Source organism: Amycolatopsis marina (genome assembly GCF_900111885.1).
In the GTDB taxonomy this organism is placed as follows: Bacteria; Actinomycetota; Actinomycetes; order Mycobacteriales; family Pseudonocardiaceae; genus Amycolatopsis; species Amycolatopsis marina.
In genome coordinates this window covers 1-56,410 of sequence record NZ_FOKG01000024.1, presented here as the reverse complement: position 1 = coordinate 56,410, position 56,410 = coordinate 1, and the positions used below count along the sequence as shown (strand labels likewise).

Here is a 56,410-nt window from a genome sequence, read left to right as displayed (position 1 = left end):
ATTCCTGGCTCCGCACGACCTGGGCTGGCCGGAGATATGTAATGCGGAGCGCGGAATCTCAGTGACCGTCGACTTCGGTGTCCGCGACGCAGATGTCCGGGGCAACGGTCTCGTTCGCGGCCGGGGACTGGGGGGACAGCACCGGCACGGCCACACCGAGGTCGTTCAGCACATCGCGGACCTGCACGGCCAGCACGTTGACGTTGAGGTCGCAGAGGCCCACGTTGTTGTGGTTCAGCACGTCGTTGACGTTGACGAGACCGACCTGACCGGTGTGGTTGTTGTGGTCGTTGTTGTCGATTCCGTCGCCGCCACCGGTCGCGAAAGCGGGCGAACCGGCGAGCATCAATGCGCCAGTTGTTGCGGCGACGATTGCAGCCTTCTTCAGCACGTGGAAACTCCCTAGTAATCAATCACGGATTGAGGTTCGACAGTGGAACTTGCCTGCCGGTGGCATGACAGTACATCGATAGCCGGGTGGGTCACATTTTTGGCAAGAACCCGTGTCGGGCCCGGAAGGATGACAAGGTTTAAAACTGCTTGCGCTGGGAACGGGCCGTTTGCTTGTGACGCTTTGGCCTATCAGTGCAGCTAATCACGGGTATGCCTCTGTATGATAACGGTCGCGACACGTAAACAGTCGTGACGCTCTGTGACAGGCGAGCACTCCTGCTCATTCGTCAGGTGGGGGAAGTGCTTGCAGAACGTGAACTTTGCTTCCTCGGTACAGCACCCAATCGTGTGATTTTCGAGGTCAGCGCGCATTTTGCTGGTTACCGCTTAGTAGTAAGAGTGCCCGACTTGAGAGGTGACAGTGAAGTGACGAGTGGGCGAATCACCTGTGTGGCTGCCTGCATGATCGGCTCGGCACAGGTAGCTTCCGAAGTGACGGCTCGCGCACCCATGCGGGCCGTTGCGGGAGGCCCTGGTCGTGGCTGTGGTTGAGAGAACGGTGGATCCGTTCACGAGACGCACGAGGGGGCCGGCACCCGGCCCTCGTGGCCGCTGGAGCTGACGCGCGAGCGTCGGTGAGAGCAGGTCAGCCAGGGTGGTGCCCGGCCCAGCGAGTGCGGGCGTGGTGTCGCGCCCACGAGGGAGAAGCCGTGACTGCGCAGCGTTCGCCTCATTTGGCTGCAGGCCCTTCAGCGATCAGTGCCGACAGCACTGGGAAAGCCTCGATCTCATCCCACCCCGAGCTCCTGACCCGCACCTATGTGCTCGACACCTCGGTGTTGCTGTCCGACCCCTGGGCACTGACCCGATTCGCCGAGCACGCCGTGGTGTTGCCGTTGGTCGTGATCAGTGAGCTCGAAGCGAAGCGGCATCATCCCGAGCTGGGCTGGTTCGCCCGCGAGGCGCTGCGCATGCTCGACGACCTCAGGCGCACGCACGGTCGTCTCGACGCGCCGATCCCCATCGGCGAGGAGGGCGGCACCCTGCACGTCGAGCTGAACCACTCGGACCCGACGGTGCTCCCTCCGGGATTCCGAACCGATTCCAACGACCACCGCATCCTGGCGTGCGCGCTGAACCTCGCTGTCGAACGACATGAGGTCACGCTGGTCACCAAGGACATTCCTCTGCGGGTCAAGGCCGGGGCGGTTGGTCTGGACGCCGACGAGTACCGGGGGCAGGACGTCGCCCCTTCCGGTTGGACGGGAATGTCGGACGTCGACGTGCCGAAGGAGGCACTGGACGCGCTGTTCGGCGAAGGGTCGGCGGATCTAGCCGACTTCGGCCTCCCGGAGGTCGGGGAGCTGCCCTGTCACACCGGCCTGCGATTGCTCGCCGGTAGTGGAAGCGCGCTGGGCCGGATCACCGCCGACAAGCGGGTGCGACTGGTGCGGGGCGACCGTGAGGCGTTCGGCCTGCACGGGCGGTCGGCTGAACAGCGGATCGCCCTCGACCTGCTGCTGGACTCCGAGGTCGGCATCGTCTCGATGGGTGGCAGGGCAGGTACCGGCAAGTCGGCCCTTGCCCTGTGCGCCGGGTTGGAGGCGGTGATGGAACGCAGGGCGCACCGCAAGGTGGTGGTCTTCCGGCCCGTCTATGCCGTTGGTGGCCAGGATCTCGGCTACCTCCCCGGCTCCGAGAGCGAGAAGATGCAGCCGTGGGCGCAGGCGGTCTTCGACACCCTCGGTGCACTGGTCAGCCAGGACGTGCTCGACGAGGTGTTCGACCGCGGGATGCTGGAGGTTCTCCCGCTGACGCACATTCGCGGCCGATCGCTGCACGACGCGTTCGTGATCGTGGACGAGGCCCAGTCGCTGGAGCGCAACGTGCTGCTCACGGTGCTCTCCCGGCTCGGCACAGCGTCCAGGGTGGTGCTCACGCACGACGTCGCGCAGCGGGACAACCTGCGGGTCGGTCGGCATGACGGCGTCTCGGCGGTGATCGAGAAGCTGAAGGGGCATCCGCTGTTCGCCCATGTGACGCTCACCCGCTCGGAGCGTTCGCCGATCGCGGCCCTCGTGACCGAGATGCTGGAGGACCACGGCTGAGCGGAGCGGGGCCACGGCCGCTTCGGCCGTGGCCCCGCCGCCGCAAGCCTCGCACTTTCCCGGGAAAGTGCGATAGTTGCGCACACACGTATCGCACTTTCCCGGGAAAGTGCGATACGGACGCGAGTCGGTCTCAGTCGAGGGCGCGGCGCATGAATCCCTTGATGCCGATCGCGCCGAAGATCACCAGCGCGAGCAGGATGATCGGGACGTCCAGCCACAGCGGAATGGACTCGACCTGGTCGCCGATGAGCAGGTCCCGCATGCCTTCGCTGACATAGGTCAACGGGTTGATCGCGCACACCACCTGGAACCACCGCAGATCGTCCAGCGCGTGCCAGGGGAACTGCGTCGAGCCGGTGAACATCAGCGGAATCAGGATCACCGCGAACATGATGTTGATCCGGCGCGGGTTGATGAGCGTGCCGATCGTCATCCCGATCGCCGCGCCGGCCAGCGAGCCGAGCACGATCATGCCGACGACGCCCGGCCAGGCCGAGGCGGGCCAGTGAATGCCTTCCAGCATGACGAAGCCGACCGGGATCATCAGCAGCGCCGCGACGATCCCGCGGATCGCCCCGAAGAGCATCTTCTCGATGGCCACCAGTGGGATCGGCATCGGAGCGAGCAGCCTGTCCTCGATCTCCCTGGTCCAGGAGAAGTCCATCACCAGCGGCATCGTGGTGTTCTGCAGCGCGACGACGAACCCGTTCAGCGCGACGATTCCCGGCAGCAGGATCTGTACGAAGCTGTCGTCGACGTAACCGATGCCGGTGAGGACCTTGCCGAAGATGAACAGCATGAAGAACGGCTGGATCACGACCTGTGCCAGGAAGGGGCCGAGTTCCCTCCCGGTCACGAAGACGTCGCGCCAGAGCACGGCGAGGAAGGTGCGCAGCGAGACGCCGACCCCGTGCGAAGCGGTGCCGGCCGCGGGTTGGGTCGTGGTCATCGCAGGTCCCGTCCGGTCAGGTGAATGAAGACGTCTTCGAGGCTCGGGGTGCCGATCGAGAGATCGGTGACCTCGCACCCGGTGGCTCCGGTCGCCTTGAGCACCTGTGGCAGCACGACCGGTGGCTCGTACTCGGTGTAGAGCCGGAACTGTGCGGTTCCGTCCGCTGTGGAGGAGGAGATCCGCTCCGCGCGCTCCACGCCATCTACAACGGACAGTTCTTCCGCGACGCGCTCCGGGTCGTGTCCGTTCACGTTGACGGTGACGGTGAGCGTGGTGCTGCCCGGCAGCGAGCGGGTGAGCGCCGTCGGGCTGTCCAGCGCGAGCAGCTTTCCGTGGTCCACGATGCCCACCCGGTCACAGAGTTTCGCGGCCTCGTCCATGTCGTGGGTCGTGAGCACGACCGTCACGCCCTCCGTGCGCAGCTCGGCGACCCGCTCGTGCACGAACAGCCGCGCCTGTGGATCCAGGCCGGTGGAGGGCTCGTCGAGAAACAGCACCTTCGGCCGGTGCATCAGCGCTCTGGCGATCATCACTCGCTGGGACTGTCCACCTGAGACGAAGTCGATGCGTGCCTTCGCCTGGTCGGCCAGGCCCATCCGCTCCAGGATCTCGTCCGCACGCCGGTTGCGCTCCGCCCTGCCGACGCCGTGATAGATCGCATGGAAGATCAGGTTCTGCCGGATGTTGAGCGAGCGGTCCAAATTGTTGCGCTGGGGCACCACGGCCAGTAGTTGCCGGGCGGGCCCGGGTCTGCGCACGACGTCCACACCGTGCACGAGCGCCCGCCCCGAATTTGGGCGCACCCTGGTGGTGAGCACGCCAACGGTGGTCGTCTTTCCCGCACCGTTGGGTCCGAGCAGGCCGAACACCTCGCCGTGCGGCACCGAGAAACTCAGCCCGTCCACGGCGGTCGGGCCGCTTCTGCGGTACCGCTTGACGAGGTCGACTACTTCCACCGCATCGTTCACGCATCCAGGCTATGCCGGATCGCAACTCACTTTGCCGGAGATCGTGTCCGCCGTGCGTGAACCGCGGCGGAGTTCACCAGCCAGTGGGAAGTGGCCTGCCCTCCGCGAATCCGGCCGCCGACTGCACGCCGATGACCGCGCGTTCGTGCAGGTCCTCGATGCTGCGCGCACCCGCGTAGGTGCAGGCCGAGCGAACTCCCGAGCAGATCGAGTCCAGCAGGTCCTCGACCCCGGGGCGGGCCGGGTCCAGCGCCATCCGCGAGGAGGAGATGCCCTCCTCGAACAGTGCCTTGCGGGCCCGGTCGAACGCGTTGTCCGTGCGCGTGCGGGCACCCACCGCGCGCTTGGAGGCCATGCCGAAGGACTCCTTGTACGGCCTGCCGTGCTCGTCGTACCGCAGGTCGCCGGGAGACTCGTGGGTGCCGGCGAACCAGGAGCCCACCATCGCGGCGGACGCGCCCGCCGCCAGCGCCAGCGCCACGTCGCGGGGGTGACGCACCCCGCCGTCGGCCCACACGTGCTTGCCGAGCGCCCTGGCGGCGGCGGCACAGTCCGCCACAGCGGAGAACTGCGGGCGGCCGACGCCGGTCATCATCCGGGTGGTGCACATCGCACCGGGGCCGACGCCGACCTTCACCACGTCCGCGCCGGCCTCGATGAGGTCGCGCGTGCCCTCCGCGGTCACCACGTTGCCCGCCACGACGGGGACCGACGGTGACACCGAGCGCACGGCCTTCAGCGCCGAGAACATCTTCTCCTGGTGTCCGTGTGCGGTATCCACCACGAGCACGTCGACTCCCGCCCGCAGCACGGCCTCGGCCTTGGCGGCGACGTCGCCGTTCACCCCGACGGCCGCGGCCACGCGCAGGCTGCCGTCAGCGTCGACGGCCGGGGTGTATATCCCGGCCCGCAGTGCCGACACCTGGGTGAGGACACCGGCCAGCCTCCCGTCGGCATCCACGCCGACAGCCAGCCTGCCACCTTGGGCGTGCAGCTTCTCGAAGACCTCGCGTGGCTCGGTGTCCAATGCGAACGAGAGCACTCCCGTGTCGGCCACCTCCCCGAGCCGGGCGAACTGGTCCACACCGGAACACGCGGTTTCGTCGACCACGCCGACCGGCTTTCCCGCACCGTCCACCAGCACGACCGCGCCATGGGCGCGCTTGCCCAGCAGGTTCAGCGCGTCGGCGACGGCGTCACCGGGGGTCAGCACCAGCGGCGTGTCCCACACGGTGTGCCGGTTCTTCACCCAGGAGGTGATGTCGGCGACCGCGGCCGGATCGACGTCCTGCGGTAGCACGACGAGGCCACCCCTGCGGGCGACGGTCTCGGCCATGCGCCTGCCGGCAACGGCGGTCATGTTCGCGACGACGATGGGAATCGTGGTGCCCGTGCCGTCCACGGTGGACAGGTCGACGTCGAAACGCGACTCCACTGCCGACCGGTTCGGCAGCAGGTAGACGTCGTCGTAGGTCAGGTCGTGGGCGGGCCCGTGGCCATCCAGAAAGTGCACGAGTGCTCAGGTTACACCGCCGCCCGTCGTGAGCAGCACGATCCGGGGTGGACCAGACTCACCTACCGCCGGTATCTACTTTCGGGTAGGTTACTGCCGGTAGGTAGAACTTCGTGCGGACGAGTCCACCTGGAGGGGTCGATGCCGACGACGAATGCGGCGGTCGAACTGCTGGCCGAGCCCCTGACGCTGCGCTGTGGCGCCGTGTTGCCCCACCGGTTGGCGAAGTCGGCGTTGAGCGAGCAGCTGGGAGACCGCCGCAACCGGCCCGGCAGGGAGCTCGTCGAGCTGTATCGCACCTGGTCGAGGGGCGGCGCAGGGGTACTGGTCACGGGCAATGTGATGGTGGACCCACGCGCGCTCGGCGAGCCGCGCAACGTCGCGGTGTCCGAGGAGCCCGACGCGGGGGCGTTCCGGGAGTGGGCGGCGGCTTCCACGGGAACCGGCTCCCAGCTGTGGGTGCAGCTCAACCACCCCGGACGGCAGAGTCCGCGCTTCCTGTCCCGGCAGCCGGTCGCCCCGTCCGCCGTGCCGTTCGGGGATCGCGGCGTCCGCTCGGTCTTCGCGACTCCCCGTGCGCTGACCGGCAACGAGATCGACGTCATCATCGACCGTTTCGCCGTGTCGGCGCGCACGGTGATCGACGCCGGATTCCGCGGCATCCAGCTGCACGGCGCGCACGGGTACCTCATCTCCCAGTTCCTCTCACCGCTGACGAACCGGCGTACGGACGCCTGGGGCGGGGACGCGGTGCGGCGAAGGAGATTCCTGCTCGAACTCGTGCGCCGGGTCAGGGCGGAGGTCGGGGACTCCGTTCCGCTGTCGGTGAAGCTGAACAGCGCTGATTTCCAGCGCGGCGGGTTCACCGAGGAGGAGTCGCTCGAGGTCGTCCGCGAGCTCGGCGAGGCGGGCATCGACCTGCTCGAGATCTCCGGCGGCACCTACGAGCGCGCGGCGATGATGGGTCTGACCAGCGGCAGCAGGGCCAGCACGCGCAGCAGGGAGGCATATTTCCTCGACTACGCAACCAAGGCCCGGCAGGTCAGCGATGTCGCCCTGATGGTCACCGGCGGATTCCGGACCGTCGCGGGGATGGCGGCCGCCCTGCGTTCCGGCGCGCTCGACGTCATCGGGCTCGGCCGCCCGGTCACCGTCACACCGGACCTGCCCGCACGGTTGCTGGCCGGGGAGGATGTCGAAGCGGAGCGCCTCTGCCCGAAGACCGGTATCCGGCTGGCCGACAGCTGGCTGGAGATCCAGTGGCACACCCAGCAGATGCATCGTGTCGCGTCCGGCAAGCCGGTGGACCGCCGTCGCGGTGCCGTCCGCTCGCTCGTCGTCGCGGGTGTGAACGACCCGCTCAACGCGTTTCGCCGGGTCCGCGGTTGAGCGACACTGTCCTCCTTCGGAGGAAGTTCGCCTGCCTTCGGTCGCTCGCCCGTACCCGTCCGCCGGACCGGCCGCGGAGTTCGCGCACCGGCTCTGGGAACTGAAGCGGGCCGCAGGCGGCCCTTCCTACGACCGGATGCGCGGCGAGTACGGGGTGTTGGCCTCCAAGTCCGCGTTGTCCGCCGCGGCGCGGAGCAGGCAGCTGCCGTCCTGGGACACCACCTGGGAGTTCGTCCGCGTGCTCGCGGTGGACATCCTCGGCGAGTGCCAGGATGCGGCGCGAACCGAGTGGCTGGCCAGATGGGAGCGGGCGCGGGCGGGGCGCTGTTCTTCCTCGTGAAGGTCGTGGAGTAGCACCGCGAGTGGCCATCCGTCGCGGTGGTCAAATTCGAGACGTGCGGTGGGACAAGGTCCTGTGGAAGGGCGGCATCGCACCCGGCAAGGAGAAGAAGGTCAGCACCGACGTGCTCGGCGAGTCGCCGATCAGTTACAGGATCGCCTTCGACGTGCGGTCGAACGCGTCGAACAACTACACGTAAGCATTTCCTCGGCCCGCTGCTACTGATTCCACCCTCACCGAACAGGGGACAGGCATGCGTTCGATCACCAGGGCGGCGACCGTCGCCGGACTCACCCTCGTGACGGCACCGGCCGGCGAGGTCGCCGTGTCGGACATCATCAAGACCTGTGGCAATAAGTACTCGGGATACATCAGGCGACTCGGCAAGGACGCGCTGTGCCTGCGGCCCGGCACCCGGACCGGCGCGAACTTCCCGTACTACGGCGGAGTGGTGAAGACGGTCGCCCGCTGACCGACACGATCAGCCACGGAGCAGGCCCCGTACGGCGTCGATCGTGTCGGCGTCGGCGGGGTCCTTGTCCGGGCGGTACCGCACGACCCTGGCGAAGCGCAGCGCCGCTCCGCCGGGGTAGCGGGTACTCGTCTGGGCACCGTCGAGTTCGATCTCCACCACGAGTTCGGGCCGGACGTGCACGACCCAGTCGGAGCGTTCGCGCTCGATCTGTTGCAACCGTTCGGTCTGCCAGGTGAGGAGTTCGTCGGTGAGGCCCTTGAACGTCTTGCCGACCATGATCGGCGGGCCGCCGTCCGGATCGCGGGCGCCGAGGTGCAGGTTCGAGAGGTAACCGGTGCGCCTGCCGTGTCCCCACTCCGCGGCCAGCACGACCAGGTCGAGCGTGTGGACGGGTTTGACCTTCAGCCAGGCCCGGCCACGCCTGCCCGCCGCGTACACCGAGTCCAGCGCTTTGACCATGACCCCCTCGTGCCCCGCGGCGAGGGCGCTGTCGAGCAGGGCGGATGCGTCCACGGGGTCGATCTCACCGGGGATGACATGCTCGCCAGCGACACTGCGCAGCGCCTCGTTGCGCTCGCGCAGCGGGGCGTCGAGCAGGTCAACACCGTCCAGGTGCAGGCAGTCGAAGAAGTACGGCCGCAGCAGCAGCGCCCGCACCTGCTCGTCGCGGGTGCTGCCGAACCGCGCCATCGTCTCCTGGAACGGCCGCGGCCTGCCCTCGTCGGTGAGCGCGAGCGTCTCCCCGTCCAGGACGACCGACTCGCACGGCATCGCCCGGACCAGCGCCACCAGTTCGCCGACCTGACCAGTGATCTCCCGCAGGGTCCTGGTGTAGACGTGCACCTCGTCGCCCTCCCGGTGCACCTGGATCCTTGCACCGTCCATCTTGTACTCCACGATGGCCGAGGGGAGTTCGGTGATCGCCTCGGCGAGGGACTCCGCCGGGGAGGCGAGCATCGGCCGGACCGGCCTGCCCAGCTTTATCCGGAACCGGGTGAGTGCGTCCGTGCCACCCGACATCGCCGCGCTCGCGGTGGCGGCCAGCGAACCGGACAGCATCAGCGCGCGCCGCACGACGTCGGCCTGCACCGCGGCCGCGGCGGCGATGGCGTCGACCATCACCCCCTCCAGCGCGCCCTGGCGTAGTTCCCCCGTGAGCAGCCGGACCAGAAATCGCTGTTCGTCCTTGGTGGCCCGGCCGAACAGTTCGGTGAGCGCGGTCGCCCGCCGCGCCACGGAACCAGTGCCGCCGGCCGCCGCGATCGCGCCCAGTGCGGCGTCCACCTCGCCGAGGGTCAGCGACGGAGTGTCCGCGGGCGGGGTCTCGAGGTCGACGAGCGTGCGCCAGCCGGTGCCGATTCGGCCCTGCGTCGGCGCGCCGGTGAGGAAGGCGACGGCCGAGGCGAGTTCGCTCACCGGGGCCGCGCGCAACGTCTCGGCCAGGATGGCGATCTTCGCCTTGCGCGAGCGGGTGGCCGCCAGGTCGGCGGACGCGGTGACGACGGTGTCGAGCAGCATGCCTGCCATCATCACCCAGCGGTCCGACACTCCGCTTCCGGAACGGACGCCTCCGAAACCGCCGCCGCCGAATTCCCGGTGGGGGTGCGCAGGACGAGCAGCACGGCACCGAGGCAGACGGCCAGCCCGAGCAGGCCGAGCGGCGCCACCTGCTCGCCGAACATGACCAGCGCGAGGAGCATCGTGGTGGGCGGCGTCAGGTACAGCAGGCTGGAGACGCGGGTGACCGAGCCGCGCCGGACGTTGAGCCAGTAGAAGCCGTAGCCGCCGAACGTGGAGAGCACGACCACCCACGCGACCGCCAGCCAGAACGACCCCGAGGTGGGCGGGGCCGCCTCACCGGTCGCCATGGCCAGGCCGGTGAACAGCACCGCGCTGCCGGCGCACTGGATCATCAGTGAGTCACCGAGCGGAAGTTCCGTGGCGGCCTTCCGCTCGACGAAGGTCGCCGCGACCAGCGAGAGCATGGCCCCGAACGGAAGGGCATAGGCGAGCGTGGGAGCCCCAGAGTCGCCGTTCAGGTCCCCGCCGACCACCAGTGCCACCCCGGCGAGTCCCACGGCGAGTCCGATCCACTGCGGGCGGCTGGTGTGCTCGCCGAGCAGCGGGCCGCTGAGCGTGGCCGCGACGATCGGCTGCAGGGCGGCGACCAGTGCCGCGATTCCAGCAGGCACGCCGAGTTCGGCCGACATGACGACGCCGTACAGATAGCCGCCTTGCGACAGCAGGCCGACCCCCGCGTGCACCCCGATCTCCCTCGCGGTGAACCTGCGCCTGCGAGTCAGGGACCACCAGAGCCCGATGAGTGCGGTGGCGGCGAGAAACCGCCACATCAACAGGGTGTTCGATCCGGCGTGCTGGGTCCCGAGTGTGGCGCCGATGAAACCGGAGCTCCACATCAGTACGAAACCAACGGCTGGGACCGCGTCTGTCCTCATCGGACGTCCTTTCCGGTTGAGGTATACCGACCGGTATGGTTACTAGACTAACTAGACCGACCGGTATACTGTCAAGGGGTGATGGACGAACTGACGATGACTCCTGCGGCGGAGCGAGTGCTCGAGGTCGCCGGGCGCCTGTTCTACGAGAACGGCATCCACGCGGTCGGCGTCGAGTCGATCGCGACCGAGGCGGGGGTGACCAAGAAGACCCTGTACGACCGGTTCGGCTCGAAGGACACCCTGGTCGGGCACTATCTCGCGCGCCGTGACGAGCGCTGGCGCGAGCATGTCGTCGGCGTGGTCGAGCGCGGCACCCGAGTGCCGCCCGCCCGCAGGCTGCTGCTCGTGTTCGACGCGCTCGAGGAGTGGATGTCCACGGAGAACCCGCGTGGCTGCGCCTTCGTGAACGCACAGGCCGAGCTGACGGACGCGGCGCATCCGGGCCGTGAGGTCATCCGGGAGCAGAAGCTGTGGATGCTGGACTACCTGCGCACGCTCGCCAGGGACGCCCGGCTGCGCAATCCGCGCCGGGTCGCCACATCTCTGCTGGTGCTGCTGGAAGGCGCCACGGTCACCGCGTCCTTCGGGGTGGTCCCCGGTGCGATCGGCAACGCCAAGGAGATCGCCCGGCAGCTGGTCGAGCACTGAGGGCGCCGATAACCATGGCGCCGATCATCAGAGATGCACGCACGGAGGATTGGCCGCGGATCTGGCCGTTCTGGCACTGGATAGCCGCGGCGGGCGAGACGATCGCCTGGGACCCGGACACCGAGTCGGAACAGGCCGAACGCATCTGGATGGCGCAGCCGCCCGTGCGGGTGTTCGTGGCCGAGGAAGGCGGGCGCATCGTCGGATCGGCGCAGCTGAGGCCGAACTACGGGCCGATCAGCCGGGTCGCGAACGCCACCTTCCTCGTCGACCCGGAGTGCGGCGGCCGGGGTCTCGGCAGGCGTCTGGCCCAGCACGTGCTGGACGCGGCACGCGGGCACGGGTACCGGGCGATGGTGTTCAACGCCGTGGTGGAGACCAACGTGGGTGCGGTCCACCTGTACCACTCGATGGGTTTCCGCACGCTCGCCACGGTTCCCCGTGCCTTCGACCATCCCCGACTCGGACCGGTCGGGATGCACGTCATGCACTTGGAGCTGTGAGCGCCTACTTGCCCCCGCGCGCCATTCTGAGGACGTCGAGTGCCTCGTCGAGCTGGGCCTCGGTGAGCTTGCCGTTCGCCACGTGGCCGCGTTCGAGCACCACTTCCCGGATCGTCCTGCGCTCCTTCAGCGCCTGCTTCGCGACGGCGGCCGCTTCCTCGTAGCCGATGTAGGAGTTCAGCGGCGTCACGATCGACGGCGAGCCTTCCGCGTACTCCCGCGCCTGCTCCACATTGGCCTGCACGCCGGCGAAGACCTTGTCCGCCAGCAACCTCGACACGGCCGCGAGCAGGCGGGTGGACTCGAGCACGTTGCGGGCGATCACCGGCAGGTTCACGTTGAGCTGGAAGTTGCCCTGCGCGCCGGCGAAGGCCACCGCGGCGTCGTTGCCGATCACCTGGGCGACCACCTGCAGCGTGGCCTCGGGGATGACCGGGTTGACCTTGCCCGGCATGATCGACGACCCGGGCTGCAGATCGGGCAGGGCCAGCTCGCCGAGACCGGTGCGTGGCCCCGAACCCAGCCATCGCAGGTCGTTCGCGATCTTGTTCAGCGACACGGCGACGGTGCGCAACTGCCCCGAGGCCTCGACGACGCCGTCCTGGGTGGCCTGCGCCTCGAAGTGGTCGCGCGCCTCGGTCAGCGGCAGATTCGTCACCTTCGCCAGCTCGCCTGCCACCGCGTTGCCGAAACCGTCGGGCGCGTTAAGGCCGGAGCCGACCGCGGTGCCGCCGATCGGCAGCTCACCGAGCCGCGGCAGGCAGCCACGCAGCCGTTCCATGCCGAAGCGGACCTGCGCCGCCCACGCGCCCGCTTCCTGCCCCAGGGTGATCGGCACCGCGTCCATCAGGTGCGTCCGGCCAGACTTCACCACTTCGGCCCACTCCGCGGCCCGTCCCTCGATCGTCTCGGCGAGGTGCTCCAGCGCCGGAATCAGGTCCGTCAGCACGGCCTCGGTCGCCGCGACGTGAATGGTCGTGGGAAACGTGTCGTTGGACGACTGGGAGGCGTTGACGTCGTCGTTCGGGTGCACGTCCCGCCCCAGAGCGCGACTGGCCAGTGTGGCGATGACCTCGTTCGCGTTCATGTTGGACGAGGTGCCGGACCCGGTCTGGAAGACGTCGATCGGGAAGTGCTCGTCGTGCCTGCCCTCGGCCACCTCGTCGGCCGCCGTCGCGATGGCCGCGGCCACCTCGCCGTCGAGGACGCCAAGGCGGGCGTTCACCCGCGCCGCAGCCGCCTTGAGCAGGCCGAGCGCACGAATCTGGGCGCGTTCCAGGCCACGGCCGGAGATCGGGAAGTTCTCCACGGCCCGCTGGGTCTGCGCGCGGTACAGGGCCGCGGCCGGGACCTTCACCTCGCCCATCGTGTCGTGTTCGATCCGAAATTCCTGTTCAGCCATAGGGCCAGTCTGGCCCAACCGCGATTCGGTCGCCCGGTGGTGTTGAGCACTTGCCCGCCCGTCGCCCGGCCACCGCCCCCCAAGGAGACGCTTCGCGTCATAGCCCGCCCGTCGCCCGGCCACCGCCCCCCATCGAGACGCTTCGCGTCATAGTGTTGGTTGTGACGGCTGCCACCCACCACAGGCGGAAGGACCACCGAATGAGCACACCCGAGGATCTGTCCGTCGACATCGTCATCGTCGGAGCGGGCCCCACCGGTCTATTCGCCGGTTACTACGCGGGCTTCCGCGGTCTGACGATGGCCATTGTGGACTCCCTGCCGGAGTCAGGTGGTCAGGTGACCGCCATGTACCCGGAGAAGATGATCTACGACGTTGGCGGATTCCCCGCAGTGCGCGGCCGCGACCTGGTCAAGGGGCTCGTCGAGCAGGTCGCCCCGTGGAAACCGATCTACCTGCTCGGGCGCAAGGCCGAGGGGCTGGCTCAGGTGGACGACGGCGTCGAGCTCACGTTGGACGGCGGACAGCGGGTGCGGGCGGGCGCGGTGCTCGTCACCGCGGGCATCGGCGAGTTCACCCCCCGCCCCCTGCCCGCGGGCGACGGCTGGCTGGGGCGCGGCATGGTGCATTTCGTGCCGGCGCTCGACGCGCACCAGGGACAGGACGTCGTGGTCGTCGGGGGTGGCGACTCCGCGTTCGACTGGGCACTCGCCCTGCGTCCGATCGCCTCCAGCGTCACCCTCGTGCACCGGCGAGCGCGCTTCCGCGCCGCGGAGTCGATCGTCCGGGAGGTGCGGGACCTCGGCGTCCGGATCATCACCGACGCGGAGGTCACGGAGTTGCGTGGCGGCGACGACGGTGGGCTCGCCGAGGTGACGCTGGAGATCAAGGGCGGGCAGCAGGAGGTGCTGCCCGCGCAGTCCGTCGTGGCAGCACTCGGGTTCACCGCCGACCTCGGGCCGATCGAGAACTGGGGGCTGGAGATCGACCATCGCTCCATCGCCGTCGACTCCACAATGGCGACGGCACGGGAACGGGTGTACGCCGCGGGTGACGTCGCCGCCTATCCCGGCAAGGTCAAACTCATCGCCACGGGCTTCGGCGAGGCCGCCACCGCGGTGAACAACATCGCGGTGCTGCTCAACCCCGACGCCCACCTGTTCCCCGGGCATTCGAGCAACGTCGAGTGAACTCGCGACGGACTATGCCGCGGGTGCCGTCGCCGGCTCGGGGGCCGGCTCGGGTTCCGGCGGCGCCATTTGCTCTGTGATCCACTGGGAGTAGGCGGTGGCCGAGGTGTAGATCGAGGGCGCAGTAGCGCAGGTCCGGTCCCCGTTGCCCGGTCTGCTGGTCAGGCCGAGTACCTCCCACCGGCCCTCCTCCACCTTCCGCAGGGCAGGCCCGCCGGAGTCGCCGTAGCACGATCCAGCGTCGCCGCCGGGGTTGTCGACACACAGTTCCGCGGCGTCATCGAACTCGGCGGTGCAGAGTTTGCTCTCCACCAGGGAGGTGTCCAACTGCTGCAGTTGCACCGGACTCTCCCCACAGCCCTCGGTCGGGCAGGTCTGACCCCAGCCGAGAATGCGCGCGGCCGTGCCCACCTCTGTCGTTGTGGCGATGGGCGCGGGCGTGGCCTCCGCGGGTTCGGTGAGTCGCACCAGTGCGAGGTCGCCACCCGCGCCCTCGGGGTCGTAGGCCTGGTGCACGATGATCTCCGCGGCCTCGCGGAGTTCTCCGCCCTGCGAGCGGTCCGCGCTGCCGATCCGGGCACTGACGGCTCGGGGTTTCCTGCCGTCCACGCAGTGCGCCGCCGTGAGCACCCAGGTGGGCGACAGGAGCGAACCGCCACAGAAGTGCTGCCCGGAGCGGGTCTGTATGGACACCATGAACGGGTACGGCTCATCGGCGGCGGTCCCGCCGATGATCAGTGGCTGGACCGCCGCCGCCTGCTGGACACCCGTCGAGATCAGCCCCAGTGTCACCGCCAGCGCGACGGCGGCCCTGCTGCGCCGGACCGCCATCAGGGCAGTGGCGGGACGACGTCGCCGTTCTCGTCCAGGCTGCCGTCGAAGTCCACCGACGAGTACGAGCGGAGCTTCGTCAGCCGGTGATAGCCGTCGATCAGCCGGACGGTGCCAGACTTGGAACGCATCACGATCGACTGAGTGGTCGCGCCGCCCGCCCGGTAGTGCACTCCGCGCAGCAGATCGCCGTCGGTCACGCCCGTCGCGCAGAAGAAGACGTTGTCCCCACGGACGAGGTCGTCGGTGCTCAGCACCCGGTCCAGGTCGTGGCCCGCCGCGAGTGCCTTCTCCCGCTCGGCGTCGTCCTTCGGCCACAACCGGCCCTGCAGCTCACCGCCGAGGCACTTCATCGCGCATGCCGCGATGATCCCCTCCGGTGTGCCGCCTATGCCGAGCAGCATGTCCACACCGGTCGTGGGGCGGGCCGCGGCGATGGCACCTGCGACGTCACCGTCGGAGATGAACCGGATGCGCGCGCCTGCCTCGCGGACCTCCTTGACGATCTGCTCGTGCCGAGGCCGGTCCAGGATGCAGACCGTGACGTCGGAAACGCCGCTGTGCTTGGCCTTGGCGACCCGGCGGATGTTCTCCGCGATGGGCGCGGACAGGTCCACCGTGCCAGCGGCCTCCGGGCCGACGGCGAGTTTCTCCATGTAGAACACAGCGGACGGGTCGAACATGGCGCCGCGCTCCGCGACCGCCAGTACAGCCAGCGCGTTGGGCATGCCCTTGGCCATCAGCGTGGTGCCGTCGATCGGGTCCACGGCCACATCACAGTCGGGACCGTCGCCGTTGCCGACCTCCTCGCCGTTGAACAGCATGGGCGCCTCGTCCTTCTCGCCCTCGCCGATCACCACGACACCGCGCATCGACACCGTGCCGACGAGCTGGCGCATCGCGTCGACGGCCGCGCCGTCCCCGCCGATCTTGTCGCCCTTGCCGACCCAGCGCCCCGCGGCCATCGATGCCGCTTCGGTGACCCTGACCAGCTCCATCGCCAGGTTGCGGTCCGGCGCTTCCCTGAGTCGGGGCGTGCTGCTGGACTGTCCTGCGGTGGACATGGTGCCTCCCGGTTCGCTGTGCTCGGAGTGCACTGATTCTCTCAGAGCCAGTTTGAAAACGCGCGACACGATCGACTCGGCTGTGCTCGGACATGAAGTGGAATGGTCGCCGCCGCAGGTCGTGTGCCCCGCCTCCCCGCTCGTGGGCTTCGCCACACGCGCGTTCTTGGGCGCGGAGCGCCTCCGTTTGGGTGGTGGTGGGAGACGGGCGGGCACGTTCTTTCACTCACCACCGCAGGTCAGTCCAGTTCTCAGACGCCCTTCCAGATACAACGGCAGGCGCACGCTCAGACGAGCATGGCGAGAGTCACCCTGTGTTCGCGGCGGTTCCGTTGGAGCCTTCGGCGCCCCCCGTGTCCTCCGCGTCCTCGACGGAGGCCAGGGCGGCCTCGATCCGCTCGCGCGCTCCGTCGAGATGCCGTTCGCACAGTTTGGCCAGCTCCTCGCCGCGTTCCCAGAGCGCGAGCGACTCCTCGAGCGAGAGTCCGCCCGCCTCGAGGCCGCGTACGACTTCGATGAGCTGATCACGGGCCTGCTCGTAGCCGAGTTCCGCGGTCTCGCCTTCGGGTGCGCTGTCGGTCACTGTGTCGGACTCCGGGTGTGCTGAGGGGGCTGGATCTCGCCGAGTGGGCGAGTGCCGCACACTACCGCGCTGGCCATCGCGTGGTCGTACCCGATGAAGGCCATGGCGAACTCCTGCCCGTCACCGTCGGCGATCGCGTCCTCGATGTGGACCTGCGACTGCGCGACCCGGCGACGGTGGGTCGCGCCGTCGTTGAACCACCAGTGCGTGCCGACGTAGAGGGAGGTCGCCTCGGACAACTGGCGCAGCCGGGGGCGGAGCCCCCAGCGCACGGTGGAATCACAGCCCGCGAGCAGTGCTGTCCAGCACCTGCCCGCCGCGGCGTCGGCCTCCTCGGCGCGGTGGCGCAGCACGAGTGCGCGGTTGTGGTCGGGACCGGTGCGCGACAGCCGCAGGGCCGCTTCGGTCGTCAGTGGGAGGAAGGTGGTCGTGCGTGCCGGGGATGGCAACGGCGTCACGAGCTGTGGCTGCGGTGCTTGGGGTCTGTGCCGTGGCGGCAACGCTTCTTCCTCCTTCCTCTGGCCGGTCGTGCGGATCTCACTCGCCGGTCTCGCCGTTCGCGATCGCATGGGTGACGCCGTCAGCCATGCGAACGCGAAGCGGAGTTCCCTCCGCGACTTCAGAGACCGACCGGAGTACCCGGAGGTTGCCTTCAGGGTCGGAATACTGCACGATCGCGTACCCCCTGGCCAACGTCGCCGCGGGGCCGAGTGCGGCCAGCCGGGCTCGCGCGGAGGTCAGGGCCGCCTGTTCTCTGGTCAGCACCGTCATCATCGCCCGCGTGCCGCGCTGCGCCTGCAACGCGACTTCGTCGGAGCGCCGTTGGATGGGGCCGAGCGGGTCGGCCAGCGCGGGCCTGCTGCGCAGCTGGTCGAGCAGCCTGCACTGGGTGTCCACCCAGCCGTGCAGTGCGCGGCGTGCGCGATCACGCATCTGGTGTACCCGCTCGGTCTCCTCCCGGACATCGGGCACGATCCGTTTGCCCGCGTCGGTGGGAGTGGAACAACGCAGATCGGCGACGTGATCGAGGAGTGGCGTGTCGGGCTCGTGGCCGATCGCGCTCACGATGGGAGTGCGGGCCGAGGAGACCGCCCGGCACAGCGCCTCGTCGGAGAACGGCAGCAGGTCCTCGACGCTGCCTCCGCCCCGCGCGATGACGATGACGTCGATATCCGGGTCGGAATCCAATTTGGACAGTGCTCGGAGAATCTGCGGAACGGCCTGCGCGCCCTGTACCGCCGTGTTGATGACCTGGAACCGGGCGGCGGGCCAGCGGGCGCTGGTGTTCACCAGCACATCCCGCTCGGCGGCCGAGGCACGCCCGGTGATCAGGCCGATCCCCTTCGGCAGGAACGGCGGCCTCCGCTTGCGTTCCACCGCGAACAGACCCTCGGCGGCCAGCAGCTTGCGCAACCGCTCGATCCTGGCGAGCAGTTCACCGATTCCGACCGCGCGGATCTCGTTGGCCCGCAGGCTCAAGGTGCCCCTGCCGAGGAAGAATGTCGGCTTGGCGTGCACGACCACACTGGCGCCCTCGCGCAGCGGGGGCTCGACCGAACGCAGGATCCGCATCGGGCAGGTGACCGTCATCGAGACGTCCGCGGACGGGTCGCGCAGGGTGAGGAACGCCGTCTGCGTTCCCTGCCGGGCCGAGATCTGGGTCAGCTGACCCTCCACCCACACCGCGCCGAGCCGGTGGATCCAGTCCGCGATCTTCCTGGCCACGGTACGGACCGGCCAGGGGTTTTCCGCGCTATGTCCGGTGTTCTCGCGTGCCGACTGTTCCGTGCCGCTGCTCACCGCTCCGTCGAGCCCTCGGCACCGGTGTTGCCCGTCCCGCGCACGTTCCCGATCCGCCGCGCCAGCATTCCGACGAACGAAGGGCGGTCGGCGTGCGCGCGTTCGTAGGCCAGCAGCTCCTCGAGCTGTTCCAGGCTCAGGTGCCGCAGCCGGGCCCTGACCTGGGGCAGTGTGAGCTCGTCGTAGTTGCTCAGTCCGGCGGGGCCGCCGGATTCCGCGGACTGCGAGTCGGTCGCCCGCGGCTCGGGTGCGGCGGTGTCGAACGGAGCACTGTCGAACTCACCTTCGGAGTGCTCCTGTGCCAGCGCGCGTTCCTCCCTGGTCCAAGGATCCTCGTCCTGCTCGGAATCCGGCCGTTCGGTGGGGTCGGGAGTACTGCTGGGCCGGTGGCCGTTGTTCTCCACGGCGGCGCTGGTTACCGAACGCTCCGGCTCGGTCACGCTCGGGTTCCGGTCGAGTGGAGTGACGTTCTGGAACCCCGGGGCGGGCGCCGTGAGGTCGGTCTCGTCCTCATCGAAGGTCGCCCAGCTCGGCGTCTCCTCGACCGGGCGCAGCACGGACAGGGCGTCATCGCCCTTGATGGCCAGTTCGGTGATGTGCTGCTGCACACGCATCGATGCCTGTAGCACCTGGCTCGCGACCGTCACGGGGAACCCGGCGACGTGCTTCGGCAGCTCGCGAACCCGTTCGGCGGTGGTGACGGCGAGGCCCGCGGCGACCCGTAGCGGGAACGGGAGAGACTTCATGGCCCCTAGCCTGCCGTACATACCCCATCCTGCCCAACCGGCAGGGCGAGGTGTCGGCAGATGGTGACCCGCCGCACAACAGCCACAACGGCCCGCGCTCACCCGCTCCCGTGTCCACTACGGCCCGTACCCTGGACGGCATGAGTGCAGCGAGCCCCGGAATCGAGCCAGCCACCGACGTGTCGATCGGTGGGCGCCCGGACGGATCCCCGGCGAAGGGCAAGCGTGTCCTGCTGGCAAAGCCACGCGGCTACTGCGCAGGTGTGGACCGTGCTGTGATCGCGGTGGAAAAGGCGCTGGAGCTGTATGGCCCGCCGGTGTACGTGCGCAAGGAGATCGTGCACAACCGGCACGTGGTGGACACTTTGCGAGAGCGCGGGGTGATTTTCGTGGAGGAGACCTCGGAGGTGCCGGAAGGTGCCCTGGTCGTCTTCTCCGCCCACGGCGTTTCCCCAGCGGTGCACACGGAGGCCGAGGAGCGCAACCTGCGCACGATCGACGCCACCTGTCCGTTGGTGACGAAGGTGCACAAGGAGGTCACCCGGTTCGCCAAGGACGACTACGACATCCTGCTGATCGGTCACGAGGGGCACGAGGAGGTCGAGGGCACCGCAGGTGAGGCCCCCGACCGCGTGCAACTGGTGGACACGGCCGAGGACGTCGGCAAGGTGGACGTCCGCGATCCTTCGAAGGTCATCTGGCTGTCGCAGACGACGCTGAGTGTCGACGAGACCATGGAGCGGGTGGACCAGCTGAAGGAGCGGTTCCCGCAGATCTCCGACCCGCCGAGTGACGACATCTGTTACGCGACCACCAACCGCCAGGTCGCCGTCAAGGCGATGGCCGCCGAGTGTGACCTGGTGCTCGTCGTCGGCTCGACCAACTCCTCGAACTCCAAGCGGCTGGTCGAGGTCGCGCTGAAGGCGGGGGCGCGCGATGCCCACCTGATCGACTTCGCCCGCGAGGTCGACGAGACGTGGCTGGACGGCGTGGAGACGGTCGGAGTCACCAGTGGTGCCTCGGTTCCCGACGTGCTGGTGATGGAACTGCTCGAGTGGCTCGCCGAGCGTGGCTGGGCCGACGTCGAGGAGGTCACCACCGCCAACGAGAAGATCGCCTTCGCGCTGCCGAGGGAACTCCGCAAGGCCGAAGGTGGCGCCCCCAGCAGCGTGCGCTGAGCCGCACAGGGATGTCCCCAATGTGGCATTGGGGAACTTGAGCGTCCCCAATGCCACATTGGGGACATCCACCCCGGGCCGACGGACGGACTAGCGGGCGGACCTCGGCGGGGGCTCGTCGTTCCACGGCCTGCCCCTGGGGGGTCGTCCACCCGGCTCCGGGCCACGACGTGGTGCGTCCGGTCGCCCGCCTCTCGGGGCGTCACCTCGCGGCGGAGTCCTGCGTGGCCGCCCCGAGCCGGGTGAATCCGGCGTGCCCTCAGCTCGCGGTCGCCGCTCTGCGCCGGGCTGGCGCGGCTGCCGTGGTTTGCGTGCGCCGGGATCCCGCGGCGCCTTTCCGCTCTCCCGCTCGGCGGGCCTGCCACGCGGGTCGTCCTGGCCTCGCCGACGTGCCGGTTCACCCGCACCGCGCCCCTCGGTGGCCTGCCGTCCCCGGCCTTCCCCGCGTCTCGGCGCGTCCGGGCGGCCGTCCGCGGGTGCGGGCTTGCCCTTGCGTGGCGGCACCGTCGAGCCCTGGCCGGGCTTTCCGGCTGCCTTGGCGGCAGCGGCGGCCTTGTCCGGGGCAGCCTTGCGCGACTTCGGCTCCTTCGCGGCCTTGGGCTCCGGCTTGCTCGCGCGTTTGCCGCTCGAGCGGACCTTCACCGGGGCGTCCGGGTCCCGCTCGCGGTAGAGGCGGAAGATGCCGATGGCCAATGTCACGCCGGTCGTGATCGCCATGGTCGGAAAGCCGTTGATCAGCGGAGTTCCGATGGCCAGTGCCTTGGCGAGGGTGTCGCTGTTCTCCGGCAGACCGGAGCCGAGCAACACGATCGCCGGGACTGTGAACCCGAGAACGAGTGGCGGCTGGACCATCGGCCCGAACAGGTTGCGCCTGCGGACCGCGGCGACGGCGGCCACCGAGCCGACGAAGTAGCAGCCCTGGAACAGAACACCCAGCGAGTCCTGCATCTGCAGGTTCATCCCCGCGCCCAGGATGGCGAGGCCGAACGCCAGCAGCACCGCACCCCACCAGGGCAGGCCGCGCCGGTCGCCGAAAATGGGCAGTTCGTCCCACGGTACCTCTGTGTCGTCGGCTTCCGCGTCGTTCTGTGCGTCGCGAATATCGATCACAACGTCCCGCCGGAGCCGGACGGACACCAACCCGACGAAAGCCGCACGGCCATCCCAAGGGCCCCACGAGAGCCGTGTGGACGAGGCCCGGGCAACGGGAGCTCTCGGCCGGCTCTCGGATCTGATCTACTCGGGCAGGCGGACGTGCGCATACGCGTCACCGTATCCGGTTCGTGCGTGTGCGCGGGTGCCACTCCGAAAGCTGTCCGATTTCGCACCCGGGAGCGTGACGCGGGCACGTCTGCTGGCCCGATGCTGACCTGGGAAAACGGGCGCTGGACGGTCAGCTGGCGGCGATCTCGTCTCCCTTCCTGATCGTGGGGAGTGCCGACGGGCTGCCCGACGCCTCCGTCAGTGGGGCGACCGACGCCCGGAAGCTCTCCAGTGCGTCCAGTTCCCTACGGCGTGCCGACAGGAACCGCTGCAGGTGCGTGGCGGACAGGTTGACGGCGTCCACCGCGTTGCCGGCCGCCCGGTGCGCGGATGCGGCCCGGTTGCGCACGTTCTCCACGTCCTCCACGAGCGCGCGCTCACTCGCCGCGAACAGGGCGCCGGAGGCGATCACCGCGAAACCGGTGGGTCCGCAGAGGAACACCCGGCGATCGAGCATCCAGCGCAGGAGTTCCGGATCGGTGTCGAGCGCGGCCACCACCGCGGCGTCGGACGGGACGAACATGATCGTTCCGTAGATCGCGTCGGCCCACCGCTGATATCCCTTGGCCGCCAGTTCGGTCGCCCGCGAGCGCAGGTTCCGCACGTGCACCCGGAGTGCGTCCAGCCGCTCCGCGGCGTCGTCGGTCTCCACGGCCTCGGCCCAGCACGCCATGCTCGCCTTGGCGTCGACCGGCACGCTGCGGTCACCGCCGACCCTGAGCACCATGTCCGGTTTGGCCGCTCCACCGCCCGCGAGGTCGGTCTGCACGGTGAAGTGCAGGCCCTCGCGCAGGCCCAGCGCCCGCGCGGTCTCCACCAGTACCTGTTCCCCGAGTTCGCCCCGCCCGCTGATCGAGGCGAACGCCACCTCGTAGCGGCGCAACGCGGCCTGCTGCTCGTCCACCCTGGAGCGTTCGAGGTCGACCTGTTTCGCCGCGGCATCCGCCCGTCGCACGCTGTCGGTGTACAACCGCCACAACAGGAACACCGCGGCCGCCAGCAGCAACGCCACAACCACCGCCGCTGTGCTGAGCACCGTCGAACCCACCGGTGCGCTCCCCTCTGTTCGTAGTCTGGCCGGTCGCCTGTGGGCATCATGGCCGACGGCACCGACAGAAAGCTCGTCGCCCGAAACTCGAACACACGTTCCAGCTACCCTCTCGGGGTGTCTGCGCCATTCCGTCGGCGCTGGCCCCTAACTTGGGGCTCGTGAGAATTCTGCACACCTCCGACTGGCACGTGGGGCGGACGTTCCACGGCGCGGATCTGCTCGCCGAGCAGGACGCGGTGCTCGCGCACCTCGCGGAGGTCGTGACGAAGGAACGTGTCGACGTGGTGGCCGTCGCGGGCGACATCTACGACCGCGCGGTCCCTTCCGCGGACGCGGTGCGAGTCGCGACCGGGGCGCTGTCCCGGCTCAGGGACGCGGGTGCGCAGCTGGTGATCACGTCCGGCAACCACGACTCCGCCGCGCGGCTCGGCGCGTTTGCCGAATTCGCCGCGGCGGGCGGTCTGCACCTGCGGACGACCATCGACGGCCTGCGGGAACCCGCGCTGATCGAGGACGAGCACGGCCCGGTCGCCTGCTATGGCATCCCCTACCTGGAGCCGGAACCGGCACGGCACGCGCTTGGGGTCCCCGAGGCGAGGGGACACACCGGTGTGCTCACCGAGGCGATGCGCCGCGTCCGGGCCGACCTGGCGCAGCAGCCGAAGGGAACGCGGTCGGTGGTGCTCGCGCACGCCTTCGTCACCGGTGGCGCGGGCAGCGACTCCGAACGCACCATCGCGGTCGGCGGCGTGGAACAGGTGCCCGGCGCGGTCTTCGACGGCGTGGACTACGTCGCGCTCGGCCACCTGCACGGTCCGCAGACGCTGGCTCCGCACCTGCGCTACTCGGGCAGCCCGCTCGCGTACTCCTTCTCGGAGGCCGCGCAGCGGAAGTCCGCCTGGCTGGTGGACCTCGACGCGGACGGGCTCGCGGACGTGGCTCGGGTGGACCTTCCGGTGCCTCGGCGGCTGGCGACCGCGGAGGGCGATCTCGAGGATCTGCTCATCAGTGACGAGTTCGCGGGCCTCGTCGACTGCTACCTGTCGGTGACGCTCGTCGACCGGGTGCGCCCTGTCGACGCGATGCGCAGACTGCGCGAGCGCTTCCCGTTCGCCGTGCGGCTGGACTGGGCGCCGGAGGGCGGTTCCGGTGCCGAGCTGCGCTACGCGGAGGCGGTCAGGGGCAGGACCGACGCCGAGATCGCCGAGCGGTTTCTGGGCGACTGCCGCGGGTCCGCGCCGAGTGAGAGCGAGTTCGCGCTGCTCGAGCTGGCGCTGGAGGCCGCGGGTAAAGCCGAAGCGAGGCAGGAGTCATGAGGCTGCACCGGCTTGAGGTCGCGGCCTTCGGTCCCTACGTGCACCGGGAGACGGTGGACTTCGACGCGCTGGGCGCCGACGGCCTCTTCCTGCTGCACGGGGACACCGGCGCGGGGAAGACCACGCTGCTCGATGCGATCGCGTTCGCGCTGTTCGGCAAAGTGCCCGGGGCTCGGGGGCAGGACAAGCCACGCCTGCGCTGCGACCTGGCGGATGCGGAGTCGGTCACCGAGGTCGTGCTCGAACTCACGGTCCAGGGACAGCGGCTGCGGATCGTGCGCAGCCCCGAGTACCAGCGGCCCAAACGCAGGGGCGATGGAACCACCACGCAGCAGGCGAAGGCGTCGCTGACCTGGGTGGGGCCACCGCCGCAGGGACACCCCCAGGACGGGCTGACCAGGATCGACGAGGTCGCGCGCACCGTCCAGCGGCTGCTCGGCATGAGCGCGGAGCAGTTCTTCCAGGTCGTGCTGTTGCCGCAGGGTGAGTTCGCCCGCTTCCTCCGTGCCGACACGGCCGATCGGGAGCAGCTGCTGGAGCACCTTTTCGGCACTCGGCGCTTCGGCGACGTCGAGCGCTGGTTCCGCGAACTCCGTGTGCGCAGGGGCAGGGAGGTCGACGCGGGCAAACAGGCGGTCCGGGAGTGGACCGCACGCCTGGCGCAGGCGGCGGGGGAGGAACCCCCCGAAAACCCGGGAGCCCCGGGGGAGGAGTGGCTCACCGAGCTGCGGTCCAGGGTCGCCGGGCAGGTCGCCGAGGCGGAGAAGGCGGAACTCGTGGCGAACGAGTCCCGGGAGCGTGCGGATCGGGACCTGCAGGAGCGCCGGACGCTGGCGGAGCGGGTCCGCCGGGTCCGGGCGGCTCACGCGCGGCTTGCCGAGGTGGCCGAGCAGGCCGAAGACCGTGCCAGGTGGACGGCGGAGCTGGCCGCGGCCCGCCGCGCGGCGACGGTGACGGACGTGGCCGCCGAGGCCGACCGGCTCGAGGAACGGCTGCGCCAGGCTCGCCGTGCCGAGGAGGACCGGGTCCGCCTGGTCAGGGCAACGGCCGAAGACACCGAGGAGACCGCTGCCGAAGTGCCCGACCTGCGGGCGCGGGCTGGCGTGCTGCGCGAGGAGGCCGGGGCACTGGCCGGTCTGGTCGCGGAGGCGGAGCAACAGGACCACGACGAACGCCGAGTGGCGGAACTCGCCACCATGGCCGAGGAGGCCACCGCGCGCGCCGCCGCACTCGCGGCCGAGCGCGACGCCCTGCCGGAGCGGATACGTGGTCTCCGGACCGAACGGGACCGCGCCGCCGAGGCGGAGGTGGGCCTCGGCGGTCTTCGGCCCCGGGAGCAGGAACTGACCGCCTCGTTGGTGGAGGCGAACCGGTTGCCCGGGCTCACCGCCGAGCTGGAGCGGGCGGGCGAGGCCGAGCGGGCGGCCGTCGACGAGCACCAACGCGTCCGGCAGCAGCTGCTCGACCTGCGTGAGCACCGGCTCAACGGCATGGCCGCGGAACTCGCGGCACGGCTGGACAGCGGCTCACCGTGTCCGGTGTGCGGCTCGGCCGAACACCCCACTCCGGCGAAGCCGGTGGACGGTTCGGTCGGCGAGCAGGACGAACGCGCCGCGACCGAGTTGGAACAGGTCGCGGACCGGCGCAGGCAGCAGGCGGTCGCGGCCCGGCACGAGGCGGACGCCGCGCTCACGGCTGTGCGGGAACGACTCGCGGGGCGCACCGCGGAGGAGCTCGATCGGCTGCTCACGGAGGTCCGGGCCGAGATCGCCGGCCTGGCCGAAACGGCGGGGCGCAAGCCACACCTGGAGCGGGCGGTGGCCGAGGCCGAGGCGAAGGCCGAGGAGCTGAGCAGCCGGCGCGCGGAGGCCGAACGCCGGGCGGCGGCGGCGCACGCCGAGCGCACCTCACTGGCCGCCCAGGTCGAGGAACGTCGGCGCAGGCTCACCGCGGCCAGGGGCGAGCACGCCGACGTGGCCGCGAGGCGGGCGCACCTCGTGTCCGTGCTGGAGGCGCTGGAGGCGTTGGCCGAGGCGAGGTCGGCACGGCTCGGCGTCGAGGAACGGCTGGCGGAACAGCGCACGGCACTGCGGGAGGCGCTGGCGGCCGCCGAGTTCGACTCGGTGGAGTCGGCCCGGGAGGCCGCGCGACAACCGTCCGTACTGACGGAGCTGGAGCGCAGGCTCACCGAGGCACGCACGGCCGAGGCCGCTGCGCAGGCTGTGCTGGCCGAACCGGAACTCGCCTCGATCTCGCCGCACACCGAGGTCGACCTCGAGACCGCGGTCGCGGAGGCGAACCGGGCGCGGGCCGAGGCCGAGTCGGCGGTGTCCGCGCACCGGGCCGCCGTCCACCGGGAACGCAACGTGACCGAGCTGGCCGGGCACTACGCCGATGCTGTCACCGAACTCGGTCCGGCTGAGGCCGAGTACGCGGAGCTGGACGCGCTCACCGATGTCGTCAACGGCAAGGGGCAGAACAGCCGCAGGATGTCGCTGCGTTCGTATGTGCTCGCCGCCCGGCTCGAGGAGGTCGCCGTCGCGGCCACCGCCCGGCTCAGGACGATGAGCCAGGGGCGCTACTCGTTCGTCCACTCCGACGCGGCGGGCTCGCGTGGCACCAGGGGCGGGCTCGGGCTCGACGTCCTCGACGACTACTCCGGGTCGGTGCGTCCGGCCAAGACGCTGTCCGGCGGTGAGAGCTTCCTCGCGTCACTCGCGCTGGCCCTCGGCCTTGCCGACGTGGTCGCGGCGGAAACCGGTGGAGCACTGCTGGACACGCTGTTCGTCGACGAGGGGTTCGGCACGCTCGACGCCGAGACGCTCGACATCGTGATGGACGTGCTGGACGAGCTGCGGGCAGGTGGGCGCGTGGTCGGCCTCGTCTCCCATGTCGAGGAGCTGCGACAGCGGATCCCGACCCGGTTGCGCGTCCGCAAGGCCCGGGCCGGGTCCAGCCTCGAACTGGTGGCCTGACTCCGCTGCTGTCGGGCGGTCAGGCCGTTGCCTCGTGGTCGAGCAGCCAGCGCTTGGTCTGCAGGCCCCAGCGGAAGCCGCCGAGCGCGCCGCCGATGCGCAGCACGCGGTGGCAGGGGACGAAGAGCGCGGCCGCGTTGCGCGCACATGCGGCCGCTGCCGCGCGGATCGCGGCGGGCCTGCCCGCGAGCGCGGCGTAGTCGCTGTAGGTCACCGGCTTCCCGGCGGGCACCGTGCGCAGCACGTCCCAGGCCTGCTGCATGAACTCGCCGGAGCGCTGCCGCACCACGATCCCGTCCACGGCGTCGAGCTCACCCTGGTGGTACCGGCGGATGGCGGCGGTGACCTCGCCGAGGTCGCGTTTGCGGGACAGGTCGCCAGGCCGCAGGGACGGCGACATGACGGCGGTGAGCAGGTTCGGGTCGTCGGTCCAGCCGGAGCCCAGTACGGCACCGTCGGCGGCGACCACCGCGGTGAACGGGCCGATCGGTGTCGGCAGGGTGGACCAGTGTGCGGTACTCATCGTTCGCTTCTCCTGAAGGTCTGTTCGGCGAATTTCGGTCATTTGGTCTGCGCGCCCGCGCGCCACAGGTACATCCCGGCGTAGGCGCGCCAGGGGCGCCATGCCTGGGAATGCCCGGTGAGCCGGTCGGCGGGGATACCGAGAGCGGCGGCGCCCTTGCGCAGGATCAGGTCGCCGTCGAGGAGCACGTCGGGGTCGCCGAGCAGGCGCATCAGCACGTAGTCGGCGGTCCATGGCCCGACCCCGGGTGCGGCGAGCAGGTCGGCGCGCAACTCGGAGGCGTCCCGGCCCACGTGCAGGTCGAGGCTGCCTTCGGCGAGCATGCCAGCCACCTGGGTGATGGCCTCGATCCGCTTGCGCGGGCCGCGCAGCACGTCCGCGCCGCCCTCGGCGATCGCCAGTGGGGACGGGAACAGCAGGTGCGGAGTGTCCGTGGCGGCCTCGGTGACGTGCTCGCCCAGCGCGGCGGTGAGCCGGCCTGCCGCGGTACGGGCAGCGGCCACCGAGACCTGTTGTCCGAGCATGGCTCGCAGGACGAGTTCCGGGCCGTCCACCGCACCCGGAACTCGAATGCCCGGCGCCGCCATGACCAGCGGCGCCAGCAGTGGGTCGGTGATCAGCGTGGCGGCGACCGCGTCTGGGTCGGCGTCGAGATCCAGCAATCTGCGCATTCTGGACACCGCGCTGCCGAGGTCGCGGACGTCGGTGATCCGCAGGTCGCACTGGACGTGCCGGTCGGCGGGGGTGAGTCGGACGGTGCCGGTGCCGTACGGCAGGCGCAGGGTGCGGAGGTAGGCGTTGACCGCGCCGGTGTGCTCGTCCGTTTCGACCTGCTCGACCCCGGCCACCGCGCGCGTCGCGAGGAAGTCCAGTGTGCCCGGTGCGTCGAAGGGCGCCCGGAACGGCAGCCGCAGGGTCAGCCGGGTGGCGCGCTGCGTTCCGTCGCCGGTGATGTCCTCGCTCGCCCCGTTCCCCGGCCTGCGGGTTCCGGCGCGCAGTTGCGACGGGGTGGTGGCGAACACCTCCCGGATGGTGTCGTTGAACTGCCGGACGCTGGCAAAACCGGCCGCGAACGCGACGTCGGTCAGGGGAAGCGTGGATCGTTCGATCAGCAGCCGGGCGGAGTGCGCCCGGTGGGCCCTGGCCAGTGCCAGTGGGCCCGCGCCGAGTTCGGCGGTCAGCACTCGCCCCAGCTGGCGCTCGGAGTAGCCGAGCTGCCGGGCAAGGCCGGGGACGCCGTCCCGCTCGACGACGCCGTCGGAGATCAGCCGCATCGCGCGGGCGGCGAGGTCGGCGCGGATGTTCCACTCGGGGGAGCCGGGAACGGCGTCGGGCAGGCAGCGGCGGCAGGCGCGGTAGCCACCGGCCTGCGCGGCGGCCGAGGTCGGGAAGAACCGCACGTTCTGCGGCTTCGGTGTCAGCGCCGGGCAGGACGGACGGCAGTAGATGCCGGTGGTGCGCACCGCCGTGATGAACTGCCCGTCGAACCGCGAGTCGCGGGACATGACTGCCCGGTAGCAGCGCTCGGTGTCCCGCCAGATGCCCCGTGTGCCGGCGTACTCCACCGGTTCCGGTGCGATGCTCAGCTTTCCCATACCGTTGATACTGCCAGCAGGTGACGGCCTCGACTGGCGGAAATCCGACGCGACCGTCGACCCGCCGTCGACCCTGTATACAAGGAGAGCCAACCCAACGAGCACTTTCCCGGAAAGTGCTGCCCGGACCCTCGCACTTTCCCGGGAAAGTGCGAGGGGGCAAGCCCTCGACCAGCGTCGGGAGTTCCGCAGCCCCGCACTTTCCCGGGAAAGTGCGATTCGTGCGTGCGCAACTACCGCACTTTCCTGGGAAAGTGCGGGACTGGCGCACTGCGGGGAGCGGGGATTGTCACTACGGTCTCCGGTATGAGGTCTACTGCGCGTTCCCGGTCTGTACGTCTGTTCGCGGCCGCACTGGCGGCGGCCGGCTCCATCGGTTTTCTCGCTGCCTGTGACGAGACGTCCCCAGGGGAGGACGGCGGCACCCAGCAGGAGGACGGCGGCGGCGATCAGCAGAACGAAGACGGTGGTGACGACGAGGGCGAAGGCGGCGGAGGCGGCGACGAGGACGACGGCTGATCGAGCCGCGGTCGCCGCAACGTAGACTGCGCGGCCGTGAGCCTCACCCTCGGTATCGTCGGCCTGCCCAATGTCGGCAAGTCCACGTTGTTCAACGCGCTGACCCGGAACGACGCCCTCGCGGCGAACTACCCGTTCGCCACGATCGAGCCCAACGTCGGCGTGGTCCCGCTGCCGGATCCCCGCCTCGACAAGCTCGCCGAACTGTTCGCGTCGAGCAAGATCGTGCCCGCGGTGGTGTCCTTCGTGGACATCGCGGGCATCGTCAAGGGTGCCTCGGAGGGCGCCGGTCTCGGTAACAAGTTCCTGGCGAACATCCGCGAGGCCAACGCGATCTGCCAGGTGATCCGGGTCTTCGACGACCCGGACGTGGTGCACGTCGACGGCCAGATCGACCCGATTTCCGACATCGAGACGATCAACACCGAGCTCATCCTGGCCGACCTGCAGACGCTGGAGAAGGCGCTGCCGCGGATGGAGAAGGAAGCCAGGACCAAGAAGGAGAACCGGCCCGCGCTGGAGAACGCCCAGCGGGCCAAGGAGATCCTGGACGAGGGGCGCACGCTGTTCTCCGCGCAGAAGGAGATCGACGGCGAGCTCCTGCGCGAGCTGAGCCTGCTCACCACCAAGCCGTTCCTCTACGTGTTCAACGCCGACGAGGGTGTGCTGACCGACGAGGCACGCCGCGCGGAGCTGACCAAGATGGTCGCCCCCGCCGACGCCGTCTTCCTCGACGCGAAGGTCGAGTCCGAGCTGCTCGAACTCGACGACGAGGAGTCCGTCCGCGAGCTGCTGGAGTCCGTCGGGCAGGAGGAGCCGGGCCTGCACGCACTCGCCAGGGCGGGATTCCACACCCTCGGGCTGCAGACCTACCTCACGGCGGGCCCGAAGGAGGCCCGTGCGTGGACCGTGCCGAAGGGCGCGACCGCGCCACAGGCCGCGGGCGTCATCCACACCGACTTCGAGCGTGGCTTCATCAAGGCCGAGGTGGTCTCCTACGAGGACCTGGTCGAGGCGGGTTCGATGGCCACCGCCCGGGCCGCGGGCAAGGTGCGGATCGAGGGCAAGGACTACGTCATGCACGACGGCGACGTGGTGGAGTTCAGGTTCAACGTCTGATCTGGCGCGGTCAGGTCAGCGGTGGTGTCGCATCGGCGGCGCCGGCCTTGCTAAACGATTTCTACGCGTTCGCCGATCCTGTCATCGCTGGTGAAGTGACCGCCATGACCGGGAACTCGTCAGTGCGTGCCTGGCGCTGATTGTTGGCAGCCGGGCTGCGATCGGATTTCCGCCGGCGACTCACACCCGCGGCGCCGGTGCGGCACACCGCTGGTTACAGTGCGGCTTCAGGTGAACGTTCGCGCTGGTAGCGAGCGCGGTGAGGACATGATGGAGGGCGGGCGATGAAGCACATCCACGCGGGCAAGGTGCGTGACCTGTACGAGGACAGGGGCGACATCCTGCTCGTGGCGTCGGACCGGGTCTCGGTCTACGACGTCTCCCTGCCGACGCCGATCCCGGACAAGGGCGCGCTCCTGACCCAGCTGTCCGTGTGGTGGTTCGAACGGTTCGCCGGCATCGTGCCCAACCATCTGCTGTCGGCCACCGACGTGCCCGCCGAGTTCGCCGGACGGGCGATCAGGTGCAAGCGGCTCGAGATGGTCAAGGTCGAGTGCATCGCTCGCGGCCACCTCGCCGGTCTCGGCCTTCGCGAGTACCAGAAGTACGGCACGGTGTCCGGCGTGGCATTGCCAACCGGACTGGTCGAGGGGAGCAAGCTGCCCGAGCCGATCTTCACGCCGACGACGAAGGAATCCGACACCGGGCACGACGAGTTCATGACCTTTCAGGAAGTCGTCGACCAGGAGGGCCGCGAGACCGCGGAGCGGCTGCGGGATCTCACCCTGGAGATCTACAGCAGCGGCGCGGAGCACGCCGCCGACAAGGGAATCATCGTCGCCGACACCAAGTTCGAGTTCGGCCGGGATGCCGACGGCGTGCTCAACCTCGGCGACGAGGTGCTGACCTCGGACTCCTCCCGGTTCTGGCCCGCCGACCAGTGGGAGCCCGGCCGCCCGCAGTACGCGTTCGACAAGCAGTACGTCCGCGACTGGGCAGCGGGCACCGGCTGGGACAAGACCGCGCCCGGGCCGGAGGTGCCGGACGAGATCGTGCAGGCGACCAGGCAGCGCTACGCCGAGGTGTACGAGCGGATCACCGGGCAGACCTGGCAGTCGGCCGCCACCTAGCCCGCGGCGCCGAGCAGGATCACCAGCAGGAGGGTCACGGTCGTCGCGAACACCGCGACCCAGGCCTGCTGAGTGGGGGTGAGAGCGGGTGCGGTGCGATTCATGGCGGCGATCCCCTGCAGGTCGACGTGGCGTGTCGACGTTGACAACGCCACGATCATGACCGCCGTTAGCTCCGCGCTCACCTTGTGGCAGATATCACATCCCTCGCACTTTCCCGGGAAAGTGCGAAGCGGGGATCGGCACTTTCCCGGGAAAGTGCCGTCAGTGGTGTGAGTGGTCGCGGCTCTTCGCGGTGAACCACAGCACCGCTCCTGCCGCACCGATCATCAGCACGAAGGCGAAACCGCCGACGACGAACGCCTGCGTCTCCCCGCTCTGCTGCAGCGCGGCGCGCTCGCTCTGCTGTAGCGCGGGCGGCTGGCCGGTGGACGCCGCCGACGGCAGCGCCGATCCGAACAGGACCGCGAGCACGATACCCGCTGCCGCCACGAAGGCGGCGACCCGTCGAACCCCCGTCGCCACCGCGCCTGGTCGCTGTCCCCTGTGCACACTGTCGCTCATAGCGCTCCCTCCTCGCGTGTCTCCCATACGCGAAACGCACGAGCCCCCGACCTGTGTTGCCTCAGGTCGCCGAGATCACATCGCCGCGATGATCCCGTCGATCTCCGCCGCCATCGCGGTGTCCTTGCCGGTGAGACCACCTTCCGAATGTGTGCTCAACCGGAAGATCACGGTGCGCCAGCGGATGTCGATGTCCGGATGATGGTTCTCGTTCTCGGCGATCTCGGCGACGCGGTTCACCACCTGGATCGCCTGGGAGAAGCTCTCGAGCTTCGCGGTGCGCTCCAGTAGTTCGCCCTCCCTGGTCCAATCCGGGAGGTGCTCTAGCGCCTCGTTGATCGCGTCCTCGCTCAGTAATTCGGCCATGTCCCCCATGGTGGTGCCTACACAGGTACGCTGCACATTCGCCACGGGAGTCCGGCAACGCCGGGCTGAGAGGCGGGCGTCAGCCCGCGACCGTTCGCACCTGATCCGGATCATGCCGGCGCAGGGAGGGCTTGCCTCCTTGCCTTCGGTGGAACAAGGAGCGTCATGATTCAAACCTCGTTGCGCAGAACTCGTGCCGCCGTCGCGGTTGCCCTCACCGGCGTACTCGCGTCGGCCTGCACGCTGTTCGGCGGCGAAGACGAGCAGGCCGGGGGACCGACAAAGGTCACCCTTGTGACGCACGAGTCGTGGGCGGTTCCGCCGGAGGTGATCGAGGCCTTCGAAAAGCAGTCCGGAATCGACCTCGTCGTTCGCAAGGAGGGTGACGCGGGCGAGTTGACCAACCGGCTCGTGCTCACCAAGGCCAACCCCATCGCCGACGTGGCCTATGGCGTCGACTCGACGTTCGCCTCGCGCGCACTGGCCGAGGGCGTCTTCGCGCCGTACACCAGCCCGGAGGCCGACCGCGGACCACAGCGCTACGCCATCGACTCCGAGCACCGGCTCTCCGCCGTCGATCTCGGCGACGTCTGCGTGAACATCGACACCACCTGGTTCGCCGACAAGGACATCCCAGAGCCGGAGACCTTCGCCGATCTCGCCGAGCCGCGATATCGCGACCTGCTGGTCGTGGAGAATCCCGCCACCTCATCGCCGGGCTTGGCGTTCCTGCTGGCGACCGTGGCCGAGTACGGCGCGGACGGCTGGCAGGAGTACTGGAACGAGCTGAAGGCCAACGGCGCCAAGGCTGTCAGCGGCTGGACGGAGGCGTACACCCAGGAGTTCTCCGGCTCGTCCGGCGAGGGGCCCCGGCCGATCGTGGTCTCCTACGCCTCCTCGCCCGCCGCCGAGATCGGTGAGGACGGCAAGCCGCGCACGAAGGCGCTGCTCGACACCTGTTATCGCCAGGTGGAGTACGCGGGAGTCCTCCAAGGCAGCGAGCACAAGGACGAGGCAGGCCGGGTGATCGACTTCCTGCTGTCCCAGCAGTTCCAGGCGACGGTCGCGGAGAACATGTACGTCTACCCGGCTCGGGCGGGCGTCGACCTGCCCACGGGCTGGGCCGAGGTCGCCCCGCTGCCGCAGGATCCGGCCGCGCTGCCCGGCGAGCAGGTGCAGGCGGGCAGGGAAGGCTGGATCGAACAGTGGCGCGCGCTGGGCATCTGACAGGCGCGCGGCGGCGCGTCGCGGGTCTCACGCTGCTCGCCCTGATCCCCGTCGGGTTCCTGGCGGTCTTCTTCGCCTGGCCGGTCGTCGCCATCGTCGGACTCGGTTTCTCCAGTGGTGGCGTCACCGAGACGCTCATGGAGACGCAGACCTGGGAACTGGCAGGCTTCACCCTTGCCCAGGCCGCCGCGTCGACCGCGGTCGCGGTCATGGCCGGGATGCCTGTCGCGTTCCTGCTGGCACGGGTGCGACTGCGCGGCGTCGCCGCGGTCCGGACCCTGATTCTCATTCCGTTCGTGCTGCCGACGGTGGTGGTCGGCCTCGCCTTCCGGGCGTTGCTTCCGGAAGGCGGCGTCCTCTCGATCGTGCTGGCGAACGCCTTCTTCAACGTGGCCGTTGTCGCCCGCACTGTCGCCGGACTCTGGGCGCACACCGACCGGCGGATCGAGGACGCTGCCCGCGCGCTCGGCGCCTCACCGTGGCGCGCGTTCCGCACCGTCACCCTGCCCGCGCTGGCGCCGGCGATCACCTCGTCGGCCGCGGTGGTGTTCCTGTTCAGCGCCACCAGTTTCGGCGTCGTCCTGATGCTCGGCGGGTCCAGGTACCGGACCCTGGAGACCGAGATCTACCTGCGCACGGTCAATCTGCTCGATCTGTCCGGCGCGGCGGCACTCTCCCTGGTCCAGTTCGCCGCGGTGGTGGCCGCGCTGGTTCTGGGTGCGATGGCCCGCAGACGCAGGGAGAGCGCGGTCCGGCTGCGGGCTCGCGTCGAGACCGCGCGCAGGCCGGAGGGCGCGGAACGCTGGGCCGCCGGCGCGGCCGCCGTGGTCCTCGTGCTGTTGCTGACGCCCATCGTCGCGTTGCTACTGAGATCGGTGAGCGGGCCGGGTGGCTGGAGCCTGGACGGGTATCGCGCGCTCGCCGGCACCGGGGAGAACGGCGCGCTCGCGGTGTCCGGCTGGGACGCCGCGCTGAACTCGCTGCGAACGGCGTCGGACGCGACCATGCTCGCGATGACCGTCGGCCTGCTGGCCTGCGTGGTGCTCGTCTCGCTGCGGCGCACCCCGGACAGGGCCGCCAGAGCCGCGGGGGAGACGCTGGACGCGGCTCTGATGCTCCCGCTGGGGGTGTCCGCGGTGACGGTCGGGTTCGGCTACCTGATCACCCTCGACGCGCTGCCGGGGGACCTGCGCACCTCGCCGTTGCTCGTCCCGTTCGCGCAGGCACTGGTGATCATCCCACTCATCGTCCGGATGGTGCTGCCCGTCCTGCGTTCGGTGGACGAACGGCTGCGCCAGGCCGCCACCACACTCGGGGCGCGGCCACTGCGCGTGTGGCGCGAGATCGACCTGCCGCTCACGGCCCGCTCGGTCGTCGCGGCCGCCGCGTTCGGGTACGTCGTTGCCCTCGGCGAGTTCGGCGCGACCAGTTTCCTGGCCAGGCCGGACGCGCCGACGCTCCCGGTCGCCGTCGCGACACTGATCAGCAGGCCGGGACCGTTGAACAACCAGATGGCCTACGCGGCCTGCGCGATGCTGATGGTGGTCACCGCGCTGGTCGTGGCGGTCATCGACCGGTTGCGTGCCGGTTCGACCGTGGGGGAGTTCTGATGTCCGGCCTGCGTTTGCCATGTCAATGTGATCGAAGCGAACACGCCATCCCGAAGGTGCGGCGAATCCGGAGGCGGGCCGCCCATACAACGGATCAGCAACACGATGCATCAGTAGGCGGTCTGTCTACGGATTCGTCGCGGGCGCGTTCTCAGACAAACACGGAGTTCTAGATGTCACTGTTCGTCGACGGGGTGACCGTGCGGTACGGGGGGTTCACGGCTGTCGAGGACGTGCGGTTGGAGCTCGCCGACGGCGAGGTGCTCGCGCTGCTCGGGCCGTCCGGGTCGGGAAAGTCCACCCTGTTGCGGGCGATCACCGGTCTGGAGCCGATGACCGCGGGCGCCATTCGCTGGGACGGCGCCGACCTCTCGGCGGTGCCGGTGCACCGGCGCGGCTTCGGCCTGGTTTTCCAGGACGGCCAGTTGTTCCCGCATCGCGATGTCGCCGGAAACATCGCCTTCGGCCTGCGAATGCACGGGGTGCCTGCCGCGCGGCAGGCCACGAGGACCGCCGAGCTGCTCGACCTGGTCGGCCTCACCGGCTACGAGCGCAGGCGGGTGACCGGGCTGTCCGGCGGCGAGGCGCAGCGCGTCGCGCTGGCCAGGGCGCTGGCTCCCGAGCCGCGTCTGCTGTTGCTGGACGAGCCGTTGTCCGGGCTCGACGCAGGGCTGCGCGAACAGCTCGCCATCGACCTCGCCGACCTGCTGCGCACGGCGAAGATCACCACGCTCCTCGTGACACACGATCAGGAGGAGGCGTTCACGCTCGCCGACCGCGTCGCCGTACTCGACGGCGGTCGCATCCAGCAGGTGGGCAGTGTGCACGAGGTGTGGACGCGGCCCGCCGACGAGAACGTCGCCCGGTTCCTGGGGGTCACCACCGTGCTGGACGCGGAGATCCGCGGCGGCGTCGCCCGTGCCGCCCTCGGTGCCGTGCCTGTGCCCGGCCACCCCGACGGACCGGTGCGGTTGGGGCTGCGCCCTTCCGGGTTGCGGGTGAGCGACACCGGAGTGCCCGCGGAGGTGCTGTCGAGCGTGCACCGCCGCGACCACGCCCGGCTACGGGTACGACCGCAGCACGTGCCCAACCTGGACACCGTCGACGCCGTCGCCCCGGTCGCGGCCGACCTGCGCGGCGGTGACCATGTTCATCTCGTGCTGGATCCCGACGGTGTCGCCGTGCTCAGTGTCTGATTCGAACGCGCGGCACGATCGACTCGGCGGGGCCCTGAGTTCGTAGCAGGGTGACACCCGTGTGGAGGGTGCGCCCCGCCTCGCCGCTCGTGGGCTTCGCCGCGCGCGTTTTTCCTGGCAGCACGGTCGGTTCGGCTAGTCGAGCGTGCGCGTCAGCCGTCCCTCGTCGTGATCCTGGCGTAGGCCAGCGAGAGCCCGATGACCACGTAGCAGGCGGCGCGCAGCGCACCTTCGCCCAGTTCGGCACCGGGTATCGGCTCACGCAGGATGTCGGCGAGGGCCGGGTAGGACTCGGTGAGCAGGAACGGGTGCAGCCAGCTCAGCGCCTCGAGCAGCCCCAGAATCGAGAAGACGACGGTCCCGCCCAGTACCGAGGCCACCACGAGCATCGGGTGCTCGGTGCATGCGGAGATCGCCAGTGCGACCGCACCGATGGCCCAGACGTGCAGGCTCACCCAGCCGACCGCCATCGCGACCCTGCCGAGTGCGTCCAGAAACGACAGGCTTGTGCCGGACAGCGTGAACATGGCATCCGTGCCGTTGATTACCAGCCCGGTCAGCACACCCGTGCCCGCCATTGCCGCCACCGCGGTCAACGTCACCGACGCGACGCCGAAGGCCTTCACCACGAGCAGCCTGCCGCGGCTCACCGGCGCGAGCATCCAGCCGCGCAGAGTGCCGTGGGACAGCTCGCCCGCGATGGCATCGCCACCCGCCATCGCCGCGGCCAACGGCAGCAGCAGCCCGAGACTGAACGTCAGTGCCGCGATCGGCAGGACGAAGGCGTTGCTCGCCGCCGCGGCGAGCAGGGCGGCGCCTTCACGTTCGCCGCTCGGACCTGATCCCGGCGAATCCACCAGGGTCAGCCCGATGCCGATCGCGATCGGCAGTGCCGCGATCAGGCCGAGCACGATCAGCGTGCGCGGTCTCCGGAACACCCAGCGCAGTTCCGCGCGCAGCAGCCGCACCAGCGGTACCGACGTCCTCGAGTTCGGCGCGCTGTCCGCCGTCAGGGTCTGCGTCATGACCGCTCCTCGCCGATGTCGCCGGATGCGTCGGCGGACTCGTTCTGCGTCAGCCGCGCGAACAGGTCCTCCAGGCCGGTACGGGCCCGGTTCGCCTCGTACACCGGCACTCCCGCGTGCACGAGTGCCGCGAATACCTCGGGCGCGGTGGTGGCGCTCAGATCCACCCGCACGCCCGCCGGAGTCAGCCGACTGGGAATTCTTTTCTCCCGCAGTGCGTTCACCGCGTCCTGTCCGTCCGGTGTGGACACCACGAGCGAGGGCGAGCCGGACTCCAGCAGCTCGCTGAGCTCGCCCTGTGCGACCACACTTCCGGCGTTCAGCACGGCCACGTGCGTGCAGGTGGCCTCGACCTCGGCGAGCAGGTGCGAGGAGACGAGCACGGTGACCCCGGCCGCGTGCAGTTCGGCGATGATCCGCCGGACCTCCCTCGTACCCGCGGGATCGAGGCCGTTGGTCGGTTCGTCGAGCACGACCATCCTGCGCGGCGCGAGCAGCGCACCCGCCAGCCCGAGCCGTTGTTTCATCCCGAGCGAGTAGCCGCGGTAGCGGCGGTGGGCGGCTCCGGTGAGGCCCACCCGATCGAGCGCGTCGCCAACGGCACCGGCGATCTGCGGTCCGGACAGCCCCGGCTCGGCCGCGGCGAGCCGCAGCAGGTTTTCCCTGCCGGAAAGGAACGGGTGGAATCCCGGCCCCTCCACGAGCGCGCCGACCTCCGGCAGTGCCTTTCCCGCCCCCTCGGGCATCGAGTGGCCGAGTAGCTGGACCTCGCCCTCCGTGGCCCGGACGAGGCCGAGCAACATCCGGATTGTCGTCGTCTTGCCCGAGCCGTTCGGGCCGAGCATGCCGAGGACGGCGCCGGTGGGGACGTCGAGGTCGACGTTGTCCACGGCCACCGTCTCGCCGTAGGTCTTGCGCAGCCCTCTGGTTCGCGCCGCAAGTGCGGTCGAAGCCGCGCCGGGCGCGGGCGCCTCCCCCTGGAGGACGCCCGCGCCCGGCGTGCCGAAGGTGGTGCTCATGTCGCTTGCCTCACTCGCCGGCGGGCTGCACATCGCTCAGTGCTGTACCCGACTTGCCCACTCATTGGGTCAATGCCTCCATCAGCACCTGTTCCGGCACGGCGCCCGCGGCGACCCTGCCGTCGTCGGTGACGAGCGCGTTGACGGCGTTCGTGCTGACCACGTGCCCGCTGCCGAACGGTCCGCTGACCGGCCTGCCGATCTGGTCGAGCAGTCCGCGCACGTCGAGGTCACCGTCGTCGAACGTGGCCGCGCCGTTCGGGAACTTGGTCACGATCACCGTGTCCCAGCCTTCGCCGACGAACCGGATGTCCTCAGGGGTGGCATCGGCGTGCTGCCGCTTCGGGTCGTCCTCGAAGCTCTTCTCGGTCACCGTCGCGCCCGGCGGCGGAGTGAAGCGGAACAGGTCCTCCGGCTGGTCGCCGAAGCTGATCTCGCTGAAGCCGACACTCAGGGCCGGGTCGGTCGTGCCGTTGACCATGACCTCGAGGCGCAGCGGCAGCCGGGTGCCGGAGTCCACCGCGACCCGCACCTCACGCAGGAGTGTGCGCTCGTCGGGCTTGGGGGTGAGTACGAGCTCGTAGGCCGCACGGTCCGCGACTGTCGCCGTCCCGTCGACGGCGACCGTGCTGCTCTCCCGGATCGCACCGAGCACCTGAGCGGCGATGGCGGTCGGATCCGCGGCCTGCTCGGCGGACTTGGCTTCGCGCTCGTCCTCTGGCAGCTGCATGCGGGTGGCGGAGTTGGCGGCCGAGTCGTAGGACCAGACCGTTGCCCCGTTCTGCACGATCGTGTGATCGCTGCCGCCCTGTCGCAACATCAGCTTGCTGCGTCCCTCGCCGTCGCTGTAGACCTTCGCCGAGTCCAGGTCCAGTGCGGGCACCCCAGGTATCGACGGGAGGCCGAGGTTGTTGTCGGCCTGCACCGTCCCCGCGAGTTCCGGGGTGTCGGCCCGTAGTGCGGACTCGACGAGTTCCTCGGCGCTGATCGCGGGCAGTTGTGGATCGTCGCCCGCCCCCGCGGGCATCGCGACCAGTCCGAGCCCGAGGGCCCCTGCTGCCGTCCCCGCCACGGCTACGGTGATCGCTCTCTTCTTCGGATTCACGTTCTCTCCCTGTGTCGGCACAACCAGTGTGCGTGTTTCCCTCCTTCGAGGCTGCTCTTCTCGTCCTGAGATGGCCCTGAGAGCGTGGTGTCCAGTCATTCAGGACACCGCACTTTCCCGGGAAAGTGCGAGGCTGGTGCAGGTCAGGGGCCTGCCTTCGCGACACTTTCCCGGGAAAGTGCCAAAGGGGGCTGGGGTACACAGAGCCCCGGAGAGTGCTGAGAGTGTGCTGAGAGCGGGCGCGCGAAATCGGCCGAGACGGCATGCTGAGAACCGTGAAACCTCGAGTTCTGGTGGTCGACGACGAGCCCGGAGTGCGCAAAGCGCTCGATCGCGGCCTGCGCGCCGAGGGTATGGACGTCGTCACCGCGGCGGATGGACCTGCGGCCCTGCGACTGGCGCAGACCGGGTCGTTCGACGTGCTGCTGCTCGACATCATGCTGCCCGGGCTGTCCGGATACCGCGTGCTGCAGCACCTGCGCGCCGGCGGGGTCAGCACCCCCGTGCTGCTGATCTCGGCGAAGGACGGCGAGGTCGACCAGGCCGACGGGCTCGACCTCGGTGCCGACGGGTACCTGGTGAAGCCCTTCTCTTTCGTGGTGCTGGTCGCGCAGGTCCGTGCGGTGCTCCGCAGGGCATCGGCCGAGGGCACCCGTGGCCCGCTCCGGCTCGGCGGGCTCGTCGTGGACAGGGCGACCAGGGACGTCCGGTGGCACGACGAGCAGATTGCCCTGAGCCCCCGTGAGTTCGCACTGCTGGAAGTGCTGGTGGGCAGGGCAGGCACGGTGGTGACCAAGGACGAACTGCTGCGCGCGGTCTGGGGCGACGAACAGGCCGCGACGCGCAACGTGGTCGAGGTCTACGTGGGGTACGTACGGCGCAAGCTCGATGCGGCGGGCGCGGGGGCGCTGCTGCGGACCGTCCGGGGGCACGGCTACCTCGCCTCCGAGCAGGGGCAGGAGGTCCGCAGCGGCCGACCAGGCGCCGCGCCGCACACGACCACCGGGACCGGGGCGGGGTGACGCGCTCTCCCCGGCAGTGGTGGCGCGGGCGGAGCCTCCGGTTCCGGATCACCCTGATCGCGGCCACGATCACCCTCGGCTTCCTGGTCGGGCTCGCGCTGCTGGCCGGGAAACTCCTCGGCCCGCTGCTCGTCGACTCGGTGGACAAGGAACTGAACGCCGCGTTGGCACCCGCATCGGCCGCGGTCGCCGCGGGCACCCCACCCGCCGAGGCCGCGTCGGCGTTGGTGCGCGTGCTCGACACGGCGGGAACGCCGTTGGACGCTGGGGCACCCACCGGTCTCAGCGAGGACGCGATCCGAAACCTGAAAGCCGGTCTGCCCGCGCACGGCGAGTCCGCCGAAGGCACTGACTGGCGGTGGCGTGGTGAGGTCGTCTCGGCGCCCGACGGCACGCAGCGGCTGGTGATCGCCGGAACGCCACTGGTCGGGTTCACCACGGCCGTCGTCGACGGATCTCGCTGGCTGCTGCTGGTGGCGCTGGTCAGCGCCCTGGTCGCGGGGCTGGCTACGTGGTTCGGCGTTGGCTCGGCACTACGGCCCGTCGGCCGGATGCGCCGATCGGTGCGGGGGCTGCCACAGGGCGGGCGCCTTCCCGTTCCGGAGGCGCGCGACGAGCTCCGGGCGCTGGCGGTGGAGTTCAACGAACTGCTCGCCAGGCACGAGGAGGTGAGCGAGCGGCTGCGCCGGTTCACCGGGGACGCGGCGCACGAGCTGCGTTCGCCGGTGGCTTCGATCCGGGTGCAGGCCGAGGTGGCGGTCGCGGCACCGGACCCGGAACTGGCCCAGGAGACGCTGGCCGACATCCTCGAGGAGTCCGAACGGCTGTCCGCGCTGCTGGACGGACTGCTCGCACTGGCTCGGTCCGACGCGGGTGAGTTGTCGCCTGCCGAGCCCGTGGAACTGATCTCCGAGGCACGCGCCGCCGTGGCCAGGCTCCCGCAGGGCGCGCCACACGCCCGGGTCAGCGGTGTCGTTCCCCGCGCGTGGGCGCGGGCGACACACGCGGAGGTCGAGCTGGTGCTGAACAACCTGCTACGCAACGCGTGCCGCTATGCCGAGGGACAGATCGTGGTGTCGGTGCTCGCCTCCCGCTCCACCGTCAGGGTCGTCGTCGACGACGACGGCCCCGGAATCCCGCCCGAGCACCGCGACCGTGTGTTCGACCGCTTCTATCGCGTCGGGGACGACCGCGCCCGCTCGTCCGGCGGTGCCGGGCTCGGGCTGGCGATGGTCGCGGAAGCGGCCCGGCGCAGGGGCGGCAGGGTGCTGGTCGGCGAGTCCCCCGAGGGCGGCGCGAGATTCCAGGTGATCTGGCCCGCCGTACCCGTCTGAGCCCGGGATGAGGTGGGCCACCGGTAGGGTGCCGTGCTCGTGACGACTCGTGTGATCGTCGGAGCCGCGATCGTGCGCTCCGGTTCGCTGCTCGCTCAGCAACGTTCCTATCCCGCGGAGGCCGCGGGCCTGTGGGAGCTGCCGGGCGGGCGGGTCGAGCCCGGCGAGTCCGACGCGCTCGCACTGCGCAGGGAGTGCGCCGAGGAACTCGGCGTGGCCGTGCGCGTGGGTGGGCGGATCGGGCCGGAAATCGACCTGCCAGGGGGGTCCGTGCTGCGGATCTACGCCGCTGCGCTGTCCGGCGACGGTGAGCCACGCGCCGTGGAGCACCGGGCGCTGCGCTGGCTCACCGCCGCCGAGCTGGACACCGTGGAGTGGCTGCCCGCGGATCGTGTTCTGTTGCCCGACCTCGGCGAGCTACTGACCGGCGCCCGCCAGCCGTAACGCGGCGCTGAGCCGGTGCTCGCCGCGTTCGGCCGCCCTCCCCGCGCCGGTCTTGCGCACCCTGCCGAGTTCGGCTGGATCGGCGAGCAGCGTCGTGGCGCCCTCGCGCACGGGCCGCAGGGTCTCGATCACGGCTTCGGCCACCGTCTCCTTGAGCTGCCGGTAGGAGCCGATCCCGGCTACCGCGCCGTCGGGATCCGAGGCGGTGCACGCGGCGAGGATCTCGACCAGGTTGGTCACCCCCGCCCGCGCGGGGTTGCCCGGCTCGGCGCTGATGGTCTCGGTGGCGCCGTCGGTGACCGCACGCCGGATCTTGCGCCGTATCAGGTCCGGTTCGTCCAGCACGAAGATCACGCCCACCGAGTCCCGGGTCGACTTCGACATCTTGCGGGACGGGTCGCTCAGATCCCTGACCCGCGCCGCGACCGGCGGCAGGACCGCGCGAGGAATCGGGAAGACCTCCCCGTACGTCGCGTTGAACCTCCTGGCCAGTGCTCTGGCGAGCTCCACGTGCTGGACCTGGTCCGCACCGACCGGCACCTCTGTCGCGCCTTGCAACAGGATGTCGGCCGCCATCAGCACCGGATAGGTGAGCAGGCTCAGCCGGGCGCCGGTACGTCCCTTGCCGGACTTGGCCCCGGCCTTCTCCTTGAACTGGATCATCCGGCCCGCCTCGCCGTAGGTGCAGGTGCACTCCAGCAGCCAGGTCAGCGCGCCGAGTTCGCGGGTCAGGTCCGACTGCACGAAGACCGAGTCGGCCGGGATCCCGGCCGCGATCAGCACCGCCAGCTGCTCCGTGGTGAGCGAGCGCAGCCGTGCCGGGTTGTACGCCGTCGTCATCGCGTGCAGATCGGACACGAAGTACAGGTCGTCGCCGCTTCCCTTGGCCCAGTGCCGAATCGCGCCGAGGTAATTGCCGAGCTGAACGCGGCCGGACGGGGTGATGCCGGAGAGCCTGGTCATCGAGTGCCTTCCCTGGGTCGTGCCGCCCGGGAAGGCCGGATGTCCACAGAGCCACGGCCGTCACGGGACGGCCGTCGGATGTGTCAGCGCACAGTGCGGGGGCCGCCTGCCGGCGGCCACCACTGAGCGAGACGTGCGAACACGGGCCGAGAGTAGCAGGGGCCGGGTGCTGCCCATCGTGAAGATCAGCAACCCTTCGGGTAATACGGCGAAAAGCAGGAACAAAGACGTTGGCCGGCCTTGTCAATAATTCGTATCGACGTGGACATCAACGGTATTCACCGTGGTTGAGCGGGTTTAACCTCAGTACATGTATGTCGTACTGGTCAACTACACAGCGCCCTTGCAGGAGATCGACTATTCGCTGGCGGATCACGCCGAGTGGCTGGCGAAACACTACGAGCACGGCAATTTCCTGGCCTCCGGCATGCGCGACCGCCGGGTTGGTGGCGTGATCATCGCCAAGCCGATGGCCAGGGGCAAACTGGATGCCATCCTGGCCACCGATCCGTTCTCGATTCAGCATCTGGCAAGTTACGAGGTGATCGAATTCGCGGCCACCAGGACCGCCCACGAATTGAACATGTTGAACGAAGCGGTTTCGCTTTAGCGCGTACCCCGCACCAGACCGGCGCTGGGCTCTGCGCTCAGGCCGCCTTGGCCTTTGCCTTCTTCAGGGCGAGCACCGGGCACTTCTTGCAGCGCGGCTTCGACTTGCAGCACTTCTTCTTGACCTTGCCGGACTTGATCAGCTTGCGCACGACGGCCCGCGGGTCGTCGCCATCGTGCTTCTTGCCCACGCCACACTCCAGTCACCGGTCTTCGGGATGACTTTCCACGTTAGGTGAGCCTAACCGATTATTGGGCGTGGGCCTCGTCACAACCGGGCACGGGGTATCCTGGTACGAGATCGCGTGTGACCAGAGTCGGTCACCGCTGTGACGCGCTCAACGCGGTCGACTACCCGATACCCAGTCTCAGGAGCTCATTCGTGCCCGCAGCCAGCGTAACCGCAGCACGCGCCGACGAGTCGACGTCCGCCAGGACGCGACCCGATCTGCGCAATGTCGCGATTGTGGCTCACGTCGACCACGGCAAGACCACGCTCGTCGACGCGATGCTCCGCCAGTCCGGCGCCTTCGCCGAGCGGGCCGAACTCGTCGACCGGGTCATGGACTCCGGTGAGCTGGAGCGGGAAAAGGGCATCACGATCCTGGCGAAGAACACCGCCATCCGCAGGCAGACCGCCGACGGCCCGATCACCATCAACGTGATCGACACCCCCGGCCACGCCGACTTCGGTGGTGAGGTGGAGCGCGGTCTGGCCATGGTCGACGGCGTCGTGCTGCTGGTCGACGCCAGCGAGGGCCCGCTGCCGCAGACACGCTTCGTGCTGCGCAAGGCGCTGGAGGCGAGCCTCCCGGTGATGCTCGTGGTGAACAAGGTCGACCGTCCCGACGCCCGGATCTCCGAGGTGGTCGACGAGACCCACGACCTCCTGCTCGACCTGGCAGGCGACATCGAGGGCATCGACGACGAGGCGCTGGACTCCCTGTTGACGCTGCCCGTCGTCTACGCCGCCGCGCGTGACGGCAGGGCGAGCCTGACCCAGCCCGCCGACGGTGGTCAGCCGGACAGCGAGAACCTCGACCCGCTGTTCGAGACCCTGCTCGAGCACGTCCCCGAGCCGGTGGCCGATCCCGAAGGCCCGCTGCGCGCACTGGTGACGAACCTCGACGCGTCCAACTTCCTCGGCCGCATCGCGCTCATCCGCATCCACTCCGGCAAACTGCGCAAGGGGCAGACCGTGGCCTGGATGCGGGAGGACGGCACGATCCAGTCCGTCCGCATCTCCGAGCTGCTGGTCACCGAGGCCCTCACTCGCGTGCCAGCTCAGGAAGCCTCCGCGGGCGACCTCGTGGCGATCGCGGGTATCCCCGACATCACCATCGGCGACACGCTGGCCGACCCGGAGAACCCCGAGGCGCTGCCGCGGATCACCGTGGACGAGCCGGCGATCTCGATGACCATCGGCGTCAACACCTCGCCCCTCGCGGGCCGCGGCGGCGGCGACAAGGTCACCGCCCGGCTGGTCAAGGCCCGTCTCGACCAGGAGCTCATCGGTAACGTCAGCATTCGCGTGCTGCCCACCGAGCGCCCGGACACCTGGGAGGTGCAGGGCCGAGGCGAGCTGGCGCTGGCCATCCTCGTCGAGCAGATGCGCCGCGAGGGTTTCGAGCTCACCGTCGGCAAGCCCCAGGTGGTCACCAAGACCATCGACGGCAAGCTGCACGAGCCCTACGAGCGCCTCTACATCGACTCGCCCGAGGAGTACCTCGGCGCGATCACCCAGCTCCTCGCCGCCCGCAAGGGCAAGATGGGGCACATGGGCGGTCACGGCACCGGCCGGATCAAGCTGGAGTACGTCCTGCCCGCCCGCGGCCTGATCGGCTTCCGCACCGACTTCCTCACCGAGACCAGGGGCACCGGCATCGCGAACCACGTGTTCGAGGGTTACTTCCCGTGGGCCGGGGAGATCCGCACCAGGCACAGCGGCTCGCTGGTCGCCGACAGGTCAGGGCCGATCACCGCCTACGCGATGATCCAGCTCGCCGACCGGGGCACGTTCTTCGTCGAGCCGGGCGCCGAGGTGTACGAGGGCATGGTCGTCGGGGAGAACCCCCGCGCCGAGGACCTCGACATCAACATCACCAAGGAGAAGAAGCTCACGAACATGCGTTCCTCCACGGGTGACGAGCTGGAGCGGCTGGCGAGGCCGCGCAAGCTCGGCCTCGAGGAGGCGCTGGAGTTCTGCTCCGTGGACGAGTGCGTCGAGGTGGCCCCGGAGGTCGTTCGTGTCCGCAAGGTGACCCTCGACATCAACACGCGAGCCAAGGAGCGGTCCCGCGCGAAGAGCCGCGACAACGCCTGAGCCGCCTCGCACACCGGTGGCCGGAAGTCACGAACTCGCGGGAACGGGAACCTGGACGTGGTGTGAAACGTCCGCCAGTTAGCGGTACCCGAAGCCGGAACGCAGGGCTGTCTGGCACTCTCGGAACCGCGGCAGGAGACCCGCGTGGGAGGATGGCGGGCCCGCCGGCGAGTGAGGCGAGGCGAGGAGACGCAGTGCGGTCGAGATTTTCACGTGCGGGATTGTCCCTTTCGCTGGTCCTCGTCGCGCTTGTCGGCTGCACCAACGAGCCGCCTCCGCCGGTCGTGACCACGCCGGTCGCCGAGTCCTCTCCGGTGCCGGAGGAGACGAAGTCGCAGATCGCGGTGGGCGTGGACGACATCGGCGGCGGGTACAACCCGCACAACATCGCCGACGCCTCCACCGTGACCACCGCGTTGTCGCAGCTGTTGCTGCCGTCCGTGTTCCGTCCTGAGGACGACGGCACCCTGGCGCTGGACGAGACCCTGATGGTCTCGGCGGAGGTCACGAGCCGGTCCCCGTTCACGGTCGCGTACGACATCCGGCCCGACGCCTCCTGGTCGGACGGGGCGCCGATCGCCGCCGAGGATTTCATCTACCTCGCCGACGCGATGCGCTCGGAGCCGGGTGTGGTGCAGCCCGCGGGGTACCGGCTCATCGAGGGCATCGAGTCCAGGGAGGGCGGCAAACGGGTCGAGGTCACCTTCGGCAAGTCCTACTCGGGCTGGCGCACGCTGTTCGACAACCTGCTGCCCGCGCACCTGCTCAAGGACGCGCCAGGCGGCTGGCGTGGCGCCCTCGCCGACAGCTTCCCGGCCTACGGCGGGCCGTTCTCGATCAAGACGCTGGACAAGGCCAGGGGCGAGATCATCCTGGAGCGCAACGAACGCTACTGGGAGAAGCCTGCCGCGGTCGACCGGCTGGTGCTGCGGAGCGCGGACCAGGCCGGGATGGCCGCGGCGCTGCGCAGCGGCAACGACCAGTTCGCGATAGCCCGTACCAACGCCACCGGTCTCAACCTGTTCGGCGAGCTGGGGCAGGAGATCGACCTGCACCGGATCGCCCGGCCGAGGGTGGCCTCGGTGCTGTTGCGGCCGGTCGGCACGGCGCTGGCCGACGATCAGGTCCGGGCAGGCGTCGCCGCCCTCATCGACAGGTCGAAGTTGATCGAGGAGGGGGTCGACGGCGGGCCGTCGGCCACCTTGCGGGCCGACGCCCAGGTGACGCCGCCGTCCGCAGCCGGTTACACGCCGACGCTGCCTTCGGACGCACCCATCGCCAAGACGAACTCCGCCGAAGCGGAGCGGCTGCTGACCGAGGCCGGTTACCAGCGCGAGGCGGGGACCTGGTCCAGGGACGGCAAGACGCTCTCAGTCGTGCTGGCGGCGCCGCAGGACCAGGAGCCCTATACCGGGATCGCCCAGGAGCTGCAGCGGCAACTGGTGGCCGCTGGGGTGGAGGTACGGCTGGTCACCCCGCCCGCGCGGGAGTTGTTCGCGAGCCAGCTCGCGATGCCCGTCGCGTCCGGCCAGGGCGATCCGACCGTGAACAACACCGGCAACGTCGGGATCGACATCGCTGTCGTCCCGCAACCGACCGGTGGAGACCCCGCGTCCACGCTGGCGTCGCTGTTCGGCTGCGGACTGGATCGTGCGGAGCAGGCCCCTGACACGCCGACCGTGCCGGCGAACCCCGCGGCGTTCTGCGTCGAGAGCCTGCAGCCCTCGATCGAGGCTGCGCTCACCGGTGCGGCCGAACCCGCGGAGGCCCTCGCCGAACTGGAACCGGAACTGTGGCGGCAGAACGTGGTGATACCGCTCTTCCAACTGGCCGACACCCTGGCTGTGGGAGACGGAGTCATCGGTGTCGCGTCCGGCCCACCGCTGGCAGGCCCATTCGGCGCAGCGGTCAACTGGACGCGCGGCGCCAAGTAGCAGGTCCGCTGCCTGTGCGTCACCCTTTGGTCACGATTACCTCCAGAAGAGTGACCGGGCCCACAACCAGTTCCTAGCGTTGCCCCGCAACGCGCCAGGACACAATCTCCGGCGTGTTCGTTTCGGTGTCAGGAGGGCACAGGTCCATGAGGAGATCCAGAGCACTCTCCGCGTTGTCGCTCGTCGCCGCCTCGGCGTTGGTGTTGACCGCGTGTGGAGGGGACGACGAGGGCGGAGATCCCAACGCGGGTTCCGATACCGACGTCAAGAGCATGGCGACGGGCAAGGGGCAGCAGGGCGACGTCTTCAAACTCGGGGCGGCAGCCGCGAGCGATCAGGTGATCGTGGCGATCGACCAAGGCTACTCGGGGTACAACAACGACACGCCGGACACGAACACGTCCTACAACACGTTCGTGCTCGAGCCGGTGCTGTCCGGTGCTTTCAAGCTGGACGGCAACAACAAGGTCCTGCTCAACGGCGACGTGATGGAGTCGGTGGAGGTGACCTCGCCGGACCCGCAGGTTGTCGAGTACAAGATCAAACCGGACGTGAAGTGGTCGGACGGGCAGGCCTGGGACTGCGACGACTTCTACCTCGCGTGGCTGGCGCACAGCGGCAAGGTCGACTCGTTCACCTCGGCATCGACTTCCGGGTACGACCTGATGAGTGAGGTCACCTGCAAGGACGATCTGACGTTCGAGACGACGTACGGCAAGCCGTACCTGGACTACAAGAACCTCTTCCTGCCGACGGCCATCATGCCGGCGCATGTGCTGGAACAGCAGGCTGGGATCGCCGACATCACCGCACTGAAGCCGGGTGGCGACGCCGGTCAACTGAAGGCCGCGGGTGACTTCTGGACCGGCGAGTGGAAGGCCTTCGATCCGGCCATCATGCCCGGTTCCGGGCCGTACAAGCTGACCGCGTTCAACCAGAACTCCGACCAGGTCACGCTGGAGAAGAACCCGGAGTGGATCGGCGCGAAGGGCGGCCCGAACAAGGCCATCGTCCGCGCGATCCCGGACACCAAGGCGATGGCCACCGCGCTGCAGAACGGCGAGGTGGACGTGATCGGTTCGGTGCAGCCGGACGCCACCGCCGCGGCGACGCTGAAGAGCCTCACCTCCCAGGGGGTGACGTACGGGTCCGCCCCTCGGCTGTCCTTCGAACACCTCGACCTGAACTACGACCGGATCTTCGCCGACGACGCGGCGCGCAAGGCGTTCTTCCAGGTGGTCAACCGGCAGGAGATCGTGGACAAGCTGATCAAGCCGGTCCAGGCCGACGCCGTGCCGCTGAACAGCATCGTCTACTTCCCCGGCGAGGAGGGTTTCGTCGATCTCTACAGCGACAAGACCGGTCAGGGCGCCGAGGCGGCCATGAAGACGTTGGAGGACGGCGGCTGGACCAAGGGGTCGGACGGCATCTACGAGAAGGACGGCAAGCGGCTGTCGTTCGAGATCGCACACAACGACAACGCCCGTCGCACCCAGACGGTGGAGATCATCCTCGCCCAGGCGAAGGCCGCGGGTATGGAGGTCAAGGACGACACCGACGCGAACTTCCTGAAGGGGCGCGTCGACAAGGGCGACTACGACGTCGCCCTGTTCGGCTGGTCCTCCACGCCGTTCAAGTCCGAGCAGGAAGCCATCTACACCTCGGAGGGCAACCAGAACTGGCAGGGGCTGTCGGATCCCACGATCGACCAGTCCTTCGCGGCGGCCGTGTCGGCGACCGATGAGGCGGCGGCAACGCAGGCGTACCAGGCGGCGGACAAGGCGCTCGCCGAGCAGTACGCGTCGCTCCCGCTGTTCCAGACTCCGTCGATGTGGGGGTTCCGCGGTATCGACCGGGTGTACATGCAGTCCTACTACGGCCCGATGTGGAACCTCGGCGAGTGGGAGAAGACGAGCTAGGAAAATGGTGCGCCATGGCCGCTTTGAGCCGGTTGAGACGGTTCAAGGCGGCCCTGGTGAGATTCCTGTGAGCCGAACGTCCGGTCGGTCAGGCGACTGGGTGATTCCAGCAGGTAACCGCGACATTTCCAGATGCAAGTTAGATGTCACCCTTTGGTCACGATCGCTCCAGAAATGGTGACTGATAGTGCCGAAGCTTTCTAGCGTGCTCGGTCAGTGCGCCAAATGAGTGTCGGTTGGCGTGTCGTAGGCTCCGGCTCATCTAACCGGAGCCTTGTGGGTCCATGGTCCGATGTCAGGGCCCAGTGCTAGGAGGGCACACGTACATGAGGAGATCCAAGGTTGTCTCCGCTGTGTCGATCGTCGCGGCCTCTGCGCTCGTTTTGAGCGCGTGTGGCGGCGGCGACGACGGCGGCGACTCGAACAATGGCTCGACCGGCGATGTCAAAAGCATGGCCACGGGCAAGGCTCAGGACGGCGACCAGTTCAAGCTGGCTGAGGCAGAGCCGTTCGACGCTGCCACCGTCGCCATCGACGATGGCTTCTCGGCGTACAACAACAAGACGCCGGACGCGAACAGCTCGTACAACAACTACGTGCTGACCGCGGTGATCGCCGGTCCGTTCGTCCTGGACGGCAACAACAAGGTCCTGCTCAACGCCGACGTGATGGAGTCGGTCGAGATCACCTCCCAGGACCCGCAGATCGTCGAGTACAAGATCAAGCCGGGCGTCAAGTGGTCCGACGGCGAGGCCTGGGACTGCGACGACTTCTACCTCGGCTGGCTCTCGCACAGCGGCCAGGTCGACTCGTTCACCTCGGCGTCCACCACCGGCTACGAGCTGATGGACGTCACCTGCAAGGACGACCTGACCTTCGAGACCAAGTACAGCGAGCCGTACCTGGACTACAAGGGCATGTTCAGCGACCAGATGCTGCTGCCCGCCCACATCGTGGAGCGCGAGGCAGGCGTCGAGGACATCACCGCGCTGAAGCCGGGTGGCGACTCCGCCAAGCTGAAGGCTGCCGGTGACTTCTGGACCAAGGAGTGGGGCGGCTTCAACGCCGAGACCATGCCGGGTTCGGGTCCGTACAAGATCGCGTCCTTCGACGCGAACACCGAGCAGATCGTCCTCGAGCGCAACCCCGAGTGGATCGGCGCGAAGGGCGGCCCGGACAAGGTCACCGTCCGGGAGATTCCGGACACCAAGGCCATGGCCACCGCGCTGCAGAACGGCGAGATCGACGTCGCCGCTTCGACCCAGCCCGACGCCACCGCGGCTTCCACGCTGAAGGGCCTGTCCTCGCAGGGTGTCGTCTACGGCTCCGCGCCGCAGCTCACCTACGAGCACCTCGACCTGAACTTCAACCGGATCTTCGCCGACGACGCCGCCCGTAAGGCGTTCTTCCAGGCGATCAACCGGCAGGAGATCGTGGACAAGCTGATCAAGCCGGTCCAGGCCGACGCCGAGCCGAAGAACGACGTCATCTTCTTCGAGGGTGAGCCGGGCGCGAAGGACGTCTACAGCGACAAGACCAACCAGGGTGCCGAGGCGGCCAAGAAGACCCTCGAAGAGGGCGGCTGGAAGCTGGGCAGTGACGGCATCTACGCCAAGGACGGCAAGCGTCTCTCGGTCGAGATCTCGCACAACGAGAACGCCCGGCGCAGCCAGACCGTGGAGATCCTGATTCCGCAGATGAAGGCGGCTGGCATCGAGGTCAAGGACGACACCGACGCCAACTTCCTGAAGGGGCGTGTCGACAAGGGCGACTACGACATCGCGCTCTTCGGCTGGTCCTCGGCTCCGTTCCACGCGGAGAGCAAGGCGATCTACACCACCGGCGGTAACCAGAACTGGCAGGGTCTGTCCAACCCGGACGTCGACGCGGCCTACGACACCGCCGTTTCGGCCACGGACGAGCAGGTTGCGCTCGAGGCCTACCAGGCCGCGGATGCCGCGCTCGCCGAGTCCTACGCGACGGTGCCGCTGTTCGCGACCCCGTCCATGTGGGCCTTCCGCGGTATCGACCGGGTGTACATGCAGTCGTACAACGGGGCACTGTGGAACGTCGGCGAGTGGGAAAAGACCGAGTAACTCACTTCTTGTCCGATTCTGCTAAGTGAATGTTCCGGAGGGGATCGGAACCGAGCCACCAGCTCGGTTCCGATCCCCTCCGGAAGTAGCTGTTGACCGTGGGCCGACCGCCACTACGGTGGACAACCGGGCGTGGGCGTGAGATCCAGCTCCGGCCTGGACGAGGAGCACTCCGTTGAATCTGGTTTTGTACGTACTGCGTCGTGTGGCGATCTCCATTCCCATCTTGTTGATCGGCACTTTCGGCGTTTTCCTGATGGTCGCCGGTGCGGGCGACCCACTGGCTCAGCTGTACTCGTTGCCCGGTGTGAGCCCGGAGGCCATCGCGGCCACTGCTCACGAACTGGGCCTGGACAAGCCGCTGGTGCCAAGATATTTCGACTGGCTCGGCAGCTTCCTTAGCGGCGACTGGGGCATTTCCATCGCGCAGGGTTCGGCTCGCGAGGAAGTCTTTCCCAAGGTGATGAGTGCCTACGAGGTCACCATCAAGCTCGTGATCGGTGCCGAGTTCGTCGCGATCGTCCTCGGTGTCGTTGTCGGCGTGCTGGCCGCGGTCAAGCAGTACTCCATCGTGGACTACGTGGCGACGACACTGGCCTTCCTGATGTTCTCGATGCCGATCTTCTGCGTCGCGATCGTTCTCAAGACCTATGCGATCGAGTTGAACAGCGTGGTCCGGGATCTCGGGCTGAGTGACTGGCTCGGGAATCCGTGGCTGCGGACGACGAGTCCGGAGAACCTGAACTTCGACAACTTCAGCGATTTCGTCACCGGGTACACGGGCGCTTTCCTGCTGCCGACTCTTTCCATCGCCGCGATCAGTTTCGCCGCCTACAGCCGGTTCCAGCGTGCGTCCATGTTGGACACACTCAACTCGGACTACGTGCGTACGGCACGGGCCAAGGGCCTTTCGTCCTCGCGGGTCATCTTCCGGCACGCGTTCCGTAACGCGCTGATTCCGGTCACCACGCTCTTCTCGCTGAACTTCGCGCTGGTCCTGACCGGCGCGATCATCACCGAGCGTGTGTTCAGCTGGAACGGCATGGGCACGCTGCTCGTCGAAGCGGTGAGCAAGAACGACCCGCAGGTCATGATGGGCTGGATGGTCCTCGTCGCGGCGACCGTGGTCGCCTTCAATCTGATCGCCGACCTTCTGTACGGCATCCTGGACCCGAGGATTCGCGTTGGCTGACATCAATTCGCTAATCGCTGGCGCCAAGACCGACCACCCGGCGGGACCTGGTGACGTCGAGCCCGAGAAGCTGCCCGAACCCCGGAGTCAGGGCCAGCTTGTTCTGCGGAAGTTCCTCCGGCACAAGCTGGCGATGGCCAGCACGGCGGTACTCCTGTTGATCGTGCTGATCGTCATGATCATGCCGATCTTCTGGCCCTACGCCCATACTGAGACGGTCGACGGCTTCCTCGAACCGAGCGCCGAGCACCCACTGGGTACCACCCAGGTCGGCAAGGACATGGTGTCGCAGGTTTTGCGAGGCACCCAGTACTCGCTGCTGATCGCGCTGACCGTGTCCATCGCGGCTACGGCCTTGGGCGTGGTGTTCGGCGCCATCGCCGGTTATCTGCGGGGGCTGACCGATACGGCGGTCTCCCGCCTGACCGACCTCTTCCTGATCGTGCCGCAGATCGCCGCGGCCGCGATTCTGGTCAAGGTGTTCAGCGGTAGCTGGTACGTCGTGGCTCTGGTTCTCGCGGCGTTCGGCTGGATGCAGATCGCCAGGATCACCCGGGCCGAGGCGATGTCGCTCTCGCAGCGGGAGTTCATCGAGTCCGCGCGGGCCTCGGGCGCGGGCACCGGTCGCATCGTCTTCAAGCACCTGGTGCCCAACATGGTCGGCAGTATCACGGTGAACGCCACCCTCACGGTCGCGCAGGCCGTGCTGGCGGAGGCCGCGCTGTCGTTCATCGGCCTCGGTGTCCAGTTGCCGGACACCTCGCTGGGCCGGGTCATCCTGGAGAACTACGCCGAACTCGCTTCGCGCCCCTGGCTGTTCTGGGGCCCGTTCGTGGTGCTGGTGCTGATCTCGCTGTCGATCAACTTCATCGGTGACGGCCTGCGGGACGCGTTCGACCCGAGGCAGAAGCGAGTAAAGGCCTGAGCACGCCGTAGCGCGTCGATCGAGACGTAACCGCAAAAGAGGGAGCCCCCGCCGCTGTGAACTGGTCCCCGGATGTTGGACTGGTTAAGTGAAGGTTAGGGGTTAGGCGACGAGGGCCTGGGTCCGGTATTGCACCGGGCTCAGGCCCTTGAGCGTGGTGTGACTGCGGTCGTTGTTGTGCCAGGCGATGTACTCGTGCAGTGCGGTGGTGAGCGCGGCGGTGTTGAGGAACGTGGCGTGATGGAAGAGTTCTTCTTTGAGGTGTCCGAAGAAGCTCTCGATGACGGCGTTGTCCAGGCAGTTTCCCTTGCGGGACATGGACTGGGTCGCCCCGGCGCGTGCTAGCAGCCTGCGCCACGAGGCATGCTGGTACTGGAACCCTTGATCGGAATGCACCAGTGGCGTCTGGCCTTTCCCCAGTGTCGCGAGGGCGTCGCCCAGCGCGGTGTTTGTCAGCGTGAGCGTGGGTGCGCTGCTGACTCCGTAGGCGATGATCTGCCGGTCGAACAGGTCCATGATCGGCGACAAGTACACCTTCTGATTTCCCACGACGAACTCGGTCACGTCGGTGACCCACTTCTGGTTCGGAGCGGTCGCGGTGAACTCCCGGGCCAGCAGGTTCGGGGCGATCTTACCGATCTCGCCGGTGTAGGAGTTGTATCGGCGTCGGCGGCGGACCCGGCAGATCAGCGCGAGTTGCCGCATCAGTTTGAGCACAGTCTTCTTCGCTATTCGCCAGCCCTGCTTGACCAGTCCGGCATGGACACGGCGATGCCCGTAACGTCTGTGGCTGTTCTCGAACGAGGTCGTGATCGCGGCCTTCAACTCAGTCTGCGGGTCACCTCTGCGCGAGCGGGCCTGGTGATAGAAGAACGTGGATCGGGCCAGCCCGGCGGCAGCGAGAAGGTGTTCGAGCGAGTGTTCAGCCTTGAGAGAGAGGACGGCCTGGGCCTTCACCGTCGTTGCTGCCCTCTCAAGGCCCGCAGTTTTCCCAGGTAAGCGACCTCCGCCCGCAGCCGGTCGTTCTCCCGCCGCAACTGCTCCAGCTCACTGGGCTGCTCGCCCGGGCTGTCCGGTGGCTTGGGCGGGCGGCCCTTCCGTTTCGGACGCAGCCCGTCCTCGCCCTCCCGCCGATACGTCCGAGCCCAGGTCTTCACCAGGCTCGGAGACGACAGGCCATGCTCTGCGGCCAGCTCGGCGGCCGGCTCACCAGCAACGAAGCGTTCCACCACCGACAGCTTGAACTCGAACGAGAACGACCGCTTGGTCGACATACTCACCAACGCCGCCCTGCCATGGATCCTCCACCGCCGATACAGGCTCCGGACCGGCCACCGCGCCACCCCGAGCAACGTCGACACCGTCCTATCGGCCAAACCCTGCTCAAACCACACTACAGCGGCCTCCCGCTGCACCTCAGACAACGAACTACGCGGCTCCATACAACTACTCCCCGAGAGTCAGAACTGAATTTTCAGTCCAACTCCCGGGGAGCAGTTCA

General features: G+C 69.0%; 54 protein-coding genes and 1 riboswitch. Of the genes, 27 read left to right on the top strand and 27 right to left on the bottom strand.

Annotated features, from left to right (window positions below):
• Positions 1-58 precede the first annotated feature (58 nt).
• Positions 59-391 (bottom strand): hypothetical protein, encoded by a 333-nt coding sequence (locus BM199_RS28375; RefSeq protein WP_091677920.1) that lies wholly within the window; start codon positions 389-391, stop codon positions 59-61.
• An 823-nt stretch (positions 392-1,214) separates the two neighbouring features.
• Between BM199_RS28375 and phoH2 the strand changes: the two genes are divergently transcribed.
• Positions 1,215-2,501 (top strand): RNA 5'-3' helicase PhoH2, encoded by a 1,287-nt coding sequence (gene phoH2, locus BM199_RS28370; protein ID WP_091677918.1) that lies wholly within the window; start codon positions 1,215-1,217, stop codon positions 2,499-2,501.
• A 133-nt stretch (positions 2,502-2,634) separates the two neighbouring features.
• On the opposite strand, the gene BM199_RS28365 is transcribed toward phoH2, so the two are convergent.
• The 3 genes from BM199_RS28365 to guaB1 form a co-directional block, all read right to left on the bottom strand.
• Positions 2,635-3,453 (bottom strand): ABC transporter permease, encoded by an 819-nt coding sequence (locus tag BM199_RS28365; RefSeq protein WP_091677915.1) that lies wholly within the window; start codon positions 3,451-3,453, stop codon positions 2,635-2,637.
• Positions 3,450-4,424: an ABC transporter ATP-binding protein gene (locus BM199_RS28360; protein ID WP_091677913.1), complete on the bottom strand. Its 975-nt coding sequence runs from the start codon at positions 4,422-4,424 to the stop codon at positions 3,450-3,452. The genes BM199_RS28365 and BM199_RS28360 overlap by 4 nt, the downstream gene beginning before the upstream one ends.
• A gap of 73 nt (positions 4,425-4,497) precedes the next feature.
• The gene (gene guaB1 / locus BM199_RS28355) at positions 4,498-5,937 is read right to left on the bottom strand and encodes a GMP reductase (protein WP_091677910.1); all 1,440 of its coding nucleotides are present in this window, start codon (positions 5,935-5,937) and stop codon (positions 4,498-4,500) included.
• Positions 5,938-6,078: 141 nt separating this feature from the next.
• Between guaB1 and BM199_RS28350 the strand changes: the two genes are divergently transcribed.
• The 4 genes from BM199_RS28350 (at position 6,079) to BM199_RS28340 (ending at position 8,138) form a co-directional block, all read left to right on the top strand.
• Positions 6,079-7,326, top strand: coding sequence for an NADH:flavin oxidoreductase/NADH oxidase family protein (locus BM199_RS28350; protein WP_091677908.1), 1,248 nt, complete (start codon positions 6,079-6,081; stop codon positions 7,324-7,326).
• A 154-nt stretch (positions 7,327-7,480) separates the two neighbouring features.
• Positions 7,481-7,666 carry a hypothetical protein gene (locus BM199_RS34755; RefSeq protein WP_245788835.1) on the top strand — a complete coding sequence of 62 codons (186 nt, stop codon included), beginning with the start codon at positions 7,481-7,483 and terminating at the stop codon, positions 7,664-7,666.
• 55 nt (positions 7,667-7,721) lie between these two features.
• Positions 7,722-7,865: a hypothetical protein gene (locus BM199_RS34045; protein ID WP_177242833.1), complete on the top strand. Its 144-nt coding sequence runs from the start codon at positions 7,722-7,724 to the stop codon at positions 7,863-7,865.
• A 54-nt stretch (positions 7,866-7,919) separates the two neighbouring features.
• Positions 7,920-8,138 (top strand): hypothetical protein, encoded by a 219-nt coding sequence (locus tag BM199_RS28340; protein WP_091677905.1) that lies wholly within the window; start codon positions 7,920-7,922, stop codon positions 8,136-8,138.
• 9 nt (positions 8,139-8,147) lie between these two features.
• On the opposite strand, the gene BM199_RS28335 is transcribed toward BM199_RS28340, so the two are convergent.
• Both BM199_RS28335 and BM199_RS28330 read right to left on the bottom strand, forming a co-directional pair.
• The gene (locus BM199_RS28335) at positions 8,148-9,659 is read right to left on the bottom strand and encodes an ATP-dependent DNA ligase (RefSeq protein ID WP_091677988.1); all 1,512 of its coding nucleotides are present in this window, start codon (positions 9,657-9,659) and stop codon (positions 8,148-8,150) included.
• 11 nt (positions 9,660-9,670) lie between these two features.
• Complete coding sequence (locus BM199_RS28330) at positions 9,671-10,597, bottom strand: DMT family transporter (RefSeq protein WP_091677903.1); 927 nt, start codon at positions 10,595-10,597, stop codon at positions 9,671-9,673.
• Between the two features lie 81 nt (positions 10,598-10,678).
• On the opposite strand from BM199_RS28330, the gene BM199_RS28325 reads away from it, so the two are divergent.
• Together BM199_RS28325 and BM199_RS28320 are read left to right on the top strand one after the other, a co-directional pair.
• Entirely contained in the window at positions 10,679-11,248 is a 570-nt protein-coding gene (locus BM199_RS28325; RefSeq protein WP_425425609.1) for a TetR/AcrR family transcriptional regulator, read from the top strand.
• Positions 11,249-11,262: 14 nt separating this feature from the next.
• Positions 11,263-11,751 carry a GNAT family N-acetyltransferase gene (locus BM199_RS28320; protein ID WP_091677898.1) on the top strand — a complete coding sequence of 163 codons (489 nt, stop codon included), beginning with the start codon at positions 11,263-11,265 and terminating at the stop codon, positions 11,749-11,751.
• 4 nt (positions 11,752-11,755) lie between these two features.
• On the opposite strand, the gene BM199_RS28315 is transcribed toward BM199_RS28320, so the two are convergent.
• Positions 11,756-13,153, bottom strand: coding sequence for a class II fumarate hydratase (locus BM199_RS28315; RefSeq protein WP_091677895.1), 1,398 nt, complete (start codon positions 13,151-13,153; stop codon positions 11,756-11,758).
• Positions 13,154-13,353: 200 nt separating this feature from the next.
• On the opposite strand from BM199_RS28315, the gene BM199_RS28310 reads away from it, so the two are divergent.
• Positions 13,354-14,343 carry an NAD(P)/FAD-dependent oxidoreductase gene (locus BM199_RS28310; protein WP_091677892.1) on the top strand — a complete coding sequence of 330 codons (990 nt, stop codon included), beginning with the start codon at positions 13,354-13,356 and terminating at the stop codon, positions 14,341-14,343.
• 12 nt (positions 14,344-14,355) lie between these two features.
• On the opposite strand, the gene BM199_RS28305 is transcribed toward BM199_RS28310, so the two are convergent.
• The 6 genes from BM199_RS28305 to BM199_RS28280 form a co-directional block, all read right to left on the bottom strand.
• A complete protein-coding gene (locus tag BM199_RS28305; protein ID WP_091677889.1) occupies positions 14,356-15,174 on the bottom strand; it encodes a S1 family peptidase in 819 nt (272 codons plus the stop codon).
• Positions 15,174-16,238 (bottom strand): class II fructose-bisphosphatase, encoded by a 1,065-nt coding sequence (glpX, locus tag BM199_RS28300; RefSeq protein ID WP_091677986.1) that lies wholly within the window; start codon positions 16,236-16,238, stop codon positions 15,174-15,176. Before glpX ends, BM199_RS28305 begins: the two co-directional genes overlap by 1 nt.
• A 307-nt stretch (positions 16,239-16,545) precedes the next feature.
• Positions 16,546-16,821 (bottom strand): exodeoxyribonuclease VII small subunit, encoded by a 276-nt coding sequence (locus BM199_RS28295; RefSeq protein WP_091677886.1) that lies wholly within the window; start codon positions 16,819-16,821, stop codon positions 16,546-16,548.
• Positions 16,818-17,279: a hypothetical protein gene (locus BM199_RS28290; RefSeq protein ID WP_425425608.1), complete on the bottom strand. Its 462-nt coding sequence runs from the start codon at positions 17,277-17,279 to the stop codon at positions 16,818-16,820. The genes BM199_RS28295 and BM199_RS28290 overlap by 4 nt, the downstream gene beginning before the upstream one ends.
• Before the next feature lie 79 nt (positions 17,280-17,358).
• Positions 17,359-18,621 carry an exodeoxyribonuclease VII large subunit gene (xseA, locus tag BM199_RS28285; RefSeq protein ID WP_091677881.1) on the bottom strand — a complete coding sequence of 421 codons (1,263 nt, stop codon included), beginning with the start codon at positions 18,619-18,621 and terminating at the stop codon, positions 17,359-17,361.
• A complete protein-coding gene (locus BM199_RS28280) occupies positions 18,618-19,367 on the bottom strand; it encodes a lipid droplet-associated protein (RefSeq protein ID WP_091677878.1) in 750 nt (249 codons plus the stop codon). Before BM199_RS28280 ends, xseA begins: the two co-directional genes overlap by 4 nt.
• A gap of 140 nt (positions 19,368-19,507) precedes the next feature.
• Between BM199_RS28280 and BM199_RS28275 the strand changes: the two genes are divergently transcribed.
• Complete coding sequence (locus BM199_RS28275; RefSeq protein WP_091677874.1) at positions 19,508-20,545, top strand: 4-hydroxy-3-methylbut-2-enyl diphosphate reductase; 1,038 nt, start codon at positions 19,508-19,510, stop codon at positions 20,543-20,545.
• Between the two features lie 90 nt (positions 20,546-20,635).
• On the opposite strand, the gene BM199_RS28270 is transcribed toward BM199_RS28275, so the two are convergent.
• Together BM199_RS28270 and rmuC are read right to left on the bottom strand one after the other, a co-directional pair.
• A complete protein-coding gene (locus BM199_RS28270) occupies positions 20,636-21,682 on the bottom strand; it encodes a DUF6542 domain-containing protein (protein ID WP_245788834.1) in 1,047 nt (348 codons plus the stop codon).
• A 256-nt stretch (positions 21,683-21,938) separates the two neighbouring features.
• The gene (gene rmuC / locus BM199_RS28265) at positions 21,939-22,856 is read right to left on the bottom strand and encodes a DNA recombination protein RmuC (RefSeq protein WP_091677869.1); all 918 of its coding nucleotides are present in this window, start codon (positions 22,854-22,856) and stop codon (positions 21,939-21,941) included.
• 161 nt (positions 22,857-23,017) lie between these two features.
• On the opposite strand from rmuC, the gene BM199_RS28260 reads away from it, so the two are divergent.
• Positions 23,018-24,175, top strand: a complete 1,158-nt coding sequence (locus BM199_RS28260) for an exonuclease SbcCD subunit D (RefSeq protein WP_177242832.1) — start codon at positions 23,018-23,020, stop codon at positions 24,173-24,175.
• Positions 24,172-27,150, top strand: a complete 2,979-nt coding sequence (locus BM199_RS28255) for an AAA family ATPase (protein ID WP_091677864.1) — start codon at positions 24,172-24,174, stop codon at positions 27,148-27,150. The genes BM199_RS28260 and BM199_RS28255 overlap by 4 nt, the downstream gene beginning before the upstream one ends.
• Before the next feature lie 19 nt (positions 27,151-27,169).
• Here BM199_RS28255 and BM199_RS28250 read toward each other — a convergent pair whose 3' ends face one another.
• Both BM199_RS28250 and BM199_RS28245 read right to left on the bottom strand, forming a co-directional pair.
• Positions 27,170-27,673, bottom strand: a complete 504-nt coding sequence (locus BM199_RS28250; RefSeq protein WP_091677862.1) for a methylated-DNA--[protein]-cysteine S-methyltransferase — start codon at positions 27,671-27,673, stop codon at positions 27,170-27,172.
• A gap of 38 nt (positions 27,674-27,711) precedes the next feature.
• On the bottom strand, positions 27,712-29,268 hold the full coding sequence (locus BM199_RS28245) for an AlkA N-terminal domain-containing protein (RefSeq protein WP_091677859.1): 1,557 nt from the start codon (positions 29,266-29,268) through the stop codon (positions 27,712-27,714).
• 306 nt (positions 29,269-29,574) lie between these two features.
• Here BM199_RS28245 and BM199_RS28240 point away from each other — a divergent pair, with 306 nt between their 5' ends.
• The 3 genes from BM199_RS28240 to BM199_RS28230 all read left to right on the top strand — a co-directional run bounded on the left by BM199_RS28240 (position 29,575) and on the right by BM199_RS28230 (position 32,036).
• Positions 29,575-29,787: a hypothetical protein gene (locus BM199_RS28240; RefSeq protein WP_091677856.1), complete on the top strand. Its 213-nt coding sequence runs from the start codon at positions 29,575-29,577 to the stop codon at positions 29,785-29,787.
• Between the two features lie 36 nt (positions 29,788-29,823).
• Positions 29,824-30,906: a redox-regulated ATPase YchF gene (gene ychF / locus BM199_RS28235; RefSeq protein ID WP_091677853.1), complete on the top strand. Its 1,083-nt coding sequence runs from the start codon at positions 29,824-29,826 to the stop codon at positions 30,904-30,906.
• A 284-nt stretch (positions 30,907-31,190) separates the two neighbouring features.
• Positions 31,191-32,036 (top strand): phosphoribosylaminoimidazolesuccinocarboxamide synthase, encoded by an 846-nt coding sequence (locus tag BM199_RS28230; RefSeq protein ID WP_091677850.1) that lies wholly within the window; start codon positions 31,191-31,193, stop codon positions 32,034-32,036.
• Here the strand turns inward: BM199_RS28230 and BM199_RS33510 are convergent.
• The 3 genes from BM199_RS33510 to BM199_RS28220 all read right to left on the bottom strand — a co-directional run bounded on the left by BM199_RS33510 (position 32,033) and on the right by BM199_RS28220 (position 32,966).
• Entirely contained in the window at positions 32,033-32,221 is a 189-nt protein-coding gene (locus BM199_RS33510) for a hypothetical protein (RefSeq protein ID WP_143101941.1), read from the bottom strand. The two genes, BM199_RS28230 and BM199_RS33510, sit on opposite strands and share 4 nt — an antisense overlap.
• A 79-nt stretch (positions 32,222-32,300) precedes the next feature.
• Positions 32,301-32,600, bottom strand: coding sequence for a hypothetical protein (locus tag BM199_RS28225; RefSeq protein ID WP_143101940.1), 300 nt, complete (start codon positions 32,598-32,600; stop codon positions 32,301-32,303).
• Between the two features lie 75 nt (positions 32,601-32,675).
• The gene (locus tag BM199_RS28220; RefSeq protein WP_091677848.1) at positions 32,676-32,966 is read right to left on the bottom strand and encodes a 4a-hydroxytetrahydrobiopterin dehydratase; all 291 of its coding nucleotides are present in this window, start codon (positions 32,964-32,966) and stop codon (positions 32,676-32,678) included.
• Positions 32,967-32,999: 33 nt separating this feature from the next.
• A riboswitch (TPP riboswitch) is annotated at positions 33,000-33,111 on the top strand.
• Positions 33,112-33,131: 20 nt separating this feature from the next.
• On the opposite strand from BM199_RS28220, the gene BM199_RS28215 reads away from it, so the two are divergent.
• The 3 genes from BM199_RS28215 (at position 33,132) to BM199_RS28205 (ending at position 36,999) form a co-directional block, all read left to right on the top strand.
• Positions 33,132-34,193 carry a thiamine ABC transporter substrate-binding protein gene (locus tag BM199_RS28215; protein ID WP_091677845.1) on the top strand — a complete coding sequence of 354 codons (1,062 nt, stop codon included), beginning with the start codon at positions 33,132-33,134 and terminating at the stop codon, positions 34,191-34,193.
• A complete protein-coding gene (locus BM199_RS28210) occupies positions 34,172-35,803 on the top strand; it encodes an ABC transporter permease (protein ID WP_425425607.1) in 1,632 nt (543 codons plus the stop codon). The genes BM199_RS28215 and BM199_RS28210 overlap by 22 nt, the downstream gene beginning before the upstream one ends.
• Before the next feature lie 173 nt (positions 35,804-35,976).
• Entirely contained in the window at positions 35,977-36,999 is a 1,023-nt protein-coding gene (locus BM199_RS28205; protein ID WP_091677842.1) for an ABC transporter ATP-binding protein, read from the top strand.
• A gap of 152 nt (positions 37,000-37,151) precedes the next feature.
• Here the strand turns inward: BM199_RS28205 and BM199_RS28200 are convergent, their stop codons facing one another.
• From BM199_RS28200 to BM199_RS28190, 3 genes are all read right to left on the bottom strand, one after another.
• Positions 37,152-38,024, bottom strand: a complete 873-nt coding sequence (locus BM199_RS28200) for an ABC transporter permease (RefSeq protein WP_091677839.1) — start codon at positions 38,022-38,024, stop codon at positions 37,152-37,154.
• Entirely contained in the window at positions 38,021-39,043 is a 1,023-nt protein-coding gene (locus BM199_RS28195) for an ABC transporter ATP-binding protein (protein WP_091677837.1), read from the bottom strand. Before BM199_RS28195 ends, BM199_RS28200 begins: the two co-directional genes overlap by 4 nt.
• A 61-nt stretch (positions 39,044-39,104) precedes the next feature.
• A complete protein-coding gene (locus tag BM199_RS28190) occupies positions 39,105-40,148 on the bottom strand; it encodes a LolA family protein (protein ID WP_091677978.1) in 1,044 nt (347 codons plus the stop codon).
• Between the two features lie 263 nt (positions 40,149-40,411).
• Between BM199_RS28190 and BM199_RS28185 the strand changes: the two genes are divergently transcribed.
• From BM199_RS28185 to BM199_RS28175, 3 genes are read left to right on the top strand one after another with little or no spacing between them, the layout of a single operon-like run.
• Positions 40,412-41,170, top strand: a complete 759-nt coding sequence (locus BM199_RS28185; protein ID WP_091677834.1) for a response regulator transcription factor — start codon at positions 40,412-40,414, stop codon at positions 41,168-41,170.
• Positions 41,167-42,504, top strand: coding sequence for a sensor histidine kinase (locus tag BM199_RS28180; protein ID WP_091677831.1), 1,338 nt, complete (start codon positions 41,167-41,169; stop codon positions 42,502-42,504). The genes BM199_RS28185 and BM199_RS28180 overlap by 4 nt, the downstream gene beginning before the upstream one ends.
• Positions 42,505-42,543: 39 nt before the next feature.
• Positions 42,544-42,948: a (deoxy)nucleoside triphosphate pyrophosphohydrolase gene (locus tag BM199_RS28175; protein ID WP_091677975.1), complete on the top strand. Its 405-nt coding sequence runs from the start codon at positions 42,544-42,546 to the stop codon at positions 42,946-42,948.
• Here the strand turns inward: BM199_RS28175 and trpS are convergent.
• Entirely contained in the window at positions 42,922-43,911 is a 990-nt protein-coding gene (gene trpS, locus BM199_RS28170) for a tryptophan--tRNA ligase (RefSeq protein WP_091677828.1), read from the bottom strand. The genes BM199_RS28175 and trpS overlap by 27 nt on opposite strands.
• Before the next feature lie 310 nt (positions 43,912-44,221).
• Here trpS and BM199_RS28165 point away from each other — a divergent pair, with 310 nt between their 5' ends.
• Positions 44,222-44,521 carry a YciI family protein gene (locus BM199_RS28165; protein WP_091677826.1) on the top strand — a complete coding sequence of 100 codons (300 nt, stop codon included), beginning with the start codon at positions 44,222-44,224 and terminating at the stop codon, positions 44,519-44,521.
• 37 nt (positions 44,522-44,558) lie between these two features.
• Here the strand turns inward: BM199_RS28165 and BM199_RS34040 are convergent, their stop codons facing one another.
• Complete coding sequence (locus tag BM199_RS34040; RefSeq protein WP_177242831.1) at positions 44,559-44,711, bottom strand: hypothetical protein; 153 nt, start codon at positions 44,709-44,711, stop codon at positions 44,559-44,561.
• A gap of 191 nt (positions 44,712-44,902) precedes the next feature.
• Between BM199_RS34040 and typA the strand changes: the two genes are divergently transcribed.
• The 6 genes from typA to BM199_RS28135 all read left to right on the top strand — a co-directional run bounded on the left by typA (position 44,903) and on the right by BM199_RS28135 (position 54,909).
• The gene (gene typA / locus BM199_RS28160; protein ID WP_177242830.1) at positions 44,903-46,843 is read left to right on the top strand and encodes a translational GTPase TypA; all 1,941 of its coding nucleotides are present in this window, start codon (positions 44,903-44,905) and stop codon (positions 46,841-46,843) included.
• 194 nt (positions 46,844-47,037) lie between these two features.
• Complete coding sequence (locus BM199_RS28155; protein WP_245788831.1) at positions 47,038-48,777, top strand: ABC transporter family substrate-binding protein; 1,740 nt, start codon at positions 47,038-47,040, stop codon at positions 48,775-48,777.
• Between the two features lie 146 nt (positions 48,778-48,923).
• Complete coding sequence (locus BM199_RS28150; protein ID WP_091677821.1) at positions 48,924-50,696, top strand: ABC transporter family substrate-binding protein; 1,773 nt, start codon at positions 48,924-48,926, stop codon at positions 50,694-50,696.
• Between the two features lie 326 nt (positions 50,697-51,022).
• The gene (locus BM199_RS28145) at positions 51,023-52,792 is read left to right on the top strand and encodes an ABC transporter family substrate-binding protein (RefSeq protein ID WP_091677819.1); all 1,770 of its coding nucleotides are present in this window, start codon (positions 51,023-51,025) and stop codon (positions 52,790-52,792) included.
• A gap of 175 nt (positions 52,793-52,967) precedes the next feature.
• Positions 52,968-53,984, top strand: coding sequence for an ABC transporter permease (locus BM199_RS28140; protein ID WP_091677816.1), 1,017 nt, complete (start codon positions 52,968-52,970; stop codon positions 53,982-53,984).
• Between the two features lies 1 nt (position 53,985).
• Complete coding sequence (locus tag BM199_RS28135; RefSeq protein WP_177242836.1) at positions 53,986-54,909, top strand: ABC transporter permease; 924 nt, start codon at positions 53,986-53,988, stop codon at positions 54,907-54,909.
• A 102-nt stretch (positions 54,910-55,011) separates the two neighbouring features.
• Here BM199_RS28135 and BM199_RS28130 read toward each other — a convergent pair whose 3' ends face one another.
• Positions 55,012-55,866 carry an IS3 family transposase gene (locus BM199_RS28130; protein ID WP_245788830.1) on the bottom strand — a complete coding sequence of 285 codons (855 nt, stop codon included), beginning with the start codon at positions 55,864-55,866 and terminating at the stop codon, positions 55,012-55,014.
• On the bottom strand, positions 55,863-56,183 hold the full coding sequence (locus BM199_RS34750) for a helix-turn-helix domain-containing protein (RefSeq protein ID WP_245788845.1): 321 nt from the start codon (positions 56,181-56,183) through the stop codon (positions 55,863-55,865). Before BM199_RS34750 ends, BM199_RS28130 begins: the two co-directional genes overlap by 4 nt.
• Positions 56,184-56,410 lie beyond the last annotated feature (227 nt).

What these genes read in the sequence shown, in the direction of transcription:
- glpX (WP_091677986.1), bottom strand. Translation starts at nt 16,238, where the DNA reads ATGTCCACCGCAGGACAGTCCAGCAGCACGCCCCGACTCAGGGAAGCG.
- BM199_RS28325 (WP_425425609.1), top strand. Translation starts at nt 10,679, where the DNA reads ATGGACGAACTGACGATGACTCCTGCGGCGGAGCGAGTGCTCGAGGTC.
- BM199_RS28220 (WP_091677848.1), bottom strand. Translation starts at nt 32,966, where the DNA reads ATGGCCGAATTACTGAGCGAGGACGCGATCAACGAGGCGCTAGAGCAC.
- BM199_RS28185 (WP_091677834.1), top strand. Translation starts at nt 40,412, where the DNA reads ATGCTGAGAACCGTGAAACCTCGAGTTCTGGTGGTCGACGACGAGCCC.
- BM199_RS28315 (WP_091677895.1), bottom strand. Translation starts at nt 13,153, where the DNA reads ATGGCTGAACAGGAATTTCGGATCGAACACGACACGATGGGCGAGGTG.
- BM199_RS28245 (WP_091677859.1), bottom strand. Translation starts at nt 29,268, where the DNA reads ATGGGAAAGCTGAGCATCGCACCGGAACCGGTGGAGTACGCCGGCACA.
- BM199_RS28305 (WP_091677889.1), bottom strand. Translation starts at nt 15,174, where the DNA reads ATGGCGGTCCGGCGCAGCAGGGCCGCCGTCGCGCTGGCGGTGACACTG.
- BM199_RS28200 (WP_091677839.1), bottom strand. Translation starts at nt 38,024, where the DNA reads ATGACGCAGACCCTGACGGCGGACAGCGCGCCGAACTCGAGGACGTCG.
- trpS (WP_091677828.1), bottom strand. Translation starts at nt 43,911, where the DNA reads ATGACCAGGCTCTCCGGCATCACCCCGTCCGGCCGCGTTCAGCTCGGC.
- BM199_RS28275 (WP_091677874.1), top strand. Translation starts at nt 19,508, where the DNA reads ATGAGTGCAGCGAGCCCCGGAATCGAGCCAGCCACCGACGTGTCGATC.
- BM199_RS34750 (WP_245788845.1), bottom strand. Translation starts at nt 56,183, where the DNA reads ATGTCGACCAAGCGGTCGTTCTCGTTCGAGTTCAAGCTGTCGGTGGTG.
- BM199_RS28215 (WP_091677845.1), top strand. Translation starts at nt 33,132, where the DNA reads ATGATTCAAACCTCGTTGCGCAGAACTCGTGCCGCCGTCGCGGTTGCC.
- BM199_RS28280 (WP_091677878.1), bottom strand. Translation starts at nt 19,367, where the DNA reads ATGAAGTCTCTCCCGTTCCCGCTACGGGTCGCCGCGGGCCTCGCCGTC.
- BM199_RS28350 (WP_091677908.1), top strand. Translation starts at nt 6,079, where the DNA reads ATGCCGACGACGAATGCGGCGGTCGAACTGCTGGCCGAGCCCCTGACG.
- BM199_RS28195 (WP_091677837.1), bottom strand. Translation starts at nt 39,043, where the DNA reads ATGAGCACCACCTTCGGCACGCCGGGCGCGGGCGTCCTCCAGGGGGAG.
- BM199_RS28365 (WP_091677915.1), bottom strand. Translation starts at nt 3,453, where the DNA reads ATGACCACGACCCAACCCGCGGCCGGCACCGCTTCGCACGGGGTCGGC.
- BM199_RS28320 (WP_091677898.1), top strand. Translation starts at nt 11,263, where the DNA reads ATGGCGCCGATCATCAGAGATGCACGCACGGAGGATTGGCCGCGGATC.
- BM199_RS28165 (WP_091677826.1), top strand. Translation starts at nt 44,222, where the DNA reads ATGTATGTCGTACTGGTCAACTACACAGCGCCCTTGCAGGAGATCGAC.
- BM199_RS28225 (WP_143101940.1), bottom strand. Translation starts at nt 32,600, where the DNA reads ATGAGCGACAGTGTGCACAGGGGACAGCGACCAGGCGCGGTGGCGACG.
- BM199_RS28330 (WP_091677903.1), bottom strand. Translation starts at nt 10,597, where the DNA reads ATGAGGACAGACGCGGTCCCAGCCGTTGGTTTCGTACTGATGTGGAGC.
- BM199_RS28335 (WP_091677988.1), bottom strand. Translation starts at nt 9,659, where the DNA reads ATGCTGCTCGACACCGTCGTCACCGCGTCCGCCGACCTGGCGGCCACC.
- BM199_RS28230 (WP_091677850.1), top strand. Translation starts at nt 31,191, where the DNA reads ATGAAGCACATCCACGCGGGCAAGGTGCGTGACCTGTACGAGGACAGG.
- BM199_RS28255 (WP_091677864.1), top strand. Translation starts at nt 24,172, where the DNA reads ATGAGGCTGCACCGGCTTGAGGTCGCGGCCTTCGGTCCCTACGTGCAC.
- BM199_RS28250 (WP_091677862.1), bottom strand. Translation starts at nt 27,673, where the DNA reads ATGAGTACCGCACACTGGTCCACCCTGCCGACACCGATCGGCCCGTTC.
- BM199_RS28205 (WP_091677842.1), top strand. Translation starts at nt 35,977, where the DNA reads ATGTCACTGTTCGTCGACGGGGTGACCGTGCGGTACGGGGGGTTCACG.
- BM199_RS28310 (WP_091677892.1), top strand. Translation starts at nt 13,354, where the DNA reads ATGAGCACACCCGAGGATCTGTCCGTCGACATCGTCATCGTCGGAGCG.
- BM199_RS28340 (WP_091677905.1), top strand. Translation starts at nt 7,920, where the DNA reads ATGCGTTCGATCACCAGGGCGGCGACCGTCGCCGGACTCACCCTCGTG.
- BM199_RS28150 (WP_091677821.1), top strand. Translation starts at nt 48,924, where the DNA reads ATGAGGAGATCCAGAGCACTCTCCGCGTTGTCGCTCGTCGCCGCCTCG.
- BM199_RS28145 (WP_091677819.1), top strand. Translation starts at nt 51,023, where the DNA reads ATGAGGAGATCCAAGGTTGTCTCCGCTGTGTCGATCGTCGCGGCCTCT.
- BM199_RS28240 (WP_091677856.1), top strand. Translation starts at nt 29,575, where the DNA reads ATGAGGTCTACTGCGCGTTCCCGGTCTGTACGTCTGTTCGCGGCCGCA.